The organism is Flavobacterium sp. IMCC34518, from assembly GCF_027111095.2.
GTDB classification, from domain to species: Bacteria; Bacteroidota; Bacteroidia; order Flavobacteriales; family Flavobacteriaceae; genus Flavobacterium; species Flavobacterium praedii.
This window is the reverse complement of the sequence record NZ_CP114284.2, coordinates 637844-695514: the sequence shown is the minus strand read 5'-3', so window position 1 is coordinate 695514 and position 57671 is coordinate 637844. Positions and strand designations below refer to the sequence as shown.

The 57671-nt window shown below is 32.9% G+C and carries 52 protein-coding genes, 1 tRNA gene and 1 other RNA gene (2 of these 54 running past the window's edge); 26 read left to right on the top strand and 28 right to left on the bottom strand.

Annotated elements, in window-relative coordinates:
• The 4 genes in view from OZP06_RS02955 to OZP06_RS02940 are tightly spaced (at most 9 nt apart) and all read left to right on the top strand, a layout consistent with a single transcriptional unit that may run on beyond the window.
• Positions 1-2172, top strand: partial view of a zincin-like metallopeptidase domain-containing protein gene (locus OZP06_RS02955; RefSeq protein WP_269223613.1) — the 3' portion only. The gene continues 393 nt to the left of window position 1, outside the view; 2172 of the gene's 2565 nt are visible here — the last part of the coding sequence; the start codon falls outside the window, past its left edge; the stop codon is at positions 2170-2172.
• Between the two features lie 2 nt (positions 2173-2174).
• Positions 2175-2594, top strand: coding sequence for a hypothetical protein (locus OZP06_RS02950; RefSeq protein WP_269223612.1), 420 nt, complete (start codon positions 2175-2177; stop codon positions 2592-2594).
• A 9-nt stretch (positions 2595-2603) separates the two neighbouring features.
• A complete protein-coding gene (locus OZP06_RS02945) occupies positions 2604-3632 on the top strand; it encodes a hypothetical protein (protein ID WP_269223611.1) in 1029 nt (342 codons plus the stop codon).
• Positions 3633-3640: 8 nt separating this feature from the next.
• Positions 3641-4300: a DUF6734 family protein gene (locus tag OZP06_RS02940; RefSeq protein WP_269223610.1), complete on the top strand. Its 660-nt coding sequence runs from the start codon at positions 3641-3643 to the stop codon at positions 4298-4300.
• A gap of 11 nt (positions 4301-4311) precedes the next feature.
• Here the strand turns inward: OZP06_RS02940 and OZP06_RS02935 are convergent, their stop codons facing one another.
• Together OZP06_RS02935 and OZP06_RS02930 are read right to left on the bottom strand one after the other, a co-directional pair.
• On the bottom strand, positions 4312-5538 hold the full coding sequence (locus OZP06_RS02935) for a tyrosine-type recombinase/integrase (RefSeq protein ID WP_269223609.1): 1227 nt from the start codon (positions 5536-5538) through the stop codon (positions 4312-4314).
• Positions 5539-5604: 66 nt separating this feature from the next.
• Positions 5605-5678 (bottom strand) — tRNA-Met (locus tag OZP06_RS02930).
• 153 nt (positions 5679-5831) lie between these two features.
• Between OZP06_RS02930 and OZP06_RS02925 the strand changes: the two genes are divergently transcribed.
• Positions 5832-6224 (top strand): START-like domain-containing protein, encoded by a 393-nt coding sequence (locus OZP06_RS02925; RefSeq protein WP_281239017.1) that lies wholly within the window; start codon positions 5832-5834, stop codon positions 6222-6224.
• A gap of 56 nt (positions 6225-6280) precedes the next feature.
• Positions 6281-7120 carry an aminotransferase class IV gene (locus tag OZP06_RS02920; RefSeq protein WP_281324206.1) on the top strand — a complete coding sequence of 280 codons (840 nt, stop codon included), beginning with the start codon at positions 6281-6283 and terminating at the stop codon, positions 7118-7120.
• On the opposite strand, the gene OZP06_RS02915 is transcribed toward OZP06_RS02920, so the two are convergent.
• From OZP06_RS02915 to OZP06_RS02895, 5 genes are all read right to left on the bottom strand, one after another.
• Positions 7117-7677 carry a YqgE/AlgH family protein gene (locus tag OZP06_RS02915; RefSeq protein WP_269223608.1) on the bottom strand — a complete coding sequence of 187 codons (561 nt, stop codon included), beginning with the start codon at positions 7675-7677 and terminating at the stop codon, positions 7117-7119. The genes OZP06_RS02920 and OZP06_RS02915 overlap by 4 nt on opposite strands.
• Before the next feature lie 129 nt (positions 7678-7806).
• Positions 7807-8079 (bottom strand): HU family DNA-binding protein, encoded by a 273-nt coding sequence (locus OZP06_RS02910; RefSeq protein ID WP_269223607.1) that lies wholly within the window; start codon positions 8077-8079, stop codon positions 7807-7809.
• A 182-nt stretch (positions 8080-8261) separates the two neighbouring features.
• On the bottom strand, positions 8262-9209 hold the full coding sequence (fmt, locus tag OZP06_RS02905) for a methionyl-tRNA formyltransferase (protein ID WP_281324205.1): 948 nt from the start codon (positions 9207-9209) through the stop codon (positions 8262-8264).
• The gene (locus OZP06_RS02900; RefSeq protein WP_269223606.1) at positions 9209-11104 is read right to left on the bottom strand and encodes an ATP-dependent DNA helicase RecQ; all 1896 of its coding nucleotides are present in this window, start codon (positions 11102-11104) and stop codon (positions 9209-9211) included. The genes fmt and OZP06_RS02900 overlap by 1 nt, the downstream gene beginning before the upstream one ends.
• 52 nt (positions 11105-11156) lie before the next feature.
• Positions 11157-11690, bottom strand: a complete 534-nt coding sequence (locus OZP06_RS02895) for an ATP-binding protein (RefSeq protein WP_269223605.1) — start codon at positions 11688-11690, stop codon at positions 11157-11159.
• Between the two features lie 629 nt (positions 11691-12319).
• Between OZP06_RS02895 and OZP06_RS02890 the strand changes: the two genes are divergently transcribed.
• From OZP06_RS02890 to OZP06_RS02875, 4 genes are all read left to right on the top strand, one after another.
• Complete coding sequence (locus OZP06_RS02890; protein WP_269223604.1) at positions 12320-12616, top strand: DUF493 family protein; 297 nt, start codon at positions 12320-12322, stop codon at positions 12614-12616.
• 2 nt (positions 12617-12618) lie between these two features.
• Complete coding sequence (locus OZP06_RS02885) at positions 12619-13326, top strand: DUF4290 domain-containing protein (RefSeq protein ID WP_269223603.1); 708 nt, start codon at positions 12619-12621, stop codon at positions 13324-13326.
• Positions 13327-13427: 101 nt separating this feature from the next.
• A complete protein-coding gene (gene murA, locus OZP06_RS02880; protein WP_281239021.1) occupies positions 13428-14744 on the top strand; it encodes a UDP-N-acetylglucosamine 1-carboxyvinyltransferase in 1317 nt (438 codons plus the stop codon).
• A gap of 93 nt (positions 14745-14837) precedes the next feature.
• Positions 14838-15710 carry a cation diffusion facilitator family transporter gene (locus OZP06_RS02875; protein ID WP_269223602.1) on the top strand — a complete coding sequence of 291 codons (873 nt, stop codon included), beginning with the start codon at positions 14838-14840 and terminating at the stop codon, positions 15708-15710.
• A 68-nt stretch (positions 15711-15778) separates the two neighbouring features.
• On the opposite strand, the gene OZP06_RS02870 is transcribed toward OZP06_RS02875, so the two are convergent.
• Positions 15779-18244: a DUF5686 and carboxypeptidase regulatory-like domain-containing protein gene (locus OZP06_RS02870; RefSeq protein WP_281324204.1), complete on the bottom strand. Its 2466-nt coding sequence runs from the start codon at positions 18242-18244 to the stop codon at positions 15779-15781.
• An 87-nt stretch (positions 18245-18331) separates the two neighbouring features.
• The gene (aroQ, locus tag OZP06_RS02865; RefSeq protein ID WP_269223601.1) at positions 18332-18745 is read right to left on the bottom strand and encodes a type II 3-dehydroquinate dehydratase; all 414 of its coding nucleotides are present in this window, start codon (positions 18743-18745) and stop codon (positions 18332-18334) included.
• A 280-nt stretch (positions 18746-19025) separates the two neighbouring features.
• Between aroQ and OZP06_RS02860 the strand changes: the two genes are divergently transcribed.
• The 3 genes from OZP06_RS02860 to OZP06_RS02850 all read left to right on the top strand — a co-directional run bounded on the left by OZP06_RS02860 (position 19026) and on the right by OZP06_RS02850 (position 22222).
• Positions 19026-19628, top strand: coding sequence for an outer membrane beta-barrel protein (locus OZP06_RS02860; protein WP_269223600.1), 603 nt, complete (start codon positions 19026-19028; stop codon positions 19626-19628).
• A 115-nt stretch (positions 19629-19743) separates the two neighbouring features.
• A complete protein-coding gene (locus OZP06_RS02855; protein WP_281240400.1) occupies positions 19744-20640 on the top strand; it encodes a site-specific tyrosine recombinase in 897 nt (298 codons plus the stop codon).
• A 79-nt stretch (positions 20641-20719) separates the two neighbouring features.
• Complete coding sequence (locus tag OZP06_RS02850) at positions 20720-22222, top strand: PAS domain-containing protein (protein WP_281324203.1); 1503 nt, start codon at positions 20720-20722, stop codon at positions 22220-22222.
• Between the two features lie 102 nt (positions 22223-22324).
• Here the strand turns inward: OZP06_RS02850 and rny are convergent, their stop codons facing one another.
• From rny to OZP06_RS02830, 4 genes are all read right to left on the bottom strand, one after another.
• Entirely contained in the window at positions 22325-23887 is a 1563-nt protein-coding gene (rny, locus tag OZP06_RS02845; RefSeq protein ID WP_269223597.1) for a ribonuclease Y, read from the bottom strand.
• Between the two features lie 48 nt (positions 23888-23935).
• Positions 23936-24044: non-coding RNA, 6S RNA (ssrS, locus tag OZP06_RS02840), on the bottom strand.
• Positions 24045-24094: 50 nt separating this feature from the next.
• Positions 24095-24388: a cell division protein ZapA gene (locus OZP06_RS02835; protein ID WP_269223596.1), complete on the bottom strand. Its 294-nt coding sequence runs from the start codon at positions 24386-24388 to the stop codon at positions 24095-24097.
• A 7-nt stretch (positions 24389-24395) separates the two neighbouring features.
• Entirely contained in the window at positions 24396-24686 is a 291-nt protein-coding gene (locus OZP06_RS02830; RefSeq protein ID WP_281324202.1) for a hypothetical protein, read from the bottom strand.
• A 179-nt stretch (positions 24687-24865) separates the two neighbouring features.
• On the opposite strand from OZP06_RS02830, the gene OZP06_RS02825 reads away from it, so the two are divergent.
• The 3 genes from OZP06_RS02825 to OZP06_RS02815 all read left to right on the top strand — a co-directional run bounded on the left by OZP06_RS02825 (position 24866) and on the right by OZP06_RS02815 (position 29854).
• On the top strand, positions 24866-26563 hold the full coding sequence (locus OZP06_RS02825; RefSeq protein ID WP_281324201.1) for a M23 family metallopeptidase: 1698 nt from the start codon (positions 24866-24868) through the stop codon (positions 26561-26563).
• An 11-nt stretch (positions 26564-26574) separates the two neighbouring features.
• On the top strand, positions 26575-29040 hold the full coding sequence (locus OZP06_RS02820; protein WP_269223595.1) for a carboxypeptidase-like regulatory domain-containing protein: 2466 nt from the start codon (positions 26575-26577) through the stop codon (positions 29038-29040).
• A gap of 91 nt (positions 29041-29131) precedes the next feature.
• Complete coding sequence (locus tag OZP06_RS02815; protein WP_269223594.1) at positions 29132-29854, top strand: hypothetical protein; 723 nt, start codon at positions 29132-29134, stop codon at positions 29852-29854.
• A gap of 3 nt (positions 29855-29857) precedes the next feature.
• Here OZP06_RS02815 and OZP06_RS02810 read toward each other — a convergent pair whose 3' ends face one another.
• The 5 genes from OZP06_RS02810 to OZP06_RS02790 form a co-directional block, all read right to left on the bottom strand.
• Complete coding sequence (locus OZP06_RS02810) at positions 29858-30559, bottom strand: DUF2971 domain-containing protein (RefSeq protein ID WP_269223593.1); 702 nt, start codon at positions 30557-30559, stop codon at positions 29858-29860.
• Between the two features lie 72 nt (positions 30560-30631).
• Complete coding sequence (locus tag OZP06_RS02805) at positions 30632-32458, bottom strand: ABC transporter ATP-binding protein (protein ID WP_281239031.1); 1827 nt, start codon at positions 32456-32458, stop codon at positions 30632-30634.
• A complete protein-coding gene (locus tag OZP06_RS02800) occupies positions 32458-34185 on the bottom strand; it encodes a phospho-sugar mutase (protein ID WP_269223592.1) in 1728 nt (575 codons plus the stop codon). The genes OZP06_RS02805 and OZP06_RS02800 overlap by 1 nt, the downstream gene beginning before the upstream one ends.
• A 253-nt stretch (positions 34186-34438) precedes the next feature.
• Complete coding sequence (locus OZP06_RS02795) at positions 34439-35395, bottom strand: glycosyltransferase family 2 protein (RefSeq protein ID WP_269223591.1); 957 nt, start codon at positions 35393-35395, stop codon at positions 34439-34441.
• Complete coding sequence (locus tag OZP06_RS02790) at positions 35395-35934, bottom strand: DUF4199 domain-containing protein (protein ID WP_269223590.1); 540 nt, start codon at positions 35932-35934, stop codon at positions 35395-35397. The genes OZP06_RS02795 and OZP06_RS02790 overlap by 1 nt, the downstream gene beginning before the upstream one ends.
• Before the next feature lie 237 nt (positions 35935-36171).
• On the opposite strand from OZP06_RS02790, the gene OZP06_RS02785 reads away from it, so the two are divergent.
• From OZP06_RS02785 to OZP06_RS02775, 3 genes are all read left to right on the top strand, one after another.
• Positions 36172-36423, top strand: coding sequence for a type B 50S ribosomal protein L31 (locus OZP06_RS02785; protein WP_144256329.1), 252 nt, complete (start codon positions 36172-36174; stop codon positions 36421-36423).
• A gap of 171 nt (positions 36424-36594) precedes the next feature.
• Entirely contained in the window at positions 36595-37770 is a 1176-nt protein-coding gene (locus OZP06_RS02780) for a GlmU family protein (protein WP_269223589.1), read from the top strand.
• A 211-nt stretch (positions 37771-37981) separates the two neighbouring features.
• Positions 37982-39616 carry an ABC-F family ATP-binding cassette domain-containing protein gene (locus tag OZP06_RS02775; protein WP_269223588.1) on the top strand — a complete coding sequence of 545 codons (1635 nt, stop codon included), beginning with the start codon at positions 37982-37984 and terminating at the stop codon, positions 39614-39616.
• Between the two features lie 59 nt (positions 39617-39675).
• Here OZP06_RS02775 and OZP06_RS02770 read toward each other — a convergent pair whose 3' ends face one another.
• The 4 genes from OZP06_RS02770 to OZP06_RS02755 all read right to left on the bottom strand — a co-directional run bounded on the left by OZP06_RS02770 (position 39676) and on the right by OZP06_RS02755 (position 44136).
• A complete protein-coding gene (locus tag OZP06_RS02770) occupies positions 39676-40770 on the bottom strand; it encodes an ABC transporter permease (RefSeq protein WP_348651438.1) in 1095 nt (364 codons plus the stop codon).
• A gap of 68 nt (positions 40771-40838) precedes the next feature.
• Entirely contained in the window at positions 40839-41792 is a 954-nt protein-coding gene (locus OZP06_RS02765) for a biotin/lipoyl-binding protein (protein ID WP_269223586.1), read from the bottom strand.
• 10 nt (positions 41793-41802) lie between these two features.
• Entirely contained in the window at positions 41803-43182 is a 1380-nt protein-coding gene (locus OZP06_RS02760) for a TolC family protein (RefSeq protein ID WP_269223585.1), read from the bottom strand.
• Between the two features lie 123 nt (positions 43183-43305).
• Entirely contained in the window at positions 43306-44136 is an 831-nt protein-coding gene (locus OZP06_RS02755) for a DUF5692 family protein (protein ID WP_269223584.1), read from the bottom strand.
• Between the two features lie 500 nt (positions 44137-44636).
• Here OZP06_RS02755 and OZP06_RS02750 point away from each other — a divergent pair, with 500 nt between their 5' ends.
• The 3 genes from OZP06_RS02750 (at position 44637) to OZP06_RS02740 (ending at position 48375) form a co-directional block, all read left to right on the top strand.
• Positions 44637-45974 carry an amidohydrolase gene (locus tag OZP06_RS02750; protein WP_269223583.1) on the top strand — a complete coding sequence of 446 codons (1338 nt, stop codon included), beginning with the start codon at positions 44637-44639 and terminating at the stop codon, positions 45972-45974.
• 60 nt (positions 45975-46034) lie between these two features.
• Positions 46035-46940, top strand: a complete 906-nt coding sequence (locus OZP06_RS02745) for a phospholipase A (RefSeq protein WP_269223582.1) — start codon at positions 46035-46037, stop codon at positions 46938-46940.
• 178 nt (positions 46941-47118) lie between these two features.
• The gene (locus tag OZP06_RS02740) at positions 47119-48375 is read left to right on the top strand and encodes a hypothetical protein (protein WP_281324200.1); all 1257 of its coding nucleotides are present in this window, start codon (positions 47119-47121) and stop codon (positions 48373-48375) included.
• Positions 48376-48441: 66 nt separating this feature from the next.
• Here OZP06_RS02740 and OZP06_RS02735 read toward each other — a convergent pair whose 3' ends face one another.
• Positions 48442-48957, bottom strand: coding sequence for a transposase (locus OZP06_RS02735; RefSeq protein WP_269223579.1), 516 nt, complete (start codon positions 48955-48957; stop codon positions 48442-48444).
• Between the two features lie 191 nt (positions 48958-49148).
• Positions 49149-49334 carry a hypothetical protein gene (locus tag OZP06_RS02730; RefSeq protein WP_269223578.1) on the bottom strand — a complete coding sequence of 62 codons (186 nt, stop codon included), beginning with the start codon at positions 49332-49334 and terminating at the stop codon, positions 49149-49151.
• A gap of 746 nt (positions 49335-50080) precedes the next feature.
• Here OZP06_RS02730 and OZP06_RS02725 point away from each other — a divergent pair.
• Positions 50081-51127 carry a hypothetical protein gene (locus OZP06_RS02725; RefSeq protein WP_281324199.1) on the top strand — a complete coding sequence of 349 codons (1047 nt, stop codon included), beginning with the start codon at positions 50081-50083 and terminating at the stop codon, positions 51125-51127.
• A 120-nt stretch (positions 51128-51247) separates the two neighbouring features.
• On the opposite strand, the gene OZP06_RS02720 is transcribed toward OZP06_RS02725, so the two are convergent.
• Positions 51248-51550 carry an N-acetyltransferase gene (locus OZP06_RS02720; RefSeq protein WP_281324198.1) on the bottom strand — a complete coding sequence of 101 codons (303 nt, stop codon included), beginning with the start codon at positions 51548-51550 and terminating at the stop codon, positions 51248-51250.
• Between the two features lie 375 nt (positions 51551-51925).
• Between OZP06_RS02720 and OZP06_RS02715 the strand changes: the two genes are divergently transcribed.
• On the top strand, positions 51926-52603 hold the full coding sequence (locus tag OZP06_RS02715) for an alpha/beta hydrolase (protein WP_269223575.1): 678 nt from the start codon (positions 51926-51928) through the stop codon (positions 52601-52603).
• 42 nt (positions 52604-52645) lie between these two features.
• Here the strand turns inward: OZP06_RS02715 and OZP06_RS02710 are convergent, their stop codons facing one another.
• On the bottom strand, positions 52646-53341 hold the full coding sequence (locus OZP06_RS02710) for a thioredoxin family protein (RefSeq protein WP_269223574.1): 696 nt from the start codon (positions 53339-53341) through the stop codon (positions 52646-52648).
• A 158-nt stretch (positions 53342-53499) separates the two neighbouring features.
• Complete coding sequence (locus tag OZP06_RS02705) at positions 53500-54015, bottom strand: DUF2892 domain-containing protein (protein WP_269223573.1); 516 nt, start codon at positions 54013-54015, stop codon at positions 53500-53502.
• Positions 54016-54181: 166 nt separating this feature from the next.
• On the opposite strand from OZP06_RS02705, the gene rpmH reads away from it, so the two are divergent.
• Together rpmH and carB are read left to right on the top strand one after the other, a co-directional pair.
• Complete coding sequence (gene rpmH / locus OZP06_RS02700; RefSeq protein ID WP_007136275.1) at positions 54182-54343, top strand: 50S ribosomal protein L34; 162 nt, start codon at positions 54182-54184, stop codon at positions 54341-54343.
• Between the two features lie 151 nt (positions 54344-54494).
• Positions 54495-57350 carry a carbamoyl-phosphate synthase large subunit gene (carB, locus tag OZP06_RS02695; RefSeq protein ID WP_269223572.1) on the top strand — a complete coding sequence of 952 codons (2856 nt, stop codon included), beginning with the start codon at positions 54495-54497 and terminating at the stop codon, positions 57348-57350.
• 58 nt (positions 57351-57408) lie between these two features.
• Here the strand turns inward: carB and OZP06_RS02690 are convergent, their stop codons facing one another.
• Positions 57409-57671, bottom strand: partial view of a YkgJ family cysteine cluster protein gene (locus OZP06_RS02690; protein WP_269223571.1) — the end only. It continues 346 nt past the right edge of the window; the window shows 263 of its 609 coding nt (coding positions 347-609); the start codon falls outside the window, past its right edge; the stop codon is at positions 57409-57411.

Sequence of the window (57671 nt, the reverse complement as noted above, 5' to 3'; positions counted from 1 at the left end):
TATAATTTTATTTCCAAAAAAGCCTATCGAGGGGTAAATGTGGTGATGTTGTCTCCGCTTTTTGGGATGTTGGATAATCCTTATTTTTTGACGTTCAAGCAAATTCAAGAGAAAGGCGGGAAAATCAAAAAAGGAAGTCATGGGTATCGTGTGATTTATTATTCAACCTACGACAAAGAATATTCCGATGCTGAAATTGAAAGATTGAATTCGGTAATTGAAGATAACAAATTAGAGAAAGGAGATAAAAAGACAGTCTATTTCTTGAAATACTACAATGTCTTCAACGGACAAGATATAGAAGGAATCGATTTTGATTTAGACAATTTTTCGTTGTTAGGCAAAGTAGTGAACAATGAAATAGAAACAGGGGATAACCAAAAGATTGAAGTGGCCGAGGCTATTGTAAAAAACTATCCCAAGCCACAACCTGAAATTCGTTTTACAGGAAATAAAGCTTTTTATGTGCCTGCAAAGGATTTGTTGAGCATGCCTGAATTATCAAAATTCAAAACTTCAGAGGATTTTTATAGAACCTATTTCCACGAGTTAAGCCACAGTACAGGACACTTTAGTCGATTGAAAAGAGATTTAGCCAATGAATTTGGGTCGGCTGAATATGCTTTTGAAGAGTTGATTGCAGAGTTTGGAGCCGTTTTTTTATCGGCACAAGCAGGGATTATGTTTTATACCAATAAAAATCATGCAGGCTATTTGAAAGGATGGAACGATGTGTTGTTGCCCAATTTAGAAAATGACAATCGTTTCTTGATGAAAGCCAGTAGCCAAGCCCAAAAAGCAGCAGACTTTATTTTGCAACCCGATGCTAATGGAGATTTCTTGTTTGTTAAAGAGCTTTTGAAGTCAGAAGGGAAAGAGAAAAAGCCGACAACGAAGCGTGTATCTAAAGTAACAACACCTATAAAAGCAAAAGTAACTCCAGCTAATAAAACAACGCAATCAAAGGCGAAAACGCCAGTTAAAAAGCCAACCAAAAAACCAACACCAAAAATTGACACCAATGCCATCGCTTCTTTGAGAGATATTGGAAACGGCTTTTTGATGATGCATAAAATTGAGCTAAAAGTCACAAAGTACAAAGAAAGTAACGAAGTGGTTTTTGAGCCTAGAAGTTTTGGAAAAATTAATGTGGATGGATTGATAATCAACTACAACACCAAAACCAAAATTTTTGAAGTTGCAGAAATGCAAGCAGGTAAAAAGGAAGACCAAATTTGGGTGTATTTAGAAACTAAGCAATTTGTTATGGCTTTGAAAGAACTTGTTAAAGGTAATAATAGAAAGCCCAAGAAAATTATTGATATGGCAGTGAAGCCCAAAACGACAAAGAAGAAAGTTGTTCAACCAAAACCAACAGTTGACAAAACGGAAACGGTGGAAGAACCAAAAATAGAAGGCGGTCAATATGCTTTGTTTGGAGCGGTAAAAGGGAACAAAACCAACCGAAATACTTTGGCTTATAAAATGGCAAACAAGTCTAAAAACGTCAATTATTTCAAGATTGACAACACAGAAATGGCGCAGTTTTTAGGTCAAATTGAGCGCAAGAATAAAGAAAGTGTTGTGATTTCATTAACAGGTGGACAGGGTTCGATGAAGACCAGAATGGCTTTTCAGTTTATGAATGCTATGGCGCAAAATTATAAAGTGGGTCACGCCAGTATCGAAGAGCATCCCGAGAGTAATTTATATTTTGACAAAGCTGAGCAATATTTAAATGCCAAAGCTTTGAATCATATCGAAGCTCCCGAAGTAAAATCGGTGCAGGAATTAGAACAGCTTATTACCAAAAATGATGTGATTGTCATTGATAGTTTTACCAAAATGCAGGAAATGCACAAAGGATTTGAGGTAGATAAAGACTTGCGAAAAAAATACGATGGTAAATTGTTTCTGGTGATTTTCCAGCAAACCACCGATGGCAAAATGCGTGGCGGAAGCAAAAGTCAGTTTGATGCAGATATTGTTTTGTTTACTGAAAAGAAAACGGATTATCGTGAGAATTATGTCTATGCCGACAAAAACCGCTATCAAGACAAACCTTTGGACGGCTTGAAGTTCAATATTTTCAATAAGCGATTACTACGAAGTGGAACGGAAACACCAACTGTAACCACTAGTAAAAGAAGATTATCATTTAGCGTAAATTAAGTATGGAAACGATCAAACAACTCGAAGCAAGATTGTTATTTGAAACCAAACAATCCAATGCCTTTAGATTTAAAAGAAACGAAGCCAGATCTATAAAGGAACAGAAAGCTTGGCAAACCTTAATTGATTTAGCTGACCAAAGTAAAAAAGAACTTAGAACTAAAATTGAAATTATGAAAGCAGGATTAAAAAAACCAAGTGTGAGAGGTTTAAAAACCGTGTGTACTAGAGTAGTAAAAGCCACAGGCTTGAAAGTAGATGGTACACTAAAAAAAGGCTACAAATACATCAAAGGCGGAAAAGTAGTCAAAGTGGCACAACCAAAAAAGCCAGTAAAAAAACGTGTGGTGAAAAGAGTTGCAAAAGCCAAAACACCAAAGAAAAAAATAGTTCGAAAAAGAAGAGTTAGAAGAGCAGCTTAATTTCAGATGATGAGCAAAATTGTAAAATTCGTAAAAGATAAAAACGGAAATGTCTTGTTGTTTCGCACACAAGACAATTTCCTAATTACCTCTTTTAGTCCGGCACAAAATGTGGTTGGTGTTCCTTCGTCTTCTTCCATGTTTAAAATCCAATCCGAAGCTTCTTTTGGAAACAATCCTTTTGTAATGGATTATTTGCAGGTAGCTACTGAATTGTGTGAACCGATGATTATGGCTCAAAGCTTCAATGCCTTTTTAATTGAATTATCCGAGAAATTCTTTTTCATCGACAATTGTTGTGATGGTGGAACTGGAGAACAGGGCATTCAGGGAGAGCAAGGAATCCAAGGGGAACAAGGTATTCAGGGAATCCAAGGAGAAAAAGGCGAACAAGGAATTCAAGGTGTTCAAGGAGAACAGGGCATTCAAGGCACAAAAGGAGATAAAGGGGAACAAGGACTTCAGGGTATTCAAGGCGACAAAGGCGATAAAGGTGACAAAGGCGATCAGGGTATTCAGGGTATTCAAGGAGAAAGGGGAGAACAAGGAGTACCAGGAACAGGAACTTCGGGACCAATTCCCAATCGATTCGAACCCAATTCTGGGTATAGTCCAAACTATGATGGGTATTCATTAATGGATTATATAACTGCAAATGGCGATAGACAAACGTTTGTCAGTCTATTCAATGAACAAGGAATTCCTTCGGGAATTTTGGGAATGATCGATACGGATGGTGTTTACAAAGCGTTGATGAGTTTAGCTACAGTGGAACGTGTAGTTGAATTTACTTTTAAATATTCGGATTTGGTCAATGGTCTCAATACTGTTGCTTTACCAGATACTGCTAATGGAGAAGTAATTGATGTGTTAAGTATTCGCGATACAGCAGGAAATAACATTCCTTTTCGATTTACTAATGTTGAATACTGGCGAAACGCCAATATTATTGTAACGCAAGCCTATTCCAATGTGAAGATTAATTTTTTAGTCAGCCATTACAAATATTCACCAGTGAATTTTCAACCTGCTTGGTAAGGTCTATTATGAAAGTTGTTTATACTTTTTATCCCACTATACTCAGCAGAGAATGGATTAAGCCTGATTTTCAACAATACTTTCTTAGAAAATCAATTAAAGATGCTTTGCGATTTTATTCCGAGGTCTATTTCTATACCAATGATGCATTCGCAAAGCAAATTAAAGACATTCAAGGAATACATATTATCATTCAAGAGCCAAGACTATTTGATAAAGAACTTTGGGCATTGCCTAAAATTTTTGCTTATGAAGCGCAAAATACACCCTTTTTGTTCCTTGATTTAGATGTGATTTTAGGACATCAACCCGAGTTTGATTCGGTTTTGGTGGAAAGTATTGATAGTGGTGCTATGTTTAAAGAAAGCTACCGACAAGCCCAAACACACCAAACTCACGCCTTTAATATGGGAGTTTATGGTTGTAAAGATTTAAATTTCAATGCTGAATTTTGTAAAAAGGCGCATCAATTTATTGCGGATAATTATGAAAAATTCGCAAAAAAAGGAATACTTCGTTTCATGCCGATTTATTTCGAACAATTGATGTTAGCCGAAACTTTGAAGGAATTCAAGTTGGAACCCAAGCTAATCAATAACCCCAATTATGTTCACTTAAAAAATCAAAAGTGGGATCTTGAAACGTATAATAAAATACTCAATAAATAGAAGAAAACTATTTATTGAGCATTATTAATATGTTGTGAATAATCATCAGGAAGAACCGCATCAATATCACGTAAATATTTATCCAATGCTACCATAGTTTCGTGACCTGTAATCAACATCAATTTGCTTTTAGCTTCAAATGGGGTGCTGTTTTTTACAAATTCATGGTAAAGTTTGGTAATGAAAGTGTGTCGGAAACTGTAAAGGCCATAATCCTTGCCTAAACCTAAGCTATCTTTTACTTTTTTGAAACGTTTACTGAAATAATCTCTTTTATCTGTCTCATTAGTCGTCCAGTCTTGTCCTATTCCATTTGGAGTAAATAAATAACTTTCAGGATTGAATTTATCCAAATTAGGCAATGTAGAAAGTAATATCTCGGGAATGATTTTCACTTTTACGGCTTTGTTTTTGGCTCTCACATAAAGTCGTCTATCTTTTACGTTTACGTCTTTTATTTGTAAACGAACCACTTCAACGGGGCGTAAATGATTATAAGAAATGAATTGAATGAACAGTAACATCAATTCATCGTTACTTTTCAGATAGTTGAAAATATCTACTTCTTGTGTACTACTATAGGTTTTGTTTCTCTCAGGATTGGATTTTAAGACATTGATTTTTTTGACAAAATTGTCTGGAATAATTTCATTGTCTTCCAATGACTGAAAAAACATCGATAAAATGGCTCGGGTGTTGTTACGGTTTTTAGCACTAGTAGTCGATAAAACACTATTCAAAAACGTTATAATTGTTTTTTTATCTACAGAACTGATTGTACGGTTTTCAAATCCATTGGCATAAAGCCATTTTTCAAATGATTTTATTCTTACCCTGTAATCTCGAAAACTATTATCTTTTAAGGTGTTCTTCTTTAATTCCAGAGAAAAAGTAACAGCATCTTCAATTGTATATTTCTTTTCTTCACTAGTAGAAACGATTTCTTCATCCTCGTAAGGATTGTATCCGCTTTCCAAAATGTTCTCAACGGCTTGAGCTAAGATCTTGATAGCATTCTTTCGTTCTCTTAGTGTTTTGAATTTATTTACGCCAGCATAGATATGAGTTTGTCTTTCTAGCTTGTCAGTTTCAGGATTTCTGAAGGAATAATACACGTACCATCTCTTGGATAAATCTCCATTGGCATCGTAAATATTGGGTGTAGAATATTTCTTTTTTAAACTCAAAACGTGTGCGCTAGCGTGTTCATTTGTTAAAAGGGCGATGATTTTAGACATAAAAAAAGCGGCTTTAAATCACTCTAAAGCCGCATAAAATCTACATTTTTTAGTCTTTCAACCTAGTAGCGAGACCGAGATTTGAACTCGGGACCTCAGGGTTATGAATCCTGCGCTCTAACCAACTGAGCTACCTCGCCATATTTGGAACAAAAGCTGTTCCTGATTGCGGGTGCAAATATAAAACAATAATTAGAGTTTGCAAGCAAAAAAGCAATAAAAAAAAATATTTTTGAAAACGTTTTTTTTTTGGAGTAATAATCTATATATTTCGCAAAAATAAAACGAAATTCATGGATTCTAAAGTACGTTACGAAATCGAATTCCCCATAAATTCATCTCCTCAATTGTTATATCAATATATTTCAACTCCATCAGGATTGTCCGAATGGTTTGCAGATAATGTTAATTCTCGGGGGGAGTATTTTACTTTTATATGGAATGATTCTCAAGAAAAAGCTCGCCTAGCGTCTAAAAAATCAGGAGAGAAAGTAAAATTTAAATGGGTAGATGATAATAATAAAGATACCGAATACTTTTTTGAATTGAATATTTTAGTAGATGAACTTACTAAAGACGTTTCTTTAATGGTGGTCGACTTTGCCAATAAAGAAGAGGTCGAGGAAGCTACTCAGCTATGGGAAAATCAAATTTCAGACCTAAAACATGTAATAGGTTCTGTATAGTAAAATTGTATATTATAACTTATATTTGTCACGCTCAAACAGCGTGACTTTTTTTTATGGTAAATTTTAATGGAATAATAGTATCTCAAGACGCAAATGTCTTAGTGCAAAATAGAGGTTTTTTATATGGTGATGCAGTTTTTGAAACTGTGAAAATTGTAAACGGAAAAATACTTTTTTTAGAAGATCACTACTTTCGCTTAATGTCTTCAATGCGTGTGGTTCGAATGGAAATTCCAATGAATTTTACAATGGAATATTTAGAAGAACAAATTCTTTCTTTGGTTGAAAACTTAAATATAGCATCAACTGCTAGGGCTCGAATTACCGTTTATAGAAATAATGGTGGTTTGTATTTGCCTCAAACCAATGCAGTTTCATTTTTAATACATGCTATTCAACTTGAGGACAAGGCATATTTAATTAACGAAAGTAATTATGAAGTCGATTTATACAAGGATTTTTATATTACAAAGCAATTGTTGTCTTCTATTAAAACAACAAACCGTCTGATAAATGTAACTGGAAGTATTTACGCTAGTGAAAACGGTTTGGATAATTGTATCTTATTAAATGACAGTAAAAATGTTGTTGAAGCTTTACAGGGTAATGTTTTTATGTTGCAAGGTAATAGGCTAACGACACCTCCTGTCTCAGAAGGCTGTTTGAATGGGGTGATGCGTAAGCAAATTATAGAATTGGCTAAAAAAGTAACAGGTATAGAAGTCGCTGAAGAAACTATTTCTCCTTTTGATTTACAAAAAGCAGATGAATTATTTATAACCAATGTTATACAAGGGGTACAACCTATAACAAAATATAGAAAAAAAGAATTTACTGTTGAGGTTTCTAAAGTTTTGGTTGCAAAACTAAATGAATCTTTAAATTTGATTTAGTTCAAATAAGGATTTTCTGGAGCATTAGACCAAATAAGGTAGTCACCTCCTAATTCGATGATTTGTTCTTTCCAAAAATGGGTGGTAGGTTTTCCGATTATTTTATTTTCATAATTATTTCTGGTAACAATCCATGAATTAGCCTCCATTTCTTGTTCAAGTTGATGCTCTTCCCAACCTGTGTAACCTAAAAAGAATCGAATATTTTCTTTTTTTATTTCACCGTTGTTAATGAGTTCTTTGGTGGATTCAAAGTCACCGCCCCAATAAATGCCATTGGAAATCTCAATGCTATTTGGAATCAAATCGGGTATGTTGTGAATGAAATATAGATTGTCTTGTTCTACAGGACCACCATTAAAAATTTTGAAATTCGCATTTATTTCTGGAATCAAATCCTTAATGTTATATTTCAAAGGTTTGTTCATGATAAAACCTACTGAGCCATCTGGATTATGATCTGCTAATAAGATTACAGATCTATTAAATGACAAGTCTCCAATTATTGATGGCTCAGCAATAAGTAAATATCCTTTTTTTAATTTTTCTGAAATCATAAGGCTATATTTTTAATTAAATTTAAGAAAATTTAAATTAAATATCCAAATTTTTTAGTTACTAATCGTTAAAAAGCAAAAAAAAACCTTCCAATCGGAAGGTTTAATTATATTAAGATAAACTGTAATTTAGTTTACAGCTCCTTCTAAATCTGCTCCAGCTTTGAATTTTACAACATTTTTTGCAGCGATTTGAATAGTTTTTCCAGTTTGAGGATTTCTTCCGTCTCTTGCAGCTCTTGATGATACTGACCATGATCCGAATCCAACTAAAGATACTTTACCACCTTTTTTCAAAGTTCCACCTACATTTCCTAAAAATGATTCTAATGCCAATTTTGCAGCAGTTTTTGTAATTCCTGCATCAGCAGCGATAGCGTCGATTAATTCTGATTTGTTCATAATAATTTGATGTTAATTGTTGGTTAAAATAATTGTTAATTAAAAACAAAATTAGCAGGAAATACGGTCTTTGCAAGTGTTTTGTACAATTTTAGCTTATTTTGTTAATAACTTGTTTTTATTGTTCATAAAGTAAGGTAAAATCCCTTAAATAATACCTTTAACACCCGTTTTTATTAGCCTTAATGGACTTTCGCAGTATCCGAAAAAATAATTCCGTTTAGTAATTCATGGGTATTCATTTTCTTTTTTCCCGGGAATTGTAAATTCATTATTTGAATATAGCCTTTTTCTACTGCAATTTTCATCTCTTTTTTAGTGCAAATTAAGCTGCCAATTTCATGGGAGTGTTCTTCGATAATAATTTTGGATTCATAGATTTTTACATTCCACTCTTCATCTTTGTCGCTAAAAAAACACCAAGCACTAGGATAAGGACTTAATCCCCTTATGAGATTGTTAATTTCTATAGCCGACTTTGTCCAATCAATTTTACAATTTTCTTTGTTGAGTTTGTAAGCAGTTTTGATGTCGGGAGAATCTTTTTGAATGGTTGTGGTTACATTTCCAATTTCAATTAATTTCAAAGTTTCAATTACAGTTTCTTTGCCTAAATCCATTAATCGATCGTGCAATTGTCCAGCATTTTCTGTAGCGTCTATTGCTATTTCAGAATTCAGTATCATCGCTCCAGTGTCTATTTTATCATCGATAAAAAAAGTAGTTACTCCCGTTTTTGTCTCTCCATTGATAATTGCCCAATTTATGGGGGCCGCTCCTCTGTAATTTGGAAGCAAGGAAGCATGTAAATTGAATGTTCCTAATGCAGGCATTTCCCAAACCACTTTTGGCAACATTCTAAATGCAACAACAATTTGTAAATTGGCTTGTAACGATTTTAATTCTTCAAGAAAGCGCTCGTCTTTTAGATTGGTTGGTTGTAATAAGGTCAGGTTGTTTTCTAGTGCATATTCCTTTACTGCAGAATATTTCAGTTTTTGTCCTCTACCTGCGGGTTTGTCAGCAGCCGTAATTACACCTACTACTTCATAATTGTTTTTGATTATGGTGTCCAGTATGCCAACAGCAAATTCCGGTGTTCCCATAAATATAATTCTTAATTTTTCCATTAGGTTTTTAAAGTGTATTTGTTGTTGTTTTGAATAATCAAAAGATCATCTTCTAGTAATTGCTGTAGCACAAAGATAACATCGTCTGCGGTATTTTTGGTCCTATCCTGGATTTCTCTTGAGCTTAAATCTTCTGTTTTTAATAATGTTGTTATTTTTTTAGAAAGAAGATCTAAGTCATTTTTAGGTTTTTTGATGGTAATGCAATAAGAACAAATCCCACAATTGTTGGTTGTTTTTTCTCCAAAATACTCCAATATCATTTTGCTTTTGCAAATATCCTTCTCCCTAATATATTTTAAAACCGATTGTAATTGTTCTTTTTTTAGTTCGTTTTGTCGGGTTAAGTATTTGCTGACTTTGCTAATTGTTCTTTCGTCTTCCCTGATTTCATTGAAGATTAAAGTTGCGTCATTGCTTTTAGAATGGTATTCGATTATTTCTTTTTCTTTTAGTTTTTGCAATACGGCAAGTATTTCGGCTTCTGAATGATGTGATTTTTTTGCAATTAACGGTAAGTTAAATGTGGTTTGCATTTCGTAAACGCCCGGATACGTTCTCAGGATGGTCAAAATAATTTCTTCGTCATTTGGATTCAAACTTGTATAACGAATGACTTCTTTGGACGGGATAAGAAATTGTAAAGTGATTTTTTCCGAAAATTCTTGAGACATTGTTAGGATGCCTTGCCCGTCCAAAAAACGCATTGCATTAAAAGTTTTTAGTGCGGGAAAACCATATTTCAAACAAAAATGATGCAAATTAAAGGAAAACTGCTCGTCTATTCCTTCTCCGTAAGCAATTTGAAAATAATTGCAAAGTTTTACATACATAGTGTTCAAAAAAACTTTGTCTGGTAATATGTTCAAAAATTGGCTCTCAGATTGAACAATATCGGCTGGGCTTGTCAATAAAACAGCAAAAGCTTTTTCTCCATTTCTCCCAGCACGGCCTGCTTCTTGATAATAATTTTCAATGTTTTCCGGCAATTGAATGTGAATGACCGTTTTTGCATTGGCCTTATCAATTCCCATACCAAAAGCATTGGTAGCAACTATAACTTGTGCTTTTTCTTCCATCCAAAGCTGCATGTTTTTGTCTTTTTCTCTAGCGGTAAGACCACCGTGATAATAAGTACTTTTGTATCCTAAGCTTTGCAATTGTGCAGAAATGTCTAGACACGACTTCCTGTTTCGGACATAAATGATAGAAGGTTGTGGGTTTTTTTTAAGGATTTGTTGCATCCGATATAGTTTATCTTCAACTTCAAAAACCATATAGGCAATATTTTTTCTAGCAAAAGATTTTTCAAATTGATTTGGATTGTGCATGCCCAATTCCGTAATAATATCTTTTTTTACTCTAGGAGTTGCCGTGGCGGTCAATGCCAATAAAGGAACTTTTGGAAAATGGGTTTTCAATGCCGAAATCTTCAAATATGCAGGTCGAAAATCATGTCCCCATTGCGAAACACAATGTGCTTCGTCAATAGTGATCAAGTTTATGGGCAATCCTTTAATACGATCCAAAATCCAATCCGATTGCAGTCGTTCTGGAGATAAATACAAAAATTTATAATTTCCAAACTGACAATTGTCTAGCAAGTCAATCATTTCCTCAGATCGAATACCGCCAGTTAATGCAATTGCTTTGATTCCTCTTTTTTGCAAATTGGCTACTTGATCTTTCATTAAAGCAACCAAAGGGGAGATGACCAAGCAAATTCCTTCTTTCATTAAACCAGGAATCTGGAAACAAATCGATTTTCCACCACCAGTTGGCATTAAAGCAAAAGTGTCTTGACCACTCAAAACCGAATCAATAATTTCGTTTTGTAGCGATCTAAAGCTGTCGTGCTGCCAATATTTTTGAAGAATAGCTAATGCTTTTGGCATTATTTACAGTTTAGATTTTTACTAATTTATCATGTTGAAATTCAGTAATTTGCTAAATTTTATCTAATATATAAAGAATTCTGTTATCTACACTATCTTTAGGTACCTCAATTAGTGAATAACCATAATTTGTATAGGTATTTGTAAGGTATTCGTGAATTTTTTTGGCTTGTTCAAAGCTCTCATAACGCTCTTTGTCGCTTACATAAATTTCCTCCCATGGCGGAAGTATAAATATTTTAGTATACACATTTTCGCGACAAGCGTGATCAAAATGATCTGGGAAGTCATCTCCAATATAATCAAGATACGCCACTACATCCGGAATACCGCGATCAATAAAAACCCATTGATGCGTTTCGTTTTGAGCATTATTATACTGCTTAATTCTACCGTCAAGCAACATTTGACTAAATAATAAAGGATCTTCAAGAAACAATTGTTCAATACCTCTTCTTTGGGCTTCATGCGTGAGTTCACGGGAAATTTCGGGATAACAACAATATCCCTTTTCGAGTAAACCTTTAATAATAGAACTTTTCCCCGTACCAGGGCCACCAATGATAACAATAATTTCTTTCTGCACTTTCTGTAATTAAGCGGCAAAAATACTCAAACTTATTGGTTTTTAAAAAGTTTATTCAACACTAATTAAAGGCAAATGATCAGGAGCGAAAGATTAGGCTTTTTTAGGAATTATAGTTCCTGCTGTCCACTATATTCCCGATTAACAAAAACTACGGCAAAAAAGCCTTGTTTTTCTAAATCGGGAGATGCCGCTCCCATCAGGGCTCATAGAAGAAACATCCTGTATTTTTGGATACACTAATTAAAAAAAGTATACAAAAATAGGAATTACGGCCTTTTATTTCAGAAAATTAAATTCAAAATGCTATCCCCTTTTTCTAAAAGTAATGCCGATTTATTATCCGTTTTTTGTCCAGTCGAGAACAGCCATGATTCAGCAGTTCATCTTGATCGCGCTCCACTTCAATGATATTGAGCAAAAAAAAATTGCATCTAGGTATAACAAAGTCTAATGCGGAATCGGGTTTTATCTTAAATTTATAGACATTTTGCCCAACTAGACAACTTTAAAAGCTGTTTATTGAAGTTTAATCATTCGACATTTATTCTAAAATCTAAATTCCTAAATCTAAAATCTAAAATCTAAAATCTAAACCGTATCTTTGCGTTTATTTTTTAATTTAAAAAATGGAAGACAATAAAGAAAAAGAGATCGCAGCCTTTTATGAAAGATTAAAAGTCGAGTTAGACCTTAGTAATTCTTGGCCTGCAGAATATTTGTTTAAATTTATAGTTCCTACAACCGAACAAAATATACTAAAAGTAGAAAGTGCTTTCGATTGTATGGGAGCCGTAATTAAAACAACAAAATCCAAAACAGGAAAATTTACCAGTATTTCGGTAGATTTAACCGTAAAAGATTCACAAGAAATAATCGATAAGTACCAAGAATTATCAATAATAGAAGGTATAGTTTCCTTATAATTATGATCGAAAAATATAAAAAAGAAAACGCGAATGATGTGGTTTTCAATCTAGAATACAATTCGGAAAGAGAACATCTAATCATTCCTGAGTATGGTCGTCATTTGCAAAAATTGATTGAGCAAGCCACTAAAATTGAAGATGAAGTAGAACGTAATAAAGCGGCTAAATACATCATTCAAGTTATGGGAAGTTTGAATCCTCATTTGAGGGATGTACCTGATTTTCAGCATAAACTATGGGATCAGCTTTTTATCATGTCTGATTTTAAGCTAATTGCCAATTCTCCATATCCTATCCCTTCCAGAGAAGTATTACAACTCAAACCTGATGTTTTAAAATATCCCCAAAATTTCCCTAAATATAGGTTTTATGGAAACAATATAAAGTACATGATCGATGTGGCTAATAAATGGGAAGAAGGTGAAATGAAAAATGCATTGGTTAAAGTAATTGCCAATCACATGAAAAAATCCTATTTGAGTTGGAACAAAGACACTGTAAAAGACGATGTGATTTTTGAACATCTTTATGAACTGTCAGATGGGAAGTTGAATTTATTGCAGAGTTCAGAGGAATTATTAAATACCACTGATTTATTGCGAACCAATAAAAGAGTCTCAAATAAAATTTCTCCTGTTGGGCAACCAAAAATCCAAAGCAATAAGAATAATAAAACAGGTAAACCAAAACCTTTTCAAAAAAAGTAAATAAATTAAAGAGAAACTAAGACACTAAGAATCGAAGCTGAAAAGCTTAAAAAAAACTTAAAGTCAAGGAAACTAGAATCTCAGAAACTTAAAACAAAAACATGGAAGTTTTCAAAATAGTAGGGGGAGTTCCTCTTAAAGGAGAAGTAATACCTCAAGGTGCCAAAAATGAAGCATTACAAATTTTATGTGCTGTTCTTTTGACACCCGAAAAAATAACAATCAACAATATTCCAGATATTATTGATATTAATAAATTGATTACTCTTTTGGGTAATTTAGGAGTTAAAATTGAGAAAATAGGACAAGGATCCTATACTTTTCAATCCGATGAGATTAATGTAGGATACCTAGAAACAGAAGCCTTCAAGAAAGAGGGTGGGTCACTTCGTGGTTCCATTATGATTGTTGGCCCACTTTTGGCCCGTTTCGGAAAAGGATATATCCCTAAACCAGGAGGAGACAAAATTGGACGCCGTAGATTGGATACCCATTTTGAAGGGTTCATCAATTTAGGAGCCAAATTTAGATACAACAGAGAAGACCATTTTTATGGAGTAGAAGCTCCAGATGGACTTGTGGGTGCTGATATGTTATTAGACGAAGCTTCAGTAACGGGGACGGCTAATATTGTAATGGCTGCGGTTTTGGCCAAAGGTAAAACGACTGTTTACAATGCAGCCTGTGAACCTTACTTACAGCAACTTTGTAAAATGCTGAACTCCATGGGTGCCAAAATTACTGGCGTGGGTTCTAATTTATTAACAATTGAAGGAGTAGAATATCTTGGAGGATGCGAACACAGAATACTTCCAGATATGATTGAAATTGGTTCTTGGATTGGTCTTGCGGCTATGACAAGAAGCGAAATTACCATTAAAGATGTGAGTTGGGAAAACCTTGGGGTAATTCCAAACACCTTTAGAAAATTAGGAATTACTCTTGAAAAAAGAGGCGATGATATTTTTATCCCTGAACACAAAAACGGGTATGAAGTTAAAACCGATATTGATGGTTCAATCCTAACAATTTCCGATGCACCTTGGCCAGGTTTTACTCCCGATTTATTGAGTATTATTTTGGTTGTAGCTACTCAAGCTAAAGGAGATGTTTTGATTCACCAAAAAATGTTCGAAAGCCGTTTGTTCTTTGTAGATAAATTAATAGATATGGGAGCAAAGATCATGTTGTGTGATCCTCATAGAGCAGTAGTTATTGGACACGATTTTAAATCGGTACTAAAAGCAACAACCATGTCTTCCCCAGATATTCGTGCCGGAATTTCATTATTGATTGCTGCACTTACCGGAAAAGGAACCAGCATCATTCAAAATATTGAACAAATAGATCGTGGATATGAACGAATAGATGAGCGATTAAGAGCTATCGGTGCACAAATCGTTAGAGAAAAACAATAATAAAAATCAATTTTTAAAATCGCTTAAATGAATTTCATTTTCTTTCGAAAAGAGTTTGTTTAAGCGATTTTTAGCATATTAAATAATAATCTGATGGATAAAACAAATGAACAAAAAGCAATAAAGGCGACCTATTTTAGTATCGTAGGGAATACTTCATTGGCTATAATAAAAGGCTTGGCTGGTTTTTTTGGAAATTCGTATGCATTAGTTGCTGACGCAATTGAATCAACTACCGATATTTTTGCTTCATTGTTGGTTTTGTTTGGTATAAAATATTCCAATCGACCCGCTGATGAGAATCATCCTTATGGACATGGTAGAGCCGAACCATTGATCACTTTTTTAGTTGTTGGTTTTTTAATAACATCGGCAACTATTATTGGGTATGAAAGTATTATAAATATTCAAACATCACATGATTTGCCTAAATCATGGACGTTATACGTACTTGGTGCTATTATTCTTTGGAAAGAGTATTCTTTTCGATTGGTGATGAAAAGAAGCAAAGAAACCAATAGTTCTTCTCTCAAAGCCGATGCTTGGCATCATAGAAGTGATGCTTTAACTTCGATAGCGGCATTTGTCGGAATTTCTATTGCATTATTTTTTGGAAAAGGATATGAATCTGCTGATGACTGGGCCGCTTTATTCGCCTCTTTTTTCATATTGTATAATAGTTACCTCATTTTTAGACCTGCACTTGGTGAAATAATGGATGAACATTTATATGATGATTTGGTCGAAGAAATTAGGCAAGTCTCTCATCAAGTTGAAGGAGTTATTGATACCGAAAAATGTTTTATTAGAAAAGCTGGAATGAAATATCATGTAGATTTACATGCGAGAGTAAGTGGGAAAATCTCGGTGATAGAAGGTCATGATATTTCGCATAGACTCAAAGATACGTTGCGAGAAGAAATACCAGAATTAGGCCACGTGTTAATCCATATTGAGCCTAATTAAAGATTTTAAAAAAAAACCAATACGATTTATAAAAGTATTGGTTTTTTTATTGCTTTTAACCTAGATTTCTAATTCAGAAATTTAATTCCAACAATTATCCCGTCTTTTTGAAATCCTTTTTGATAGGAACGAATATAATCCAGACGAAATAGTTTGAATTTTCCAAAACCAAGATTGTCGAGGCCTACTCCATATTCAGCGTAAGGATTTCTATTTGGTATTGCGAGTAAATGATATCCCAAAACCAAATTTGATTTAAGTAAATTTAATAATGGAATTTTATTCATGATATACCCTTTGTCATTGTGCTCTGAATGCAATTCAAAATAACTGTCATTTGTACTATTGGTATAATAAGGCATTAAATTAAATACATTCAGATAGCTTTCAGACATTCCAATATAGGTTTGGTTTCCGTTAAAATGTTTATAATCTACAAATGATATTTGATCAGCATTAAAGAATTTACCTCCTTTGGTATTCAAAGATAAAATTCCTTTGTTTCCTAAGGTTATTTCATACGATACTTTGACCTTTAAATGATTGTATTCATATTTTTTTTCACTTCCCGCCAATCCTTTTTCAAAACCCAATGTTAGTACAGGGAAATTGCCGTTTGAAAAATCAAATTTTCCATCTGGACGTGTGATATATTCTTGATCAAAATTAAATCTAGCTTCTACTTTAGCTTTTATTAAATTATATTTTTCAAAAGCAGCTGTTGTATAATCATTTGGAGCCCAAGGATTATTAGAAGTGTAAAGCTTATCTTTTTGTAAAAAAGTATAATCTGTAGTATTAAACAAAGGTTTGTTTTCTAAATAGTCAACTTTGGCTTTTAAGAAAATTCCATTGGTGATTTCTCGTTGGTATAAAAAAGAGATGTAATTATTTTCGTAAATCTTCATCAAATTTTCTTTAAAAAACAAAGTAGTAACGGAGTTTAAGAGTTTTTTTATTGGCTTTTCTTCATTGAATTGCATTACTCGATTTCCTCCAGAAATTTGAATTTCGCTTTTATTGATATTATTAAATTTATGAATAAAACTTCCCGTTGATCTAAATTTATTTTCAGAGAATCCGTAGTCAAAATCGGCTCCAAAGCGAGTGTATTTTCCATTCTCACGGTCGTTTTTGGTATATGATAATCCCGATGTGATTTTCCAACCTTGCACTGTATTGTAATTGATGCCAGTTAGTATACCATCATATTTGGCTGACCATTTTTTGAAAGAATTTTTATAGGAATAACCAGTGATTGGATCGGATATATGGAATCTATTGTGTTTTTTATCAATGGAGTCCTGATAGACCTGTGACTTTTTCTTGGTTTGTAAGCTGTCTTTTTTGACGTAATCCGTGCTTTCTTCTATCGTTAAAGGAATGGGCCGAATCGTATTCCAATACGTATCCTCTTTTTTATTGGCATTTTCTTCAAAAGTTAAGACTTCTTTTGTAAACGTTTTTTTGGTAAAAGTTGGATCGAATTCGAAATTGGAAAAGACATATGTAAATCTACCCGAAATATTAATACTTAGCATTCCAAAAGTAAAATCGATTGTTTGTGTGTTTTTGACCCATATTTTTGTAACCGAATTGTAGCTGAAATTTTGTTTCAAAGTCAATAAGTTCAAAGCAGGATTTTGCATTTGTTCCCCTTTGATGTTGACATCAACTGCGTAAATAGCCCAACTATCATCGACTATATAAATGTAGCCTTCCATGACAGGTTCAGAAGGCCTTTTTGGGGTAATTTTTATTTTGTTGATTTGTTGGTTGTTTTCATTATAAAATGAACCTTCCAACTTGTATTTATAGTAATTAAAAGCATTGTCGGCAACAGGGGAAACTACATTGACATCAAAAGGCAAATAATTATCATAGAAATCAAAATTGGCCGAAGCGGCATTGTTGAAACTAAATCCGCTATCATTGCCACTTACCTTAGAAGCAATAATAGTTTCTTTCATTTTGTCCGGTTTCTGAAATGTAATTTTAGATACAGTTTCTGATAAATAAAGTATTCCACTTCGAGTAGAATCCAGTACTTCATCAAACATATCTAGTTTTTTGCCTAAAACCTTTCTGGGAGCATCCTTGATTCTAAAAATCCCTCGTGAATAAAAATCAGCTTTGTATTTGGCAGTTTTTTTGATATTTGCTTTTTTACTAGCAATGGCGTTTTTTATAATTTGATTGGCAGGATTGTCCTTTGGATTAATCACTACTTCATGGAGCGAAAAACTTTCCTCTACCAATTTTACATCTAAATTATGTGGAAAAGTAACAATATCCAAAGTTGTTTTCTGTGTTTTAAAACCTAAAAATTGAAAAACTACGACGTGTTTGCCTGTTTTTTTGATGTTTAAATCGTAATAACCTTGTTCGTTAGAAGTTGTTCCATTATAAGTATTCTCTTCGTAAATGGTAACTGAAGGCAAAGGATTTCCTTTTTCGTCGGTTACTTTACCTTTGATTTGGGCAAAACTAAAAAGGCTTGGAAATAAAAAAAATAACAAAAGAGCGTTTTTCATAGTTGTAGTTTCGATGTTTGACGCTCTTTTGTAAGGTATGTTACATATAAAAATACTTGGTTTTGTATAAATTTATGTTAATACTTATCATAAAAAAGATTGAATTGCTAAATCATAACTTTTTAAACCAAAACCTAGAATTACGCCTTTTGCATTTCCAGAAATATAGGATTGGTGTCTGAAACTCTCACGGGCATAAGTATTCGAAATGTGTACTTCGATTACAGGTGTAGTTATGGCTTTAATAGCATCACCTATTCCTATAGAAGTATGTGTGTAAGCGCCTGCATTAAGAATTATACCATCGTAAGAAAAACCTAACTCTTGTATTTTACCAATCAATTCTCCTTCGATATTGCTTTGGTAGTACGTTAATTCTATTTGTGGAAACTTACTTTTTAAAATTTCAAAATAATCTTCAAATGTTTGGTTTCCGTATACTTCGGGTTCTCTTTTTCCTAGTAAATTGAGATTTGGACCATTAAGGATGGCAATTTTCATATTTTTTTGTTTTTGTAAAAATAAATAAACCAAATCTAATAGTGATAATCATTTGCATCAAAAAAGAATGCTTTTTTAAAATAAAACTGTTTTTATTTATTTTGTTAAGAAAAAACATCTTTTTTTAATTCTTGTTAATTTTATTTTTTGTTTTTAGATGTAAATATCTTATTTATAGTTATTTATTACTTGTTTTTTACGATTTAATTAAGGTTTAGTTAACTTTTTTTGATTCGTATTTCGTACATTTACTAGAGTATTAACAAACAAAACAAAAAAAATGAAAAGAATTATTGTAGTATTAGTAACAGTATTTGCATTCGGTTTTGCAAATGCTCAAGAATCGGGTTTGCCAAAAGCTACTTTTTCAAAAGGAGATATGTGGCTTGAGGGCGGAATAACTATAACGACAGGGGACAGTAGTGATGATTATTTTGCTATTACACCCAAATTTGGCTATTTTTTGGATCAAAAATGGGCCGTAGGAGGTGATTTTAATATCTCGTCGGTGTCATATTTACTGAATAGTAATAATCTTGATAAATCAAATTCATATGGAATTGGGGTATTTGCAAGATATTATTTCTTGAATTTGGGTAATTTTAAAGCATACGGAGAAACAGGTTTGGGATACAATCATACAAAGTTGGAATATTTGAATGGGACTTCTGATACAAATGATGGTATCAAGGCTAATATTGATTTGGGAATTAATTATTTTTTTACACAGAAATGGGCAGCAACATTTACGTTAGCGGAGGTTTTAAGTTATAATAATGCGAAACCAGAAAATGGATCTAGTACTAGTGATTTGGTAGTCAATATAAATTTATTTAATAATATTTTCGCTCAACCCAAATTTGGACTATTATATAAATGGTGATTCAAATTATATCCCATCCAATAAAAAAGATACAGGTTATTATATAAAATTAAATAGTAAACCTCCCAACTCGGGAGGTTTTTTTTATGCCAATAAAATTCATTACTTTGTATCTATGAATTGGGAATTGTATCTAAAAAATTATCAGTCGTATCTTAAAATTGAAAGAGGTTTGTCAAAAAACACTATTGACAATTATACCTTTGACATCGATCGTTTGCGTTTGTTTTTGACTCAAAATGACATTCAGCGTTCTCCAATTACTATAAATGAAGAAATACTTCAACAATTTATTTATGCTGTTTCCAAAGAAGTAAATCCGAGATCTCAAGCCAGAATAATTTCAGGATTAAAAAGTTTTTTTTCCTATTTAATATTTGAAGATTATAGAAATGACAATCCTTTGGAATTAATAGAATCACCTAAAACAGGACGAAAATTACCAGATACATTGGCTATTGAGGAAATCGATGCATTAATTTTGGCAATTGATTTGAGTTCGAACGAAGGGGAACGCAATCGAGCTTTACTGGAAACGCTTTACGGCTGTGGACTTCGCGTTTCCGAATTGGTAACCTTAAAAATATCCGATTTGTTTTTTGAAGAAGGATTTATAAAGATAACAGGGAAAGGAAATAAACAACGTTTTGTTCCTGTTGGGGATTTGACCCAAAAATACATTGGTATTTACAAAAATGATGTCCGTGTTCATTTGAATATTCAAAAAGGATTTGAAGATACTTTATTTCTGAATCGCAGAGGAAGACAATTGACAAGAGCTATGATTTTTACAATCATTAAGGATTTGGCTGTAAAAATCAATTTAAATAAAAAGATTAGCCCACATACTTTTCGTCATTCTTTTGCAACTCATTTATTAGAAAATGGTGCCGATTTACGTTCGATTCAATTGATGCTTGGACACGAATCCATTACCACAACAGAAATTTATGTCCATTTAGATCGTAAATTTTTAACAGAAGTGATAAATACCTTTCATCCTAGAAAGTGATTTTATAATAAATTGTTATTTTTGAAGGATATATATATAAGTTTCGATATTTTTGTTGTAAATAAGTAGTCCCTAAGATATGATTTTTACAACCAATAAAAAACCTGAAGATTTAAACAAGTTATACGAGAGTTTAATAAAACAACTTCCCAATATTATTTTCCAAATTAGGGTTAATTCTCAAAAACATATATCGGTTGATTTCTTAAGTAAACCTATTGAGTTTTTAGATGAGTTTTCGATTAATGATTTTTTGGAAGATTCCTATAGATTATCAAATTACAAGATTTATGAACCAGATTTAAAAGGGTTCTTGGATTCCTATGAGAAAGCAGTAACAAGCAAAAAAAAGTGGGAAATAGATTTTAGATTGCTATTGCCTGAAAGTGGATATAAATGGATTCGTATTGATGCAACCCCAAAAAAAAGTAAACAAGATGAGGTGGTTTTTTATGGACTAATTTCGGATATAACAATTGTTAAAGAGCAGGAGATTCGCTTGAAAATTGCAGATGAAAGATATCATTTTGCAGTTCAAGCTTCGGATAGAGGAGTTTGGGATTGGGATTTGATCACAAATAACGTTTATTATTCTTCGGAATCCATGAAGATCTTGGAATTGAATGAGTCGGATTTGGTAGCTTCTCCTGAAGAATGGGATGAAAGGGTGCATCCTGATGATCGCGAAGAATATTATGGTAATATAAACCTTCATTTTGAAAATAAAATTCCATTTTATGAAACTTGCCATCGTGTTTTATGCAATGGAAGATACAAATGGATACTGGATAGGGGAAAAGTTATCGAAAGAGACGAAAATGGAAAGCCTCTTCGTATTGCAGGTACTCATACTGATATTTCTGAACAAAAAGAGAAAGAAATTGAATTGGCCCAAATGCTTGAAATTGTAAATACTCAAAACAATAAGTTATTAAATTTTGCCCATATTGTATCTCATAATTTAAGGACCCATAGTGGAAATATAAAATCATTATTAGATTTGCATAAAGAGAATCTTTTATCAGACGCAGATACAATGAGTAACATTCAAATTGTATCTGATGAATTGTTCTCAACAATTGAGAATCTTAATGAATTGGTTAGTATATATACCGAGAAAGAGAATAATACTCAGGAATTAAAAGTCAATAGTTTTATTGATAAAGTTCTGGATGTTCTCCATGAATCTATAAAAATAAAAGGAATTCAAGTTTTGAATTATGTTCCAAATTCTTTAATTGTCATGTGTATTCCTGCTTATTTGGAAAGTATAATGTTAAACTTGGTTACTAATGCAATCAAATATTCAGATCCAAATAAAGAGCCAAAAATTATTTTTACATCAGAATCAAATGATGATTACATTATTTTAAATGTAAAAGATAACGGATTGGGAATTGATTTGAGTAAACACAAAGATTCTATATTCGGGTTATATAAAACGTTTCATAAAAATACCGATGCACGTGGCGTTGGATTATATTTAACTAAAAATCAAATCGAGAATATGGGGGGTAAAATTGAAGTAGAAAGTACGCTTGATTTTGGGTCAACCTTTAAGATTTATTTCAAAAAAAACTAATTGCTTTTTTTAAACAAATTGTAAAAAAAAACCAAATTTCAATTATGCAATAATTGAAATTTGGAATTAAATCCCAAAACTTTCGGGATAATTTATGAATTTTTATTTAGCGATATTTACTGCTCTAGTTTCTCTAATTACGGTAACTTTCACTTGACCTGGATAAGTCATTTCGGTTTGAATTTTTTGTGAAATTTCAAATGATAAAGTGGCTGCATTATCATCTGAAACTTTTTCGCTTTCTACAATAACACGAAGTTCTCTACCAGCTTGAATTGCATAAGCATTTTTTACTCCGCTAAATCCATAAGCCACTTCTTCTAAATCTTTCAAACGTTGAATGTAAGAGTCTAAAACTTGTCTTCTTGCACCTGGTCTTGCGCCAGAAATGGCATCACAAACTTGAACGATTGGAGATAGTAATGATTTCATTTCTATCTCGTCATGGTGGGCTCCAATGGCGTTACAAACTTCCTCTTTCTCACCGTATTTTTCAGCCCATTGCATACCTAATAAGGCGTGAGGTAGATCGCTTTCGGCATCAGGTACTTTACCAATATCATGAAGTAATCCAGCTCTTTTTGCAAGCTTAACATTCAATCCTAATTCAGCAGCCATAATTCCACAAAGTTTTGAAACTTCACGAGAGTGTTGCAATAAATTTTGTCCGTAAGAAGAACGGTATTTCATTCTACCTACTACTTTTATCAATTCAGGATGTAAACCGTGAATTCCTAAATCGATCACAGTGCGTTTTCCTACTTCTATAATTTCATCGTCAATTTGTTTAGTTGTTTTTGCAACAACTTCTTCAATACGGGCAGGGTGAATACGTCCGTCTGTAACTAATTTGTGTAATGCCAAACGTGCTATTTCTCTTCGTACAGGGTCAAAACAGGAAAGAATTATAGCTTCTGGAGTGTCATCAACGATAATTTCAACTCCTGTTGCTGCTTCAAGGGCTCTAATGTTTCTACCTTCACGTCCAATAATTCTACCTTTTACATCATCAGATTCGATGTTGAATACCGATACGCAGTTTTCTACAGCTTCTTCAGTACCAACTCTTTGGATCGTGTTGATGATTATTTTTTTGGCCTCTTGTTGTGCAGTTAATTTAGCTTCTTCAATAGTGTCTTGAATATGAGACATGGCTTTACTTTTGGCTTCTGCCTTAAGTCCTTCAACTAATTGCTCTTTGGCTTCATCTGCTGATAAACCAGAAATTAATTCTAGTTGTTGCAATTGACTTTTATGTAGCTTGTCAACTTCTTGTTGTTTTTTTTCTAAAACTTCGATCTTAGTTGAGTATTCAGCTGTTTTTGCCTCAAAATCATCATTTACTTTTTTAGCTTTTGATAATTCATTTGAAATTTGAGATTCTTTGTCTCGAACTCTTTTTTCGACTTCAGCTACTTTTTTATCTCGCGCAAGAATTACCTGTTCGTGTTCCGATTTTAATTCAATAAATTTTTCTTTTGCTTGAAGAATTTTGTCTTTTTTAATATTTTCGGCTTCAAGATTGGCGTCTTTTAAGATTGATGCTGCTTCTTTTTTTGCGCTTTTGATTAAATTAGAGATATTGCTTTTTTCGATGATTTTTGCGATGCCAAATCCTGCTGCTATACCTGTAATTCCTGAAATAATTATTGTTATGATGTCCATGTTTATTAAAAATTTATATATAAAAAAAGCCTACATTAGAAGTTGTATAAACTCGAAAAGACAAGTTTTGAGCTAACTCACTGTTCAAGTTTCCTCGCCGAAGCGTGGCATGCTTTAGTAGTGATGATTTGCTCATTCTAAAATGTTAGTGTTGAGTTTACCAATATGAACTAATGTAGGCAGTATCTTAGTCTTTGTAAAGAACGTTTAATTTTCGAGATGTTGATCTAAAAGTAAACTGATTTTGTTTAATCTTTCAATGGTTTCTTCGCCATTTATTGCATTATCAATTTGTTTTTGTTCTGCTTGAGAAGCAAATTGTAAGGCACACATAGCCAATACATCTTGTTTGTCTCGTACAGCATAATTTTCTTCAAATTGCTTAATCATCGCATCAATTTTCTTCGAAGCACTTCTAAGTCCTTCTTCCTGAGAGCGATCCACTGTTAAAGGGTAAACTCTGTCTGCAATTGATATCTTAATTTTAAGCTTTTCGTCCATATTTTTACTAATCTGATAGCTGAGCTATACAGTAATCAATTTCACGAATTATTGAATTTATTTTAAGCTTTGTATCTCTTTTATTATCGTCACTGCCTAATAATGCATTGGCTATTTTGAGTGTCTCTAATTGTGTTTTTAGCGTTTCAATTTCAATCGTTTGAGATTGTATCAACACTGCAGCATTCTTTAATTCTAATTGTAATTCTTGATTGTTTTGTTCTAAACTTTTTATTTTAAAAAAAAGTTTTTTAATCTTATTTTCAAGAGTATCAATTATTTCTGCAATCACACTCATTATAATTCCTATTCATTACTTAATCTTACAAAGTTAGTATTCCTTTTTATTATTACAATATTTTATTGAATTTTTTATATTAAAATAATTAACAATTTAAAAATCAGATTGTTGTGTATTGCATTTATTTTAACTTGTGAGATTTAGTTCCTTTTTTTACCTTAGCAAAAATGTATTTCATGAAAATTTCCTTTTTTTCAATTCTTTTTACCAGTATTCTATTTGCTCAAACGGATTATCCTAAAAATTATTTTTGTCCTCCGTTAGATATTCCCTTGCAATTATCTGGAAATTTCGGTGAATTAAGACCCAATCATTTTCACGCTGGCTTCGATATGAAAACGCTTCAAAGAGAAGGGATCAATGTTTATGCAGTTGCAGATGGTTATGTTTCCAGAATTAAGATTTCTACTTTTGGTAATGGGAAAACCATTTATATTGATCACCCTAATGGATATACTTCGGTGTATGGTCATTTGCAAAAAGCTACCGATTTTATCGAAAGTGTTATAAAGAAAACGCATTATAAAGAACAGTCTTTTGAAATTGAAATGTATTTTAAACCAAATGAAATGCCTGTTAGTAAAGGACAGTTAATAGCTCTTTCTGGAAATACGGGTGCTTCTGAAGGGCCTCATTTGCATTTTGAATTCAGAGACACTAAAACGGAAAAAGTAATTAATCCTATGTTTTTTGGTTTTGATACTTTTATGGAAGATGCCAAAAAGCCTATTGTTTCTAATTTATTCGTATATCCTTTAGATTCCAAAACTACGGTTAATCACGCACAACGTCTTATACCAATTAATTTGTCATTGCAGAAAGACGGAACATATTTAGCAGATAAAGTTGTTGCCAACGGTAAAATAGGTTTTGGAATTTCAGCTTATGACTATGATGATGTGTCATTTAATAAAAATGGCGTTTTTGATGTGAATTTGTTTTGTAATGGCAAATCTATTTTTGGCTATCAATTCAATACTTATTCTTTTGATGAAATGCGTTATATAAATGCATTTATCGATTATTCTTTTTATAAAAAAACACAACAAAGAATTCAAAAATTATTTATGAATCCGCCCTTTAATCTGAGTATTATTAGAACAGATGATACTAATGGCGTTATTTCGGTGCTTCCTAATGTGAATTCAGTTTGTCGTTTGGAGGTTTCAGATTTTTATGGAAATAAAACAACAATTACTATTCCAATATCATATGATGCACTTTCAACTATAATCGAAAAAGAAGCTGTTGTTTCTAATTATTTAGTTAAAGCTTCGAAAGATTGCTTTTTTGAAAAAGACAAATGTTCTGTTTTCTTTCCTGCTGGGACTTTTTATAATGACTTTAATTTGAATTTTGATGTAAAAAACAATGTTTTGACTGTACATGACGATACGGTTCCTGCTCATTCTAGTTTTACTGTTTCTATGGAGAGTGATAGTTTTTCTGAAAGTCTTAAAGAAAAAGTGTTTATAGGTAGGATAGAAGGTAGGAGGGTGAGCTACAATGCAACCCGTCAAAAAGAGAATGTATATGAGGCGAAAACAAAAACTTTGGGTCAATTTAAATTAGTTTTGGATACGATTCCGCCTATTATTTCTATGACTAAACCTATTGAAGGCAAAACATTAGACAATCAAAAATTGCTTCAAGTGAATATTTCGGATTCTGTTTCAGGTATAAAGTCATATAATGGCTATCTAAATGGAGAATGGATTTTGATGGAATACGATAATAAAACAGGATTGTTGACCCATAATTTCAGTGATGGCATAGTGGCTCAAGGTAATAATGTTTTAAAAGTGGTAGTAGTTGATAATGTAGGGAATTCTTCTATCTTTGAAACTCATTTTCAAAGAAATCAAAAACAATAAATCAAAACCAATTGAATATTTTTAAATCGCTGTGTTGTTTTATTTTTGTATGGATAGGATCAAATTCATTTGCTCAGACTGCTTTTGTTAAAGGAGTTATTTTCGATCAAAAAAATCTTCCTGTTGAAGGCGTAAATGTAAATTGTTTGAATAATACGACTCAAACAAATGAAAAAGGTTTCTATCAAATTGCAATTCCTTCCGATCAAAAAGTTACTATAGCTTTTACTCATATTTCATTAAAAAAAGCTAGTCTTACTGTTTCTTTAAAGTCCAATGAAGTTTATCTGCTCAACTTGCAGATGAATGATCAGGAAGAACAGATGGGTGAGGTTATTATAAACGGCAATACTAAAAAAACAGTCCAAGGTATTATTACTTTTGAAGCCGAAGATATTCGTTTTATTCCTGGGGCCAATGCTGGAATTGAAAATGTTTTGAAAACGTTGCCTGGTGTAAATTCTAATAATGAACTTAGTACACAATATTCGGTTCGAGGAGGAAATTACGACGAAAATTTGGTATATGTAAACGAGATTGAAGTGTATCGTCCTTTTTTGATTCGGTCAGGTCAACAAGAAGGGTTGAGTTTTATCAATACCGATTTGGTTCAAAATATAGAATTTTCAGCAGGAGGTTTTCAAGCAAAGTATGGGGATAAAATGTCTTCAGTTTTGGATATTACCTATAGAAATCCAACAAAATTTGGTGCGGCTCTCGAAATGAGTCTCCTAGGTGGAAGTCTAGCTGTTGATGCGGTTTCTAAAGATAAAAAATGGTCAGCTATTACTGGCATTAGATATAGAAATAATAGTCTTTTAGTCAATAGTCAAGAAACTCAAACTAATTATACGCCTACTTTTGCAGATATTCAAACAAACGTCAATTATCAAGCTTCTGCCAAATGGCAATGGAGTTTTCTAGGGAATATTTCTCAAAATAAGTATTTGTACCAACCTCTTACTCGTCAAACTAATTTTGGAACAGTAGATGCTCCAATGGCACTTGCTGTTTATTATGAAGGCAAGGAAAAGGACAAATACGATACTTATTTTGGAGCTTTAAAATCCACATATCAAGTGAGTGATACTTTTACCTTGAAATTTATTGGATCCGTTTTTCATACTTTAGAACAAGAATATTTTGATATTTTAGCACAATACCGTTTGGGCGAAGTCGATACCAATATTGGTTCGGATACATACGGGGATATTGCCTTTTCTAGAGGGATTGGTTCTCAGATCAATCATGCTCGAAATGATTTGGATGCTTTGATTGCTAATTTGGAGCTTAAAGGGTTGAAAAACTGGAAACAAAATCAAATCGAATGGGGAGTAAAATACACCAAAGAATCGATTCATGACCGAATTTCAGAATGGGAAGTAATTGATTCGGCTGGGTTTTCGATAAGACCTCCAATTGTGTTGCCTAAAAATAATGAACCGTATCTACCTTATGCAGGATTGTTAGTTCCTTACCAATATGTAAGTGCTATAAATTTTACAGATATCAATCGGTTTTCGGCATATGCACAATGGAGTAGAAAAGATATTTTGGGTTCAAGCGAAGTTTGGTATAATCTAGGTGCACGAATGCAAAGCTGGGAAGTTACAGGTGATAATTTAGATAATAAATTTCAAACTGTTTTTAGTCCAAGAGCCCAATTCGCTATCAAACCCGATTGGAAAAAAGAAATGTTATTCCGATTTACCATTGGGGTGTATAATCAGCCTCCTTTTTATAGAGAATTGCGTGATTTCAGTGGAGTGGTGCAACCAAATGTTAAAGCTCAAAAATCTATAAATCTTGTTATAGCGAATGATTATAGTTTTAAAATGTGGGAACGACCATTTAAGTTAGTAACCGAAGGGTATTATAAAAAAATGACCAATCTAAATCCGTATACAGTTGATAATGTAAGGATACGCTATGCGGCAAATAACAATGCGATTGCTTATGTGCAAGGTCTAGATGTTCGTCTGAATGGGGAATTTGTTCCAGGAACCGATTCTTGGATTAGTTTTGGCTATCTAAAAACGGAAGAGAATATCGATAACAAAGGATATATTTCCAGACCAACAGACCAACGATTGAAATTTGCACTTTTGTTTCAGGATTATATGCCAAATATTCCGAGTTTAAAATTGTATCTAAATTTGGTTTACAATACCGGATTACCAGGAGGTTCACCATCGTATTCAGATCCGTATTTGTATCAAAATCGATTGAATGACTACCGCCGTGTTGATGTTGGATTTTCCAAAGTTTTTATCGATCAAAAAATAGGAATGTCTAATATGAAATTTTTAAAAAGTGTAAAGGAACTGTCTCTGGGTTTTGAAATTTTCAATCTTTTTAACAATCAAAATGCGATAACCAATACTTGGGTTCGAGATGTATATACCAAAACAGAATATGCGATTCCGAATTATATGACAACCCGCGTTTTTAATTTGAAGTTGAGCATGAGGTTATAATTATATTAAAATGAATAAATCTGCAGTATATCGCCTTTTTCATTTTTAAAAATGATTACATTTGAGTTTATTTTTTAATATTAAAATTATTATGAGAATATCGTATTTTGCCTTTGTTGGAATATCGCTTTTATTTTTAGCAAGTTGTAAAGAAGAATCTGAAAAGCCTAAAGTGACTTACGATGCTTCAAAAGTAGGGAGAGAATTAACCAAAGCCGATTCAACCCAAATCAAAATTGCGGATTTGCCCATTCAAATGCAAGGAACAGACTATTTGATTCATCCAGTAGGAGATTTGAGCGTATATGAAAAAGGTTCCAAAAATAAATACGGTTCTTCGAGTGTAAATGATTTGAGTTTCACTATATCAAATGCATCCGAGTATGAAATTACAGGATATTTGCAAAATCTTAAATTTCAAAAAATTGGTTCCGATTCTATTAGAGCATTAACAGATGAGCCAATTTTAATTCAAACAGCTACTTATTTAAAAACAGTTTCGGATAAAATCAATAAGCAAATTATGGTTTATACGATGTGTGATATGGATACCAATAAAGATGGAAAACTTGATGTAAGTGATATTACAACTTTGTATCTAAGTAAAATTAGTGGGGGAAAATTGACCAAAGTTTCAGCTGATTTTCAAGAATTGATCGATTGGAACTTGATAGAATCTCAAAACCGTTTGTACTTTAGAACTGTTGAGGACACCAATAAAAATGGGAAGTTTGACAGCAAGGATGTACTTCATTACAATTATATCGATTTGGCAAAAAATGATTGGAAAGTGGAAACATACAATCCGATTTAACTCTTAAATCAATATGTCACTTTCTAAATCTGATTTTTCAATTTCAAAATCAAATCCTAGTTGTTTTACCAATTGAATTACTAAGTTTTTGTACCAATTCTCGGATTTGGGATGTATATAAATTTTTTCTATCAGTTGACTGATATTTACATTTATTTTTAAACCATCATTCAATTTGATGTTGCTGTCTGCTACGTCTGTAATGATGCGTACTTCGCGTTCGTATTGAAAACTTTTTCGTTTAAACAAAAAAGGGAAAAACATATCATCAAACGGAATGTATTCTTTTTTGTAGTCGATATAATTGACTTCACCAATATATTGTTTGTAATTTTTTTCGGGAACCAAAGCCTCTTGAAGCCTTTTTACGGTAGATTGTATGGCCAATCCTTCGCTGTTTTGGGTAAAAATTTGCCACATGGCAAACGATTCATATTCATTGATGTGCCAACTGCTAATGGCTACTTTCTCCCGATGGGTTTTGTAATAATTTAAAAAATCAGGATTGTTTATCGAAAGTTTTTTGATTTCCTCAAATGTAGGTTCGCTAAAAGTGCCTTCGTATTGGTCTTCAAATTTATCAGATCGAGACATGAATAATTTTTGCGAAAGCAATAAATCCAAAAACTTCGACAAGTCCAGATATTTCCATACAATGGTATCTGGATCTTGTGGAAGTTTTATGTTAGGATTGTTAAGGTACATTTTATGGGTATAAATTAAAAGGTTAAAAGGTTTAAAGTTTAGTTTTTGTTAAACTTTTTAAACTAATCTATGCTATTCAAACGACTGCATCGTTACCAATTTGTTATAAGTACCATTCAAAGCAATAAGTTCGTCGTGTTTTCCTTGCTCTACTATTTCTCCTTTTTGCATAACTACAATCAAATCGGCCTTTTGAATGGTTGAAAGGCGATGTGCAATTACAATAGAAGTTCTGTTTTGCATCATATTTTCTAGTGCCACTTGAACGAATTTTTCACTTTCGGTATCTAGTGCCGATGTTGCTTCATCCAAAATCATAATAGGTGGATTTTTTAAAACAGCACGAGCTATAGAAAGTCTTTGTTTTTGACCTCCAGAAAGTTTATTCCCGCTGTCACCAATGTTTGTGTAAATGCCTTTTGGTAAATCGTTCACAAATTCATAGGCATTGGCTATTTTCAGAGCCTCTATAATTTCTTCATCTGTTGCATCTAGTTTTCCTAGTGAAATATTTTCTTTTATAGTATCATTGAATAAAATGCTATCTTGTGTAACCAATCCCATCAAACTACGAAGTGATTGCAAATTGAAATCTTTAATGGCAATCCCATCAATTGCAATACTTCCCTCATTTACATCATAAAAACGCGTCAATAAATTGGCAATTGTACTTTTTCCACTTCCGGATTGCCCCACAAGTGCAACAGTTTGTCCTTTTTTTACGGTAAGTGAAAAATTTTTCAATACATTTTCTTCTTCATAACTGAAGTTAATATTTTGGATAGCAATTTGTGAATCGAAAGTAGTCTTTTCTACAGCATTCAATTTACTGGTAATAGTATTTTCTTGATCCAAGATCTCTAAAACTCGCTCAGCGGCTGCGTTCCCTCTTTTGATGGCGTAGGATGCTTTTGAAATAGATTTAGCCGGAGTCAGAATGTTGTATGCCAGTCCCATATAGGCAATAAAGGAAGCTCCGTTTAATGTTTTTTCTATTAAGACCATGTGTCCTCCGTACCATAGTAATATAGCAATAACCATAATTCCCATAAACTCACTGGCTGGAGAAGCTAGGTTTTGGCGATTACCTATGCTATTTGATAATGTAAAAAAACGTTGTGTTGACTCTTGAAAAACACGGTTGAAGTAGTTTTCTGAGTTATAACCTTTTACTACTTTTAGTCCGCCCAATGTTTCTTCGATAGTTGATAAAAAGACGCCTTGTTCTTCTTGTGCCTTAGTTGACTTCTTTTTTAATTGTTTTCCAATAAGGGAAATAACATATCCTGAAACTGGGATAAAAATAAACACAAAAAGAGTCAATTGTACACTGATAGTAACCATTGTAATTAGGGTAAAAACAATCGTCAAAGGCTCCTTTACAATCAGTTCAAGAATGGATAAAAATGAAGTTTGAACCTCATTAACATCTCCTGAAATTCTAGCGATTACGTCTCCTTTTCTTTTTTCGGAGTAAAAAGCCAATGGTAATTCAATAGTCTTTTTGTACATGGCATTTCGCATATCTTTCAATACTCCATTTCGTAAAAAAGTAATAAAAAACATGGCTAAATAATCAGATAAGTTTTTTAATAAAAAGATAGAAATGATGATAATGACCATTATGCTTAATGTTCGTCCTACTCCAAAAGTATCGGTTGTGTGTGTAATATAATAACTTAAATAATCTTCACCATACTTTTTAACTTCCCAAATACCTTTGTAAACTGGCATTGTCGTATTTCTTTTGGTTTGGTCGAATAAAACTTGCATCATCGGAATCAACGAAACAAAAGAAAGTGTGCTAAAAAGTGCATACAAAACATTAAAAAAAATGTTCAGGTAAGCATACTTTTTATAAGGAATTACAAAAGGGAATATTCTTTTAAAATTGTTCATTAGTTCAATTGCATTGCAATAATTATGTTTTTAATCTTTTCGTTCAACACTTCTTCTACTCTTGTGAAATCGGCAACGCTTTCTAATTGGGTGTTTACGCTGATGTAAAATTTAATTTTAGGCTCAGTTCCACTTGGTCTGGCACATATTTTAGAACCGTCTTCTGTGTAATAAATCAATACATCAGATTTTGGGATATCCATTGTTTCTTCTTCACCTGTAAAAAGGTTTTTAGCAATTGAGGACTTGTAATCTTCCAACATCACCACTCTTTGACCATTGATTTCTTTCAAAGGATTTTCGCGTAAATCAACCATCATCTGATTAATTTCGGCCAATCCTTCCATTCCTTTTTTAGTAATAGAAACCAAATGCTCTTTGTAGAAACCAAAATCTACATAATATTGCAACAAAGTATTGTAAACAGAGCTGCCTTTAGCTTTGGCTTGAGCGGCTATTTCGCAAACTAATAATGTAGCTGCAACAGCATCTTTATCGCGAACAGCATCACCAACCATGTATCCAAAACTCTCTTCTCCGCCACCAATAAATTCCAGTTCAGGAAAATCTTTGATCATTTTGGCAATCCATTTAAAGCCTGTTAATCCCACTTTGCATTCTACGCCATAAGCAGTTGCTAATTCCATTATCATTGGAGTAGAAACAATAGTAGAACCCACAAATTGTTGTCCGTTTATTTTGTCCGCTTTTTTCCATTGTTCCAATAGGAAAGCCGTCATCAAAATCATCGTTTGGTTTCCGTTCAACAAAATCATTTTGCCTTCGTTGTTTCTAACAGCAACTCCCAAACGGTCGCAATCTGGATCAGTACCCACAACAATATCAGCGTTCAATTTGTCTGCCAAAGCCAGTGCCATAGTCAATGCTTCTGGCTCTTCTGGATTCGGAGATTTTACCGTTGGGAAATTTCCATCTGGTTTGGCTTGCTCTGGAACGATGTTCACATTCGTATAACCCGCTTTTTCCAAAGTTGCTGGTACAGCCGTAATCGAAGTCCCGTGCAAAGAAGTAAACACAATATTTAAGTTGTCTTTGGCTTCTTGCGGTGTGTTGAAACTCGCATTCTCTACAGACGATTTTACAAAAGCTTCGTCAATTTCAGTGTCTATGTATTGAATCAAACTTTCGTCTGCCGAAAATTTAATTTCGTTGTAATTCAAATTCTCTATAACATTAATGATAGCAGCATCTTGAGGAGGAACAATTTGTCCGCCATCTTCCCAATATACTTTGTAACCATTATATTCTGGTGGATTGTGTGAAGCAGTAAGTACAATTCCACATTGACAACCTAAATATTTAAGGGCAAAAGATAATTCTGGTGTAGGTCTCAAATCCGAAAACAAGTACACTTGAATCCCATTCGCAGAGAAAACATCAGCAACCACTTTGGCTAAAGATTGACTATTATGACGGCAATCAAAAGCAATTACAACTTTCAAAGCCTGTCCTGGAAAAACAGTATGTAAATAATTAGAAAGTCCTTGAGTGTTTTTTCCAAGGGTATATTTGTTGATTCGGTTGTTTCCAACCCCCATTACACCGCGCATACCACCGGTTCCAAACTCCAAATTCTTATAAAAACTCTCTTCCAGTTCTTTTGGAGAAGTCGTCATTAATTCTTTAACGGCTACTTGTGTTTCATTGTCAAACGTTGGAGTTAACCATTCGTTTACTGCGTCTAAAATGTTTTGTGCTATGTGCATTATATATTTAGTTTAAAATTGTTATTCTATTTTGTCAAGGAAAGTATATAAGCTTTATTAGGAGCTATTTCCTGCTATCCGCTATATCTTTTCTTGTGTCGTTAGAAAAAAACGACACAAGAAAAGGATGCCGCTCCTATCAGGGCTAGATTCGTAAAGCGAAATATTAAGTTCTTATAATTATTTTTTTAATTTTAATATAGGATAAGCAAATTGCTTTTTGGGTGTTCTATTTGTTATATCAAGAAAAAAATTAAAAATTCACTTCACTAGAAACTTTGTAACGTTCCTCATTGTTCTTGGTTCTCAAAATAATTTCACCCAGAAATCCTGCCAAAAATAATTGCGTTCCCAAAACCATTGTTGTCAATGCAATATAAAACCAAGGATTGGTGGTGACTAGATTGTAATGCATCCCCATATACATATGGTACAGTTTCGAAACTCCAATATATCCAGCCAATAAAAAACCAATGATAAACATTAAAGATCCAATGGCACCAAATAAATGCATTGGTCTTTTTCCAAATCGGGAAAGAAACCAAATCGTAATTAAATCCAAGAAACCATTTATGAAACGTTCCATTCCAAATTTGGTTTCTCCATATTTTCTCGCTTGATGTTGTACTACTTTTTCTCCGATTTTTCCAAAACCAGCATTTTTCGCTAAAACAGGAATGTATCGGTGCATTTCGCCAGATACTTCAATGTTTTTTACAACAACATTTTTATAAGCTTTAAGGCCACAATTAAAATCATTCAATTCCACTCCAGATGTTTTTCTGGCCGCCCAATTGAATAATTTCGATGGAAGATTTTTGGCAACAACAGAGTCGTAACGTTTCTTTTTCCAACCCGAAACCAAATCGTATTTTTGAGTGGTAATCATTTCGTACAATCCCGGAATCTCGTCAGGACTGTCCTGTAAATCGGCATCCATCGTGATAATCACATCGCCTTTTGCTTTAGCAAAACCAGCATGCAAAGCTTGTGATTTTCCAAAGTTTTTCATGAATCGAATCCCTTTTACATTTGGATTCTCAGCGGCAAATCCTTCTATAATATTCCAAGATTCATCAGTACTTCCGTCATCCAGAAAAATGATCTCGTAACTATAATTGTTCAATTTCATGATAGAAATGATCCAAGTGTACAACTCTTGTAGTGATTCCTCTTCGTTTAGAAGCGGTATGAGTATAGATAAATTCATTATTTGTATTCTTGTGGTGTAGATTTACTTTTGAAGAAGGCTGCTATAATTAAACCAATTATAGCGCAAAAAAAGAGATAAAAAACTGAGCCTTTCAATTGTTCAACAATTGAGAATGGATCACTTTCTTTTAGTTTTGAAATTGTTTCATTCATTGCAGAGGCAGGAACTCCAAATTTTTCAGAAGTACTAATCAGGTATTTTATTGTTAAATCCAAAAGGGTGTCTTTTACGGAAGGATCTATAAAATTAATTAAAATGATTTTGAAAGCAATAGAAATAAGTATTCCAATTGCTGCAGCAATGAAGTAGCTAGTGAATGCTTCTTTATAGGGTAAAACACCATTTAACTCTTTTTTTGCTTTAGAAAGCGAAATAATAGGTACAATAATAATAACAGAAAAACTTAATAATGTAGTCCACCAAGCAATAAATAATTCTAAGTTAATTGCATACATGGAAGCAGTAATCAAACAAAGAATTACACCAGTTATTACTCCATAAGTTATTCCGTTTCTTTTTATAATTTCATTTACCATTGTAGTTGTTTTTTATTAATCTACAAATATAACAATTCCCAATATAATGGCACGTATAAATTGATTTTTACATCAATATAAAAAAAGTGGCTCAATGGTTTGTATATTGAAAAATAAGTGTAAATTTGCAAACTCAAAATAATATTGTAAAACAAAAAGTTATAATGTGTTTATACCTTTTCTGTTAGAAGAAAAGCTTCAAGACAAGTTATAATTAACAAATAAAAAAGATTCAAGATGAAAAAAGGTGTACACCCAGAAAATTACAGATTAGTTGCTTTTAAAGACATGTCAAATGAAGATGTTTTTATCACTAAATCTACTGCTGATACTAGAGAAACGATAGTTGTTGATGGTGTTGAATATCCAGTTGTAAAAATGGAGATTTCTAGAACTTCTCACCCTTTTTACACAGGTAAATCTAAACTTATCGATACTGCAGGACGTATTGATAAATTCAAAACTAAATACGCTAAACACGTTAAATAATTTTAACTGGTTTCAAATACATCAAAAGCCTCGCAAATTGCGGGGCTTTTTTTATGGAATTTTGACTCAGATTCTTTACGTGTGGGATTCCTTACTTTCGTAAACATTTAAAAATAGTTGTAACTTTGCAGTGATAACCAAATCACATTTTAACAATTTATAATTTAATTTATGAACTACATACTTTTTGACGGTCCCGCTCGAAATGCCTTGTTGCCCTTTACCTTCACTCGTCCCGTCGCCGATATACTTATTGGTATTATGACGATTCGTCAAAAATGGGAGATGCATTTGGGATCTACCACAACAACAGTTACCGAAGAATATTTGTCAGAGAAATATCCGATGGTAGAATTGGAAGAAAATGTTATGATTAATGCCTCTTATCTGCCAAATGCTGTTCTGGTCGAAATGGTTAGTAATCTTGGACCTAATCAAGCTATTTTTAGGGGAGATGATGTTATTGCTTTTTATACCAATGATGAACAAGAATCAGTTGACTTTGATACATATGAGATTTTGGAATACAATGAAGATTGTATCACAATAGAGCATACTTGGGATATTTTTTCTAAAAATGACGCTGCTATCCGAGAGGATTTTGAATTTTTAACTCAGGATAGAAAATCACAGCCCATCCCAAAAAGTGTTAATGTGATTTCACCTTCAACTATTTTTATAGAAGAAGGGGCCAAGTTGGAGTTTGTAACTTTAAACGCTTCTGAAGGGCCAATATATATAGGTAAAGATTCGGAAATTATGGAGGGTTCTATCATTCGCGGTCCATTTGCTTTATGCGAAAATGCACAAGTAAAAATGGGTGCCAAAGTGTATGGAGCAACAACTGTAGGACCTTATTCCAGAATTGGTGGGGAGGTAAAAAATGCGGTTCTTTTTGCGTATTCTAATAAAGGTCATGATGGATTTCTTGGAGATTCGGTCTTAGGAGAATGGTGTAACATTGGAGCAGATAGTAATAACTCCAATTTAAAAAATAATTACGAAGAAGTAAAATTGTGGAGTTATGAAACCGAAGGATTTGCCAAAACTGGTCTTCAGTTCTGTGGTTTGATGATGGGAGACCATAGTAAATGCGGTATCAATACTATGTTCAATACTGGGACAGTAGTAGGGGTGAGCGCCAATATTTTTGGAAGCGGTTTTCCTCGAAATTTTGTACCTAGTTTTTCTTGGGGTGGAGCGGCAGGATTTACCACTTATGTAACTAAAAAAGCTTTTGAAACAGCAAGATTAGTAATGAGCCGCAGGAATATTGATTTTGATGAAAAAGAAGCTGCAATCTTGGAACATATTTTTGAGGAATCAAAAAAATGGAGAAAAGAATAGTGGGATAAATTTTCTTAAATTATAACCTTATTTTAATTCGATAATTTGCATAGTTCCTTATGTGAATTATCGAATTTTATTTTAATGAAATCTTAGCGGTACAAGAATTTAATTGTGTTGCTCAATTCTTTATTTAATCTATCTTTGCACCTTTTAATTTATTGAGGATGGAAACTTCAAAATTCTAACCTCTAACTTCTAACTTTTTATAATGATTACAATTAACGATATTTCGGTTCATTTTGGGGGAACAACTCTTTTTAGTGATGTTTCTTTTGCTATAAATGAGAATGATAAAATTGCCCTTATGGGTAAAAACGGGGCGGGTAAATCTACACTTTTAAAGATTATTGCTGGACAAAGTAAACCTTCGACAGGAAATGTTTCGGCACCGAAAGATGCTGTTGTGGCTTATTTGCCTCAGCATTTGTTGACTACAGATGGTGCCACGGTAATGGAGGAAACATCAAAAGCGTTTGGTGAAATTTTTAGCATGAAAGCCGAAATCGACGAAATTAATGAACAATTAACCATTCGTACCGATTATGAAAGTGATGCCTATATGAAATTAATCGAAAGAGTTTCAGACTTAAGTGAGAAATTCTATGCGATTGAAGAAGTGAATTATGAAGCCGAAGTAGAGAAAATCCTAATTGGTTTAGGTTTTGAAAGAGACGATTTTACACGTCAAACTTCTGAATTTTCGGGAGGTTGGAGAATGCGAATCGAATTGGCTAAAATTCTTTTACGAAAACCAGATTTGATTTTACTGGATGAGCCAACCAATCACATGGATATAGAAAGTATTCAATGGTTGGAAGATTTCTTAATCAATTCAGCCAAAGCAGTAGTGGTGATTTCGCACGATAGGGCTTTTGTAGATAACATTACTAATCGTACCATTGAAGTAACAATGGGGCGTATTTATGATTATAAAGCTAAATATTCCCATTATTTAGAATTGAGAAAAGACCGTCGTATGCACCAACAAAAAGCGTATGATGAGCAACAACGAATGATTGCTGATAACCGTGCTTTTATTGATCGTTTTAAAGGTACTTTTTCTAAAACAGATGCTGTTCAATCTCGTGTTAAGATGTTAGAAAAACTAGTTATTGTACAAGTAGATGAAGTGGATACTTCGGCATTGAAATTGAAATTTCCACCAGCAGTTCGCTCTGGACAATACCCTGTAATTGTAAAAGAAATGTCAAAGTCTTATGGAGATCACGTAGTTTTCAAAGATGCTAATATTGTAATTGAAAGAGGTCAGAAGGTTGCTTTTGTTGGAAAAAATGGAGAAGGAAAGTCAACGATGATCAAAGCTATTATGAAAGAAATTGGCGTTGATAGTGGTTCTGTTGAAATTGGACATAATTCTCAGATTGGATATTTTGCTCAAAACCAAGCCGCGTTGTTAGACGAAAATGCTACTATTTTTGAAACTATTGATGATATAGCAGTGGGTGATGTAAGAACTAAGATCAAAGATATTTTAGGTGCTTTTATGTTTCATGGCGATGATGTGACCAAGAAAGTAAAAGTACTTTCGGGAGGTGAGAAAACCCGTTTGGCGATGATTAAATTATTGTTGGAACCCGTAAATTTATTGATTCTGGATGAGCCTTCGAATCACTTGGATATGAAAACCAAAGATATTATCAAAGACGCTTTACGTGATTTTGATGGAACTTTAATTTTGGTTTCTCACGATCGTGATTTCCTTGACGGATTGGCAACAAAGGTTTTTGAATTTGGTAACAAACGAGTAGTTGAACATTTTGAAGATATTACTGGTTTCTTAGCTCACAAGAAAATGGACAGTATGAAAGAGATTGAAAAATAGATTTATTTTTTCGAAAAATAAACAAAAGGCAAGAGTTTAATTTCTCTTGCCTTTTTTATTTATTGTACACTTTTTAGCACCGATTTTTTCTTAAAATACAAAGCTATATATGCCCAAACGGCACAAACACTTCCTATAATAATCATGTTTTTGATGGAATCCCAAGTTTGTGAGAGCGTGCCATTTTCAATAATTAATATTCTAAAAGCTTTCAAAAAATGTGTCAAAGGGATTACATTGGCAACACCTTGTACCCAATTGGGCATTTGACTCAACGGCCAGCTGAATCCGCTTAAAATGAAACTAGGTGTCGCGATAACCATTAAAATTTCAGTGGCTTTAAGTTGATTTGGAATTAGGATACTCACCAATATTCCGATGAATGAAACGGACAACACAAATATCCCCGCCACAAAGGTGAGCTGTAGTAAATTTTCGAAAAAAGAAATTCTGAAATAAAAGGTAAAGAACCAATAGAGAAGCCAAACGCCAAAACTCATAATAAGGTAAGGAATGATTTTTATACTCATCATTTTTAAAACCGAAGGACATTTGTTTACTAAAATTTTAAAAGTTCCATTCTCAAATTCAGAGGCAAAAGATAAGGCTAATGCTAATAGAATTACTTGTTGCAAAACGGCGGCTAAAACACCGGGCCATAAGTAATATAAGTAATTGCTGCTACGGTTGTTTTTTTTGACAAAAGTAGTTTTAAAAGGTTCATATTCTGACGCTAATAATTTTTCAGGTATGCCTTGCTTGCGTAAGGTCTCCATTTGAACGCCTACTTTTAAGGTGCCTAAACAAACTTGTATAGCATTAGACGAAAAATTAGCAGTTAAAATATTGGCGGTATTAACAATAGTAATAATTTCTGGGTACCGTTTGGTAAGCACCATTTTTTGAAAATCTTTGGGAATAATTACTATGCAATTGGCTTCATTGTCTATTGCAATTTTCGAAAGGTCATTTTTGTCGAATAACAGTGCTTTAATAGTTATAACTTCATCATCATTAAACATTTCAATAGCTTTTGCACTCATTTCAGATTGATCCATATCAACAACAATAATAGGTAAATCTGTTGCTTTTCCTTTACTGTAAACATATCCTAACAAAATGGCATACAATAAAGGAGCTCCTATAAATAGCATTCGTAAGATTTTATTTTGCCAGAATAATTGAAATTCTCTTTTTAAGAGGGAAAAGAAATTTTGCATAATTATAATGATAAAGTTACAGTTGTTTTCGTAATTAAATCTTTTGTTTCATTTATGTCTAATGGAGAAATTCGCACTTCAAACAAACTTTCTTGTAATTCATAATCGGGATAAGCGGTTGCAATGTTTCCGTATGCACCCAATTGTTTTATTATAGTAATTTTTCCTTTAATTTTTTTATCAGAATTTGGAATGCCAACACTAATTTCTTGCCCTTTTTTGAAACCAGAAAGCTGACTTTCTTGGACTGTAAATCGAAAGTACGTGCTATTGCTTATATAGCCATTAAATAAGGTGTAACCTGGTAAAGCCAACTCTCCCAAGTTAAGGGTTATGGTTTCAATACTCATATCTTGTGGAGCTATAACATAACGTTCTTTATTGGCAGATTCTACTTCTTGCAAAGCGCCGTAGGCTCTGTCTTGCTGTCCTAATGCCATCGTTTGTTGTTCAATTCGTGCTCCTTTTCTAGCTTCATCAATTTCTGCTAAAACTGCATTGTATTGCGCTTGAGCACCTTGGTATTTGGCAAAAGTTTCATCAAAAGTTTGCTGGGAAACTAAGGAGTCTTTGAGCATGTTGCTTAATCTATTGATTGATTTTTGAGCAAATTCATATTGCTCTTTCAATCCCATTTTTTTGGCTTCAAGTTGCTTGATTTGATTGTCTGTAGCTCCTTTGACCGCCATAGAGTACTGCGCTTTTGCACTAATTACGGCGCCTTCAGCTTGACTTTTTTTGGCGTCCACTTCTGGAATGTCAAGTATAGCGAGAGTGTCTCCTTTTTTAACAAAGTCTCCTTCTTTTACCATTATTTTAATTATTTTGCCAGGAATCTTACTAACTATTGCAATTTGTTCATTTTCTACTTTTCCTTGTAAAAGGCTATTGTTTTTTGGCTTGCTACAGCTTAATACAATCAATGTCAGGAACAGTATGGTGATAGCTCTTTTCATATTTTAATTATTATTTAGATAATTTTTTAGACAATTCCCCAGTGGTTATAATCGTTTCAATTGCGGCTAAACGTTCTTCTATTAGGGTGTTTAATTTGGTAGTAGATACTTTGAAAGAGTCATTTTCGGCTTCTAATAATTCAGAAACATTGATAAGTCCTTCTTTGTATTGTTTGGAAGCCAAGTTTAAATTGTTTTTGGCAACTTTTTCTTGCTGGTTAGAGATTTCAATTTTTTTCATTAAAACATCATAATTAACCATATTGTTTTCTAGCAATAACTGTAGTTTTTGTTTGGTGTCGTCAATTTGGTTCTGAACTTTTTCGATATTTAATTTGGCTTCATGTACTTTATGTTCTCTTTCAAAACCCGCAAAAATTTCCCATTTCATTGCAGCGCCAACCATTAACAAAGGTTTTAACGAAAATTCATTTACCCCCAAACTTACAGGTTGGTTTATAATAGGAATAGTTGAAGTAGTTCCTTTCAAATCAAATATACTGGAATAAGTAATACCCCCAAAAGCGCCAACAGTTGGTAGGTAAGTGCCTTTTTCTTTTTTTAATAAATATTCGCTTGCTAATTTGAATGATTCTAAAGCCTTTATTTCTTGTTTGTTGTCGGTGTTTAAATTAGTATCAAAAAGAATATAGGGAACAATTTCATATTGAACTGCATTAATTTCTGTGTTGGAATAACCCGTTAAGTATTCGATTTTTTTGTAAAGTAGCGCTCGTTTTCCGTTTAATTCAATTCTTTTGGACTCTAATTCTAGCAAAGCCAACTTTATTTTGTCTCTATCATAAGGAATGGCAAGTCCCAGTTCAATTGCTCTAGAAACTCTTTTGGTTTCGGTATTCAGCCTTTTATCACTGTCATTAATTAGTTTCTCGGTTTCGTTGATTAGTTTTAATTGATCAAAAGTGTTAATTACATCTTTGATTATGGCGTCTTTCTCAGAGTCTTTCAAATAAGCTGTTCCAATGGCTTTTTGTTTGACCGCATTGGCTCCATTGGGTATTTGCATGCCACTAAATAACACACTTTTTGCCATAAGACTGCCTATGAAAAAATTACCCGAATTATCAAATGTTCCTTTATCTTTAAATAATGGGATATTTCCAACGGTTGTACTTGGGAAATCCAATGTCAAGTTGCTATCAAAGTAAGAATAGAGTGCGTAGGCTTCTACTGTTGGGATGTACTTATTGCGAATCCCTTTTTCTTGTAGATTTAGTTTTTCTATTTCTATTGTTGAGTTTTTAAGCGAAATGTTTTTGTCGATTGCTTTGTTTATAGCCTCTTCAAGACTTGTAGAAACTACTATCTGAGAATGTAAATTTGTTACAAGTAAACAAAAAGTGGATAGGAAAATAATTTTCTTATTCATTAAAATTGATTTTTTAACTTTATAAACTTTAGAAAATGCATAACACTAATTAGTATAAATTTAAATAAAAAAGAGAAAAGGAATACAATTATTCTCTTTTTTATTTAAAAATTAGTTGCAGTGTTAATTTACATGTACTTCTTGACCAAAACCAAAGCGTTTGTCTTTGATCATTTTAGAGAAATGTATCCAAGCAAAAGCGGCATTGGCTCCAAAACTAATGATACCTACTATTAACAATAAAGTTTCATTATGCTCAGGCATTATGTAGGTATTTGGATTGTCTACGTAATAGTTGAATGTAAATAGATACATCATCCATGCGCTCAAGGTTATAGCACGCGCTTGCAACCAACTTCCTTTTGTAATAAACAAAGCCGGAACGGTGCACGAAAATAAAACCGCGACATTATAGAAGGTATGTTGTGGTACACAAAAATAGATGTAGGCAAAATTCCAAATATCATAAGCGATGATCCAAAATACAAGCATGTCGGGCCAAATCATATCTTGCGACTTGTCTTTTGTAACATTTATACCAACCCATCCAGATATGGTTATGATCGAAAGGATACCAGCAATTCCGTTAAGATAATGCCAAATGCCACCATTCTCTCCACCAAGTTCAAAATCTCTTAAGACCGCCTCAAGGATGTTTACTCCTAATATCAAAGCGGGTAAAAAAAGAATGTTTTTGTTCGATGCGCCAGATTTAGAGTATCTTATATAGGCAAAAATGAGTACGCCAGCAATTGCAGAGTACACTTTAGCCCAGTGGAACCAAGTATTAATAGTTGCATCGGGATGATCACCTGCGGTGGGCCAAACCGTAAAAGTTAACACTCCAGCAATACCTACAAAAACAATTATTGAAAGCCACTTTGACCTTCTGAAGACTTCGTTTAGGATTAATAATCCTAAAAAAATTGAAACAACATGAATGATTTTTTCCATAAGATTGGTTTTTTAAGTTGTTAATAAATATAATTTTAACAATTATATTTCTATAAATTTACTTTTTTATTTTGTCTTAATTTGTTTATTAACAGTTGTTTATGTAAAACTTCTTAAAGCTAGAGTAAATTTTATAATGCCTATCAAAAGTTTTAATATTGTTTTAAATAGAAACAAAAGCTATAATGTCAATATTGTTTTTCAATAAATCATTTTAACCAACGGCTGAAAATATATTTAAAGCATTTCATAGTTTAAACACTTGTTAATATTTAAATCTTTATAAGTATCTCACTGGTTAATTGTTTTTTATTATTTGTAGATTTAACAAATATTGATTTTGTAATTTTCAATCTATAAAGATTTTTCAAAACCTATTGACATAAAATAAGAGTTTAAATATAACTTTATAATTTGTTCGAATATTTAATTAATTGACTGGTTTTAATATAGAAACTACTTAAATCGTGTAAAAAAATGATTCAAAAATCTAGAATAAAATGAAACAGCATCAAACATTTTCTTTGGTACTATTTATTTTTTTGATAAAAATAACTGGTGTTTTCGGTCAATCAAATTCCTCCAATCAAGATTTAAATGAAATAGTAGATACCGATACTAAGCGACTGGTAGAAATGTTTGAAGATATTCATTCAAATCCGGAATTAGGATTCATGGAGGTAAGAACTGCTGCTATTGTTGCTAAAGAATTAAAAGCTTTAGGATTTGAGGTTAAAACTGGAATTGGTAAAACAGGCGTAGTTGGTATTTTGAAAAATGGAAATGGACCTGTCGTTATGTATCGCGCTGATATGGATTGTAATTCCGTTCAAGAAACTACGGGAATCGCATACGCAAACAATAAACTAGTAAAAAATAGATCAGGTGAAGATGTACCTGCAATGCACGCCTGCGGACATGATGCGCATACGACTTGGATGTTGGGTGTCGCTAAAGCTATGGTGGTTTTAAAGAAATCATGGAGTGGAACTTTAGTAATGGTTGGGCAACCCGCAGAAGAATTGGGTGAAGGAGCAGAAGCTATGATTAATGATAAAATGTATGAGAAAGGAGTTCCTGTACCCGATTATTTATTTGGAATGCACACAGCTCCTTTTCCTGTAGGTATAATTTCAAATGGAAGCGGAAAAAGAATGGCTGGAATGGATGTTCTAGATGTTACATTTTATGGAATTGGCGGTCATGGATCTTCTCCTCACGTTGCAAAAGACCCAATTTTGATGGGAGCAGCTGCCGTAATTGAATATCAAACCATAATAAGTCGGGGCATTGATCCACAAAACGCAGCTGTGATAACTGTAGGTTCTTTTCAATCCGGAATAGATAACAATGTAATTCCTGGTTCGGCATTGTTAAAATTAAATCTACGTTGGTTTAATGAACAAGACCGTAACGTTATGATAAACGGAATTAAACGAATAAATGAGAGCATTGCCTTTGCCTATGATTTGCCTAAAGAATTGTATCCAACGCTAACTATGAAAGGAATGGCGTTTCCATTGGTAAACAATGAAGTAATGGTAAACAAGGTAAATAAAGCATTAGAAGCAGTTATTGCCCCAGACAAAAACATCAAAAATATTCCCGCAGTTATGGGTTCAGAAGATTTTCACCATTTGGTTATACACAATCCAAAACCAATATATGACTATATGTTGGTTGGTATCGCCAATAAAGAAGCGTCAGAAAAGGCTACTAAAGAAGGCAAAATGTTTCCATTTTTTAATCACAATAGCAATTTTGAAGTAGATTTGAGTGCAATCCCATTGGGTGTTACTCTTGGTACAACCGCTTTATTGGAAATTTTCAAAAAGTAGAAGGCTCCTAGAATGGGAGTGATTTTTTATTTTTAGTCTTTTGTACTTAAATAAAATTATATGATAAAACAGTTCAATTTTTCGAATTTTTGTCTCTTTTTAGCATTATTGTTTTTTTTAGCCGTGAATGGGCAATCTAGTTTGTTTTCTAATAAGTCTAGACGTTTTCAAACACTTACCCAAATTTGGGAATTGGAACCCGATACTCAAAACGGCACTTTTTTACTTTCAAAATACAAACCCATTTACGTTTTGCCTTTCCGATATTCATCAGACCCAAATGAACTTCCCTACAATTCTGGAACTGAAGTTTCTGTAGATAAATATGTAAAATTAAATAAAGTAGAAGCTAAATTTCAATTAAGTTTTAAAGTCAAAATAGCACAAGATATTTTGTTTGGAAAAGCAGATTTATGGATGGCTTATACACAAAAATCCTATTGGCAAATTTTCAACAAAGAATTTTCAAGACCTTTTAGAGAAACCAATTATGAGCCAGAACTTATTTTGAATGTCCCTGCCAAATTTAATTTTTTGGGTCTTCATGGAAGAATGTTTGGAATAGCTTTAAACCATCAATCCAATGGAAGAACAGAAACACTTACAAGAAGTTGGAATAGAATAATTGGATTTGTAGCTTTTGAAGATAAAAATTGGAGTTTGATTGTTAGATCATGGTATGCCGTTGAAATTCAAGAAAATTCAAATATAAAAGATTTTACAGGAAGAGGAGATGCTACTTTTGTGTATGTTTTAAACAAAAACATTCTTACAGCTCATGGTCAGCATTCTTTAAGAACAGGTGAGTTTAATAATGGAAGCATTCAATTGGATTGGGGATTTCCTATTCAGGGGAATCTAAGAGGGCATTTTCAATTTTTTCATGGTTATGGAGATGCTTTAATTGATCATGATTATAAACAAACTATTTTTGGAATTGGAGTTTCTTTTGCTGAGTTGCTTTGATATGTTGGTTTGTAGTTTTTTTTTTTTTTTTTTTCGATTTTTTCGATTTTTTTGTTAAAAAAATCGAATATAACTACCCATAATTCAGGTTATTTCGTTTTTGTAATTAAACTTTTGTTGTTTTTTTATATCTTAGTGTAATATTGTATTATATCAATGAATAATTTATACAGAAATCATGAAAAAAAATATAATTTATTTAGCTTTAATCTTGTTCAGCTTTGTTGGATATGCTGGATATTCGCAAACCAGTGAAGAGCCAGAAGCTTTGGGTTTGCCAGGGGATAATTTAAATTTATATGCGGTTTTAGATGTTTTTCAAAAATCGAAAACACTCGAGGAATTTGAAAAATCTATTAATTTGGAAGAAAATAAAATCAATAATCTTGACTTAAATAATGATAATAATGCGGATTATATTCAGGTGTCAAGCGAAAAAAAAGGAGATACTTTTTTTGTGCTGCTGCAAGTATCTGTTAGTGGGTCTGAAAAACAAGATGTTGCTGTAATTGAAGTAGATAAGAATAAAAATGGGCAAATTACAGTCCAAGTAATTGGAGATGAGGAGTTGTATGGTAAGGATTATATAGTTGAGCCTTCTCAAAACGATACAATTGGAGGAACTATAAATCCGGGGTATTCAGAAAGTGGAACAACTGTAATTAATAATAATACAACCAATAACTATACAACCAATAACGAAAGAGTAGGGCCGTCTATTAGTGCATGGCCTGTCGTGGTATTTTTATTTTCCCCTTTGTTTGTGACATGGCGTTCTCCTTGGTATTGGGGACATTACCCGTCGTATTGGAGACCTTGGCGCCCTGTTTTTTATCGTAGTTATTGTGGGTATCATAGGAATTTTTATGGAAGTCATTATTATCGAAGATCGGTCTATTTGCGAACACCTTATTATCGAAATTATTATGGTAATAGAAGGACCTATTCAAATCTTGTTAGGGCAAACAGGATGAATAATATGTACAAACGAACTTACGAAGGAAGGGTCTATAAAAAGCCTATTTCACCAGTTGTTCGGCCAGGATCGTCATCTAATCGCTATCCAACAGTGACAAGACCAGGATCGTCATCTAATCGCTATCCAACAGTGACAAGACCGGGATCGTCATCTAATCGCTATCCAACGGTGACAAGACCAGGATCGTCATCTAATCGCTATCCAACACTGACAAGACCAGGATCGTCATCTAATGGTTCTCCAACAATGACGAGGCCAGGAAATTCTAACAATATACCTTCTACTTATCCTTCAACTAGACCAGTCAATAGACCCGCATCAACTTGGCCAACGTCAAGACCGTCAACAAATCCAGTTTCATGGCCAAGTTCTCAACAAGCAACACGACCTGTTGCACGACCTGTTGCACGACCTTCAGGGATGAGTAGGTCAACTATGCGAGGCAGTCGAAATTAATATAACACAAAAAAAAACTGACTTAAAGTTAGGAGTGGTCGGAAGAAATTCCGGCCACTTTACGTTTTAAAGACTTTGGCAGGATCCCCACCCGAGAGTATAATCAGTATTTATCGTAATAAGCTCTCTTGATTCCATAACAAACCTTCTTTTGGCTGTTTTGTAGCTTAGGTTATTTGCTTTTTTGTAAATTAAGGCCAGCATCGCTACAATTAGAGTCATATGAATCATGACTTCCATTCCATTTTTACTGAGAGATAGGATATGACTGACATTGAGTTCTTGTTTGATAAATCTGATAAAGACTTCAATATCCCATTTTCTTCTATAATAATTTGCAACTTCCTTAGTAGTAAGTTCAAAATTATTGGTGATGAACCAAAATATTTTTTCGGGTTGCTCATTATTTTTTACTATCACCAGTCTGAATTGGTTTTCAATTTTTTCTTCCTTATGCTTTATGTTTCCTTGTTTATTTATTATTGGGAGGCCTGTATCCAGAATAATAATACTATCTATTATTAGCAAATTTACACCAATATCTAAATCCTGATTTTCCTTGATTAGAGATTCTATCTCCACGTGTTTACGATTTCCCTGACTCTGATAACAAATTTGATATTCTTTTTGGAAAACTCTTTCATGGTCCGGGCTGATTGAACACCCCTGTCAATAATATAAAAACTAAGATGCTCAGCATTTTTTTTTACCTGCTTTGAAATAGCCTCAGGAAGTGTATTTTTCTAGGTTACATTGCACTGGTTATTAAGTGTTTAAATACCTGTTGGAAGAGTCCCATCAAAACAAATGTTATGTTTTTCAAGCTTTCTGCCGTTATTCTGATCAATTCCATCTTTAAGTTTTCCTGCTGGATCTGAAACAATGGTGCTGTCTACTCGAATTAAATTATACTTATCTCTTTCTATTTCATTGTAACTTTCAGAGAAACGATCATACATGTATTCAAAAATCTCCTTAAAATAATGAGAATCAATCTTCTAGAGCCTCTCAGAGATAGAGCTCCTTCTAACAGTTTCTGATTCATCCAAATTAAAAATGGTTTAAAGCCTGAATAGTTATAAGTGTCTTCCAATGTCCGTTGGCTAAGTCTTTCATTGTCTAAAATAGCTTATAGAAGTAGATAAAATACTTTTTTACCATGAAGCACTTTTGAATAGTGATCCACTTCGGTACTTGTAGAGAGATTTGATAGGAGTGCTTCAGGTCTAAAACTTAGCAGCTCACTAACGGATACTTTGTGGTCTTTAAAATTTGTTAAGAATTACTGATTTACAGTAATAAATTTATGAAAAACCAATAAAAAATAAGAAAAATAACATTAAATAATTTTAAACGAATATATGAAAATAAGACGAAAAAAAAGTCGGAAGATTTTCTTCCTACTGCTCCTAAATTAAAGTCTGTTTTTTTGTGTTTAAAAATCACTTTTTTTATTCTATGGTTTGTGATTAATTTTTTTAAAGACAGCCATTTTTTATATAAAAACAGCCTGTTTTTAAATGGCGTGATTTTTTTAAAAAATAAAATAGGTTTCGAATGTTTTTTTTAGTGCTTTAGTGTTTAGTTTTTGATTTTTATTGATTTTAAATTTAATATTATGTTAAATTATGGTGAATAAAATAGATTTAAGGTGTTATTTTTGGTATATTGCAATTGATTTTATTAATGTTGTAAAAAAATGAGTATGGAAAATAAAATTTTATCAATTGTGGCTTTGCTAAGCTGTATATTTAGTTTTTCTTCTTTTTCTCAAAATTCTGTAGAACCAGAATCATTGGGTTTGCCAGGCGATAATTTAAATTTATATGCGGTTTTGGATATTTTTCAAAAAGCTGAAACTATAGAGAGTTTTGAAAAATCATTGAATCAAGCCGATACAAAAATCAATAATTTAGATTTAGATAACAATGGAAAAGTAGATTTCATCAAAGTTACCACTAAAAAAGAAGGAGAGAATTTTATGTTTATCCTGCAAGATGAGGTTGGTAAAAATGAAACGCAAGATGTTGCAGTAATTTTTGTAAATAAAGATAGAAACAAAAAAGTTTCCATTCAAGTAGTAGGAGATGAAAATTTGTATGGTAAAGATTATGTTGTAGAACCGATAGTTTCAAGTACCGCAAATCCTGGCTATAAAGGGAATTCAACTGGGACTGCTATCTCAGTAAACGTTGTTAATGTTGCAAGAAGTCCTGTGGTGATTTACTTGTATTCTCCGGTCTATGTTCCATATTATTCTCGGTATTATTATGGATATTATCCTAGGTATTATCGCCCATGGGCTCCTCTATTTTTTAGTGTGTATTATCGTTATCATTACCATTATCACAATCGTTATTATAGGCCATATTATCATCGTTATCCAGCATATTATTCCCGCTATTATTCAGGGCGAAGAACATCAGTTATAGTAATTAATAATACAAGAAATGGTATTTATAGAAGGACTTATAATGGCAATAATTATAAAAAGCCTGCAAGTCCAACGACACGTCCGTCTACTATAACACGACCTACATCGCCATCAACTCGACCTACGTCACCATCAACAACACGACCTACAACGCCGTCAACACGACCTACGTCACCATCAACTACACGACCTACGACACCATCGACTACACGTCCTACAGCGCCGTCAACTCGACCCACTTCGCCGTCGATAACCCGTCCTACAGCGCCGTCAACTCGACCTGTAACTCGTCCGACATCACCGTCGGCACGACCGTAAAATATGCAAACTTCTACACATAACTCAGTTACAAGGCAACCTTTTCAAAGAAACAGATAGGATAGCAAAGTTTGATTTTTATAAAAAGAGCCAGTTTAATTCATTAAACAGGCTCTTTTATTATAGGCGAATTCCTGGAGGGAGCAACTCTTTATAGTTTGGATTTTTTTTGAAAAAAACGACTATTTTAGGAAGGATTGGAACGACTTTTAATTTTCTTTCCAGGGCAATTTCCATAATGTTTTTCAGGAAATTAGAAATAAAATCCTCATCACTGTAATTTTCGGGAGCATTAATTTTAGTTAAAAATATTTTTTTTTCTTGAAAAGAATATTCAACAGATACTATTCCGGTTTCTACTTTTGTTTCAAATTGTCTAGCAAAAGCATTGTCTTTAATTTCTAGGTTTATTATAGTTTCCATTTTTAGTATTATTGATGCAAATGATAATAATTTGCTTGTGGTGGATATAGTAACAGGATTTTATGTAAGCTTTGTGTTGTAAATTGAAACCCTTTAATTTGTATTAGAAATAAGTTTTAGGTGTAAAAAAATCTAATAAAGCGCAAAGGTAATGATTTGATATTCAGTAACAAGTGTTTTTTTAGGTTAAGTTGTGAAACTAAATTTTAAAAAAGTCAAAAAAAGTAGCGTGTAAATTATTTTTTATTCCTTATTGAAACTGGGGGTGTTTATTGAAATAGGAGAGTAAGTATTCTGTAATTAAAAATTAAATGGTTAATTTTAAAAAATAGTATGATAGCAAAGGACTTGCAATGATTAATAATAATTTTGGTTATGAATAAAATTCCAGTTTATTTTATGCCTGGTTTAGCGGCAAGTGTCGCTATTTTTGAAAGAATTAAACTTTCTGAGTCAGAATTTGAAATGTTTTTTTTAGAATGGGAGATTCCGAGGGAAAAAGAGACTTTGTTGGAGTATGCTAAGCGACTCGCAGAAAAGATCAAACATGAAAATCCAATTCTGATAGGTGTTTCTTTTGGAGGTATTTTGGTTCAAGAAATGTCGCGTTTTATCAAAGTGCAAAAAGTGATCATTATTTCGAGTGTAAAAAGTAATTTGGAGTTTCCAAAAAGAATGATAATTGCAAAAAATACTAAGGCTTATAAATTAATTCCTTTACGATTAGTTCAAAATATTGAAAGTCTAGCTAAATTTTCTTTTGGAGAAAAAGTGAATAAAAGATTGAAGTTGTATGAAAAATTTATTTCAATACGAGATCGGTACTACTTGGATTGGTCTATTGAAAAAATTATAATGTGGGATAGGAAAGAGGCAGATCAAAATGTGATTCATATCCACGGCGATGAGGATGATGTTTTTCCTATAAAATATATTACAAACTGTATTGTTGTAAAAGGGGGTACTCATATAATGATTCTAAACAAGTACAAATGGCTTAATGAAAATTTGCCTAAGATTATTCATGATCAATATATTGCAAATGAAAAATAATAAAGGGTAAGATGGATTTGTAAAATTAATAAATGCCAAGTATTAATTATTGGTGAAACCGTTGTTTTTGGAAATTGCACTTACCAAGTTCTCATTTATATCTTTGCTAAAATAATTGTAGCTGGTAATAATGGCTTCTTTTATTGGGGTTTTTAATTTTACTTTGCTGTCAAAATGTTTGATGCTGACTACATTTTTATTTTCATCAATAAACAATGAAGTTGGGAATCCTAATGTGTGTTTTATTGTAGCGATTATGTGGGCATCTTTCTCGTAATTTTCATTGGCATAACATACTTTAATGTAATCACTGAATTTATATGCAATATTTTTTAAGTCGTTTTTCTTATCCCAAAAAATAACAATAATTTGCATATCATTTCGATGTTCTTTTGCTAAAATGTTTAATGCTGGAATTTCTCCTTTTGGAATGACAAGCCAAGAAGCGTAGGTTATAATAAAAATAGGTTTGTTGATTCGGTTTGTTTTTACGTTTTTTTCTTTGTAAACTTTTAAATTGAAATCATCAAATTTTGTTCCAACAAGTTTGTTTTTAACCAAAGAATCAAAAAGTCTTTTTCCTTCGTCTATATTTCTTTTGTCATATGCATTATTACTTGCTTTTTTATATGTATTTATATTTCCTTTTATGGCATCAGAAAAATACGTAATAGTATCTTGGCTATACGTTGATGAAAAGACTAAAATGAAGAATAAAGTGAGTAATGTCTTATTCATAAAGACCTAAAATTAAATAGTTTAGCAATATATGAATGTTTTTTAGAATTATAGCATTATTCCGATAAATTACTTGAATACCTGTCTAAACGACTTAAAGTTATAAAAAAAACGCCTTAATTTCAAATTAAGGCGTTTAAAATAATAGTAATGAAGATTTATATTTTTTTCATCTGTTCTTTCATCATGATGATTTGATCTTTTAGCATATTTTGCTTGTCTAATTTTTTTGCTTCGTTCAACAATGATGTAGCTTCTAGTTTTCTTCTACGTGTCATCGCCACCCCTGCTAGGTTTAATTTTGCAACAGCTAGATCCATATCCATTGATAATCCCAATTCGATAGCTTTCTTGAAATATTTTTCGGCCTGATTGATATTCGTTTGCGAAAGCATAATTCCGTGTAAGTAATTGAAGTATCCTTGTTGTTTTCTAACTAAAGCTGTCTCAGGATTTTTGATGTAGGCTAGCCATTTTTTGGCACCCTCAAAGTCTTGTTTTCTTAATTTTAGGAAGGCCAATAAGATAAACTCATTTTTAAAATATAAAAAAACTGGTATTCCAGATAATAAAATCAGGAATATTCCGTTACCAATATTGCTTTCAGTGAATTGCCAGATGCTTGTGATTATAATAAGTCCAGCAATAATAAGTTTGATATTTTTATGAAACATAATGTATAAAGATTTAAGTCTGCAAAGATAGTAAAAGGAATTATAAATATTTTTTAAAAACTACTTGCCAGAAAAAAAAGTCTTTGTATATTTGCACTCGGTTTTAGAATAATGGTTATTCAAAAACAAATAGACACTTAATTAAGATTTTTAAACATACAAAGCAATGAGCAAAAGAACGTTTCAACCATCGAAAAGAAAAAGAAGAAATAAGCACGGATTTATGGATAGAATGGCTTCTGCTAATGGAAGAAAAGTTCTAGCGCGTAGAAGAGCTAAAGGAAGACATAAATTGACTGTATCTTGCGAACCAAGACACAAAAAATAATGTTTGCATAAACATCTATAAGGCGTTACTTTTTTTAGTATCGCCTTTTTTTATACCCAAGCGGTACTGCTATTTTTAAGTTTGAAACAAGAGTTTTTTCTAACAAATTTCAATCTTTAAGTGATAAAATATAACTACAATACAAAATAAAATGCCAAAAGATACATCTATAAAATCGGTTTTAATAATAGGTTCAGGTCCAATTGTAATTGGTCAAGCGTGCGAATTTGATTATGCAGGTTCTCAATCTGCACGTTCTATTCGTGAAGAAGGAATTGAAGTAATTTTAATCAATTCGAATCCTGCAACAATTATGACCGATCCTTCAATGGCGGATCATGTTTATTTGAAACCATTAACCACAAAATCTATTATTGAGATTCTTAAAGCACATCCTCAAATTGATGCGGTACTTCCAACAATGGGAGGACAAACTGCATTGAACTTGTGTTTGGAAGCTGACGAAAAAGGAATTTGGCAAGATTTTGGAGTAAGATTGATTGGTGTTGACGTGAATGCAATCAATATTACTGAGGATAGAGAACAATTCAAGCAACTTTTAGCAAAAATTAATGTTCCTACTGCACCTGCCAAAACGGCAACTTCTTTCTTGGAAGGGAAAGAAATTGCTCAGGAATTTGGTTTTCCATTAGTAATTCGTCCTTCGTTTACACTTGGGGGAACTGGTGCTGCTTTTGTACATAGTAAAGAAGAATTTGACGAAAAACTAACCTACGGATTGGAAATGTCACCAATTCATGAAGTATTGATTGATAAAGCTTTGCTAGGTTGGAAAGAATACGAACTAGAGTTGTTGAGAGATAAGAACGATAATGTTGTGATCATCTGCTCTATCGAAAATATGGACCCAATGGGAATTCATACTGGAGATTCTATTACTGTTGCACCAGCGATGACCTTATCGGACACTACATTCCAAAAACTACGAGATTATGCTATCCTAATGATGCGCAGCATTGGAAACTTTGCAGGAGGTTGTAACGTACAGTTTGCCGTTTCGCCAGATGAAAAAGAAGATATTGTTGCCATTGAAATAAATCCTCGTGTGTCTCGCTCATCTGCTTTGGCATCCAAAGCAACGGGTTACCCAATTGCAAAAATTGCCTCAAAATTAGCGTTAGGATATAATTTGGATGAATTGCAAAATCAAATTACAAAATCTACTTCAGCTTTATTTGAACCAACTTTGGATTATGTAATTGTAAAAATACCACGTTGGAACTTCGACAAATTTGAAGGAGCTGATAGAACTTTAGGGCTTCAAATGAAATCTGTAGGTGAGGTTATGGGAATTGGACGTTCGTTCCAAGAAGCCTTACACAAAGCTACTCAATCATTGGAAATCAAAAGAAATGGTTTAGGTGCCGATGGAAAAGGATATACAAACTACGAGCAAATTATCGAGAAATTGACTTTTGCAAGCTGGGATCGTGTTTTTGTAATTTATGATGCTATCGCAATGGGAATTCCATTGAGCCGTATACATGAAATCACAAAAATAGATATGTGGTTTTTGAAACAATACGAGGAACTTTATACTTTGGAAAAAGAAATTTCTAATTATACTATACAATCGTTGCCTAAAGAATTGTTGCTTGAAGCGAAACAAAAAGGTTTTGCAGACAGACAGATTGCACACATGATGGGAGCCAAGGAAAGTGAAGTGCATTCTTTGCGTATGACAATGGATATTAATCGTGTATTTAAATTGGTAGATACTTGTGCAGCTGAGTTTCAGGCTAAAACACCTTATTATTACTCTACTTTTGAGGCTGAAATTGAAAAAGCCAATGGTGAACGTTATGTGGATAATGAAAGTATTGTTACGGATAAAAAGAAAATCATTGTTCTGGGTTCAGGGCCAAACCGAATTGGACAAGGAATCGAATTTGATTATTCTTGTGTACACGGAGTTCTAGCTGCTAAAGAGTGTGGTTATGAGACCATTATGATTAACTGTAATCCAGAAACCGTTTCGACTGATTTTGACACGGCTGATAAATTGTATTTTGAGCCTGTATTCTGGGAGCACATTTACGATATCATCCAACATGAAAAACCAGAAGGTGTTATTGTGCAATTAGGAGGACAGACTGCTTTGAAATTGGCTGAAAAATTGTCTAAATACGGTGTGAAAATTATAGGAACAAGTTTCGATGCTTTGGATTTAGCCGAAGACAGAGGACGTTTCTCAGATTTATTGACAGAATTAAAAATTCCTTTCCCGCAATTTGGAATTGCAGAAACTGCAGATGAGGCTTCGGCTTTAGCAGATACTCTAGACTTCCCGTTGTTGATTCGTCCTTCATATGTATTGGGTGGTCAGGGGATGAAAATCGTAATCAATAAAAAAGAATTGGAAGAACACGTTATCAATTTATTGAAATCGATTCCAGGTAATAAATTGCTTTTAGATCACTATTTGGCTGGGGCAATCGAAGCTGAAGCCGATGCGATTTGTGATGCTGACGGTAATGTTTATATTATAGGTATAATGGAGCATATCGAACCTTGTGGAGTGCACTCGGGAGATAGTAATGCTACTTTACCACCATTCAACTTGGGTGAATTTGTAATGCAGCAGATAAAAGATCATACTCATAAAATTGCTAAAGCTTTAAAAACGGTAGGTTTAATCAATATTCAGTTTGCGATAAAAGATGATACTGTTTATATTATCGAAGCAAACCCTAGAGCCTCTCGTACGGTTCCATTTATTGCGAAAGCTTATGGAGAACCTTATGTAAACTATGCTACTAAAGTAATGTTAGGTCATAATAAAGTAACTGATTTTGATTTCAATCCACAATTGAAAGGATATGCTATCAAACAACCTGTTTTCTCTTTCAGTAAATTCCAAAATGTTAACAAAGCATTAGGGCCAGAAATGAAATCAACAGGTGAAAGTATTTTGTTTATTGATGACTTAAAAGATGATCAATTCTACGAATTGTATTCTAGAAGAAAAATGTATTTGAGTAAATAATAAAAATATGTTTTATTGTATAGAAGCCCCATTTTGGGGCTTTTTTTTGTTTTATATTTTAAGCAATATTTTCAAGTCCACCAGGAAAAGGTCTGTAAGCATAATAATGTAATACTTCTTCGATAGCCATTTTTAAGGCTTCGTTTATGGGAAGTAATGTTGTTGCTAGCCGATGATCTATTGGGGTAAGTCGCATATAATAATCAGAAAAAATAGGTATATAAAGTCCTTTATTAATAGCCTCTTCGGTATTGTTGTAATTTTCTTGTTGATTTTCTTTTATGATTTTGCAAGTTGCCAATCGTAGTTTTCCATATTTAT

Coding starts and splice junctions, on each gene's coding strand:
- murA (WP_281239021.1), top strand. CDS start 13,428: ATGGAAGTTTTCAAAATAGTAGGGGGAGTTCCTCTTAAAGGAGAAGTA.
- OZP06_RS02830 (WP_281324202.1), bottom strand. CDS start 24,686: ATGAGTGTGATTGCAGAAATAATTGATACTCTTGAAAATAAGATTAAA.
- OZP06_RS02945 (WP_269223611.1), top strand. CDS start 2,604: ATGAGCAAAATTGTAAAATTCGTAAAAGATAAAAACGGAAATGTCTTG.
- OZP06_RS02810 (WP_269223593.1), bottom strand. CDS start 30,559: ATGTACCTTAACAATCCTAACATAAAACTTCCACAAGATCCAGATACC.
- OZP06_RS02770 (WP_348651438.1), bottom strand. CDS start 40,770: ATGCTATTTATAGGAGCTCCTTTATTGTATGCCATTTTGTTAGGATAT.
- OZP06_RS02755 (WP_269223584.1), bottom strand. CDS start 44,136: ATGGAAAAAATCATTCATGTTGTTTCAATTTTTTTAGGATTATTAATC.
- fmt (WP_281324205.1), bottom strand. CDS start 9,209: ATGGAAAAATTAAGAATTATATTTATGGGAACACCGGAATTTGCTGTT.
- OZP06_RS02915 (WP_269223608.1), bottom strand. CDS start 7,677: ATGATTTCAGAAAAATTAAAAAAAGGATATTTACTTATTGCTGAGCCA.
- OZP06_RS02790 (WP_269223590.1), bottom strand. CDS start 35,934: ATGGTAAATGAAATTATAAAAAGAAACGGAATAACTTATGGAGTAATA.
- OZP06_RS02780 (WP_269223589.1), top strand. CDS start 36,595: ATGAACTACATACTTTTTGACGGTCCCGCTCGAAATGCCTTGTTGCCC.
- OZP06_RS02745 (WP_269223582.1), top strand. CDS start 46,035: ATGATAAAACAGTTCAATTTTTCGAATTTTTGTCTCTTTTTAGCATTA.
- OZP06_RS02890 (WP_269223604.1), top strand. CDS start 12,320: ATGGAAGACAATAAAGAAAAAGAGATCGCAGCCTTTTATGAAAGATTA.
- OZP06_RS02785 (WP_144256329.1), top strand. CDS start 36,172: ATGAAAAAAGGTGTACACCCAGAAAATTACAGATTAGTTGCTTTTAAA.
- OZP06_RS02725 (WP_281324199.1), top strand. CDS start 50,081: ATGGAAAATAAAATTTTATCAATTGTGGCTTTGCTAAGCTGTATATTT.
- OZP06_RS02730 (WP_269223578.1), bottom strand. CDS start 49,334: ATGTATGATCGTTTCTCTGAAAGTTACAATGAAATAGAAAGAGATAAG.
- OZP06_RS02750 (WP_269223583.1), top strand. CDS start 44,637: ATGAAACAGCATCAAACATTTTCTTTGGTACTATTTATTTTTTTGATA.
- OZP06_RS02805 (WP_281239031.1), bottom strand. CDS start 32,458: ATGAACAATTTTAAAAGAATATTCCCTTTTGTAATTCCTTATAAAAAG.
- aroQ (WP_269223601.1), bottom strand. CDS start 18,745: ATGAAAATTGCCATCCTTAATGGTCCAAATCTCAATTTACTAGGAAAA.
- OZP06_RS02900 (WP_269223606.1), bottom strand. CDS start 11,104: ATGCCAAAAGCATTAGCTATTCTTCAAAAATATTGGCAGCACGACAGC.
- OZP06_RS02825 (WP_281324201.1), top strand. CDS start 24,866: ATGAAAATTTCCTTTTTTTCAATTCTTTTTACCAGTATTCTATTTGCT.
- OZP06_RS02850 (WP_281324203.1), top strand. CDS start 20,720: ATGATTTTTACAACCAATAAAAAACCTGAAGATTTAAACAAGTTATAC.
- OZP06_RS02795 (WP_269223591.1), bottom strand. CDS start 35,395: ATGAATTTATCTATACTCATACCGCTTCTAAACGAAGAGGAATCACTA.
- carB (WP_269223572.1), top strand. CDS start 54,495: ATGCCAAAAGATACATCTATAAAATCGGTTTTAATAATAGGTTCAGGT.
- OZP06_RS02940 (WP_269223610.1), top strand. CDS start 3,641: ATGAAAGTTGTTTATACTTTTTATCCCACTATACTCAGCAGAGAATGG.
- OZP06_RS02935 (WP_269223609.1), bottom strand. CDS start 5,538: ATGTCTAAAATCATCGCCCTTTTAACAAATGAACACGCTAGCGCACAC.
- OZP06_RS02760 (WP_269223585.1), bottom strand. CDS start 43,182: ATGAATAAGAAAATTATTTTCCTATCCACTTTTTGTTTACTTGTAACA.
- OZP06_RS02775 (WP_269223588.1), top strand. CDS start 37,982: ATGATTACAATTAACGATATTTCGGTTCATTTTGGGGGAACAACTCTT.
- OZP06_RS02950 (WP_269223612.1), top strand. CDS start 2,175: ATGGAAACGATCAAACAACTCGAAGCAAGATTGTTATTTGAAACCAAA.
- OZP06_RS02800 (WP_269223592.1), bottom strand. CDS start 34,185: ATGCACATAGCACAAAACATTTTAGACGCAGTAAACGAATGGTTAACT.
- rny (WP_269223597.1), bottom strand. CDS start 23,887: ATGGACATCATAACAATAATTATTTCAGGAATTACAGGTATAGCAGCA.
- OZP06_RS02835 (WP_269223596.1), bottom strand. CDS start 24,388: ATGGACGAAAAGCTTAAAATTAAGATATCAATTGCAGACAGAGTTTAC.
- OZP06_RS02765 (WP_269223586.1), bottom strand. CDS start 41,792: ATGAAAAGAGCTATCACCATACTGTTCCTGACATTGATTGTATTAAGC.
- OZP06_RS02925 (WP_281239017.1), top strand. CDS start 5,832: ATGGATTCTAAAGTACGTTACGAAATCGAATTCCCCATAAATTCATCT.
- OZP06_RS02910 (WP_269223607.1), bottom strand. CDS start 8,079: ATGAACAAATCAGAATTAATCGACGCTATCGCTGCTGATGCAGGAATT.
- OZP06_RS02705 (WP_269223573.1), bottom strand. CDS start 54,015: ATGTTTCATAAAAATATCAAACTTATTATTGCTGGACTTATTATAATC.
- OZP06_RS02855 (WP_281240400.1), top strand. CDS start 19,744: ATGAATTGGGAATTGTATCTAAAAAATTATCAGTCGTATCTTAAAATT.
- OZP06_RS02920 (WP_281324206.1), top strand. CDS start 6,281: ATGGTAAATTTTAATGGAATAATAGTATCTCAAGACGCAAATGTCTTA.
- OZP06_RS02715 (WP_269223575.1), top strand. CDS start 51,926: ATGAATAAAATTCCAGTTTATTTTATGCCTGGTTTAGCGGCAAGTGTC.
- OZP06_RS02860 (WP_269223600.1), top strand. CDS start 19,026: ATGAAAAGAATTATTGTAGTATTAGTAACAGTATTTGCATTCGGTTTT.
- OZP06_RS02740 (WP_281324200.1), top strand. CDS start 47,119: ATGAAAAAAAATATAATTTATTTAGCTTTAATCTTGTTCAGCTTTGTT.
- OZP06_RS02815 (WP_269223594.1), top strand. CDS start 29,132: ATGAGAATATCGTATTTTGCCTTTGTTGGAATATCGCTTTTATTTTTA.
- OZP06_RS02710 (WP_269223574.1), bottom strand. CDS start 53,341: ATGAATAAGACATTACTCACTTTATTCTTCATTTTAGTCTTTTCATCA.
- OZP06_RS02875 (WP_269223602.1), top strand. CDS start 14,838: ATGGATAAAACAAATGAACAAAAAGCAATAAAGGCGACCTATTTTAGT.
- OZP06_RS02885 (WP_269223603.1), top strand. CDS start 12,619: ATGATCGAAAAATATAAAAAAGAAAACGCGAATGATGTGGTTTTCAAT.
- OZP06_RS02720 (WP_281324198.1), bottom strand. CDS start 51,550: ATGGAAACTATAATAAACCTAGAAATTAAAGACAATGCTTTTGCTAGA.
- rpmH (WP_007136275.1), top strand. CDS start 54,182: ATGAGCAAAAGAACGTTTCAACCATCGAAAAGAAAAAGAAGAAATAAG.
- OZP06_RS02870 (WP_281324204.1), bottom strand. CDS start 18,244: ATGAAAAACGCTCTTTTGTTATTTTTTTTATTTCCAAGCCTTTTTAGT.